A 55,265-nucleotide genomic window follows, 5' to 3' on the forward strand; every position below is an offset into this window, starting at 1 on the left:
AATGCCGGAATAGGCTCCAATGACGACCCCGCCCATGTGGCCGAGAACCGGCGGCGGATGGCGGCGGCGCTGGGTGTGACGGCTGAGCGCTTCCTCAGCGCCTATCAGATCCACTCGCCTGACGTCGTGGTCGCCACCGAGCCGTGGGACGCCGCCTCGCGCCCCAAGGTCGACGCCATCGTCACCCGGACTCCGGGTCTGGCGATCGGCGCCTCGGCCGCCGATTGCGGCCCGGTGCTGCTGGCCGATCCCGACGCGCGGGTGATCGGCGCCGCCCATGCCGGCTGGAAGGGCGCGCTGACCGGCGTGTTGGAATCCGCGATTTCCGCGATGGAAAATCTCGGCGCCGACCGCGGCCGCATCGTCGCGGCGATCGGGCCGCTGATCCGCCAGCCAAGCTACGAAGTCGGCGCCGAATTCCTCGCCCGCTTCGAAGCGGCCGATCCGGACCATGGCCGGTTCTTCGTCCCCTCGACGCGCGCCGGCCACGCGCAATTCGATCTCGGCGGCTTCATCCGGATGCGGCTGCAAAACGCCGGCATCCGGACCATCGACGACACCGGGCTCGATACCTATCCGGACGAGCGGTTCTACAGCTATCGCCGCTCGGTGCATCGCAACGAGCCGGACTATGGCCGCCATGTCCACGCGATTGCGCTGGAAGGCTGACGCAGACAGCCGGGAAATATGATGTTCGTCATTCCGGGGCGGGCGCAGCGCAAGCTGCGCGCGCCAGAGAGACGACATGCTTCCATTGCTGTCATTCCGGGGCGCGAGCAGCTCGCTGCGAGCGAACCCGGAATCTTGCGAAAAGCACTCAGCGCTCTGCCTTGCCCCGAGATTCCGGGTTCGCTCGGCCTTCGGCCTCGCGCCCCGGAACGACAAATTTGAAGTCATCGCCGTCGCGGATCGTTCACCGCCGCCGCTACCTCACCTTGAGCACTACCTTGCCGCGGGCGTGGCCGGCTTGCAGATGGGCCATGGCCTGCGGCAATTGCGCGAAGTCGAACACCCGATCGATCACCGGTTTGATCGCGTCGGCATCGACCAGGCCGGCGATGTCGCGCAGCTGATCGCCATTGGCTTCGGTGAAGTACCAGCAGTAAGCCGCCCCGGCCTGGTCGGCCGCGGCATAGACCTTGCGGCCCATCAGCCAGACCGCGATCCGCACCATCAGGCTGGTGTCCTCGCGCTTGCCGAAATCGCGATCCGGCGGACCGCTCAGCGAGATCACCGTGCCGCCGCGCGTCACTACCTTGAAGGCGTCGATGGTGTGTTGGTCGCCGAGCGTGTCGAACACGATGTCGTAGACGGCGCCCTGCGCCCGATAATCCTCGCGGTCATAGGCGATGACCCGATCGGCGCCGAGCGCGCGGACGAAATCGGCGTTCTTGGCGCTGGTGGTGGCGGTGACCTCCAGTCCCAGGTGCCGGGCATATTGCACGGCGAAGCTGCCGACGCCGCCGGAGCCGGCCTGGATCAGGATGCGCTGTCCGGCTTTGGCACCGGCGCGAGCAAACCCCTGCAGCGTGGTCAGCCCGACCAGCGGCAACGACGCCGCCTCCAGATGCGACACCGACGCCGGCCGCGCCGCGACCAGCCGCTCGTCGGTCGCGATCTGCTCGGCGAAGGTGCCGATGTGCTCGCGAGAGGTGCGAAAGTAGACGGCGTCGCCGGGCGCAAAGCGCGTCGCGCCGAACCCCACTGAGAGGACCACGCCGCTGGCATCGAAGCCGATCGGATGCGGCAACCGATATTTGGCGATCCGTTGCAGATCGCCGCGGATCAGCTTGTAGTCGATCGGATTGAGGCTGGCGGCGTGGATCTCGACCACCAGCTGGCCGGCCGAGGCCACCGGATCGGCGAGCTCGCTGAGCCGGACGCAGTCGGCCACCGCACCATATTTTGACAGGACAAACCCGCGCATCGCCGACCTCCCTCCAATCATCTGAAATAATTAAATAATTCGGAGCGATCCGAGAAACCCGAAGGACACCGCATGGTCATTCCACCGCTCCTTGCCGCTTCCCTGCCCTAGACCTTAACGCATTTTAACGATATCGCTTCGCCGGTCAGGCCGCCACGCAGGCCGATCCATCGTCGCGGTGTTTGCGTTAAGATTCGGAAATCATCGATGCCCCTGCGCAGCCCTCCCGCCAGTCTGTCCGCGCAGCGCGGTGCGCGCGCGGCGCTGCTGCTGGCGACGCTGGGCGGATTGGGCGCCTTGCTCGGCGGCTGCGTCACCGATGGCCCGGCGGCCTCGGGCCTGGCCGGCGGCGCCACCGTCGCCTTCGAATCGATCGACGGTCCGCCGCCGCAAGTGTTCGATCGCATCGTCAGCATGATCGAGAGCGAATCCAAGCTGCGCCGGGTCGCGGTGGTGTCGCGCCAAGGCCAAGCCACCTACCGGGTCCGCAGCTATCTGTCGGCGCAGGTCCGTGGCGGCCGCACCAATATCGCCTGGGTCTGGGACGTCTATGATCGCAACCAGCAGCGCGCGCTGCGGGTGTCGGGGATGGAACCGGCGGGCAAACCCGGCAGCGACGCCTGGGCACAAGCCGACGATCTGGTGTTGCGGCGGATCACGCAGGCCGGAATCAGCGGCCTCAGCGAGATCATCAACGGCACCGCCACCCCGCCCGCCGGCTCGCCGCCCGCCGATGCGCCGACACCGAACAACACCGCGGTCGCCAGCGCCGACGCGCCGGCAACTTCTCACAGCCTTGGCCCGGCAACCCTGAGTTTAGCGGCGCGTTAATCAGACAATCGTCGAATCCGCAGTAAAATTGACCCAACGGGTTGCCAGTGGCAGCCCCACCTTGATATGCCCTCACTTGCAAACTGCGCCCGTTTTCGTGAGTCCACCGATATGCTGAACGTTGTGTCCACCAAGCCGCGGGGGAAAGCGTCGATGTCGGCCAAAAACGGCTCGATCAAACTGGTCGCCGGCAATTCCAACCCGACATTGGCGCAGGCAATCGCCGACTGGCTCGAAATGCCGCTGACCAAGGCCAGCGTCCGCCGCTTCGCCGATATGGAGATTTTCGTCGAGATCCTGGAAAACGTCCGCGGCTCGGACGTCTTCGTGATCCAGTCGACCTCGTTTCCGACCAACGACCATCTGATGGAGCTGCTGATCGTCACCGACGCGCTGCGCCGTGCCTCGGCGCGCCGCATCACCGCGGTGGTGCCGTATTTCGGTTACGCCCGGCAGGACCGCAAGGTCGGATCGCGCTCGCCGATCTCCGCCAAGCTGGTCGCCAACCTGATCACCCATGCGGGTGTCGATCGCGTCATGACGCTCGACCTGCACGCCGGCCAGATCCAGGGCTTCTTCGATATCCCGGTCGACAATCTCTTTGCCTCTCCGGTGATGGTGCGCGACATCAAGGAGAATTTCGATCTCACCAAGGTGACGGTGGTGTCGCCCGACGTCGGCGGCGTGGTCCGCGCCCGCGGCCTGGCCAAGCGCATCAATGCGCCGCTGGCGATCGTCGACAAGCGCCGCGAACGCGCCGGCGAATCCGAAGTGATGAACGTGATCGGCGAGGTCGACGGCCATACCTGCATCCTGATCGACGACATCGTGGATTCCGGCGGCACGCTGGTCAACGCCGCCGACGCCCTGCTCGCCAAGGGCGCCAAGGATGTCTATGCCTATATTTCCCACGGCGTGTTGAGCGGCGGCGCCGCGGCGCGGATCGTCGGCTCCAAGCTGAAGGAGTTGGTGATCACCGATTCGATCCAGCCGACCGAAGCAGTCGTCAACGCGCCGAACATCCGCGTGCTGTCGATCGGCTCGCTGATCGGCGAAGCCATCGCCCGCACCGCGGCGGAAGAATCGGTCTCAAGCCTGTTCGACTGACATTTTCGCAATTCTGAATTGACTGCTCATTCCGGGGCGTGCGCAGCGAAGCTGCGCGCGAACCCGGAATCTCGCGGATCATCGCCACGCGCGAGTTCGTGCTCATGGCGAGATTCCGGGTTCGCTCGGCCTGCGGCCTCACGCCCCGGAATGACAACCATGGCTGGGGCACAAGCGCCCTCGCAAACCTGTCAGCTCACGCGATCCCCGCCGCCACCTGGCTGCGCAGCCGTTCCAGGCTGAGCAGCGTGTCGGCGCAGGCATTGGCGACCTCGGCGCCCTTATTGGCGAAATGCTCCCGCAGAAATTCCGCCTGCGCGGCGGTGGCGTCGAATTGCTGCGGCGTCAGCACCGCCGAGAACACCGGCACCTCGGTGCGCAACTGCACCTCCATCAGGGCCGCGATCACGGTCTGGGCGACGAAGCCCTGCATGCCACCATCGACGACGAGGCCGGCGGCGACGATCGCGGTGTAGCGCCTGGTCTTGGCGAGCAGCTGCACGTGCAGCGGAATTTCGAACGAGCCCGGCACCTCGAACAGATCGAGCTGCGACGACGCCACGCCGCGCGCCGCGAGCTCCTTGGCAAAGGTCTGCCAGCATTGACCGACAATGTCGCGATGCCAGGACGACTGCACATAGGCGACGCGTTGCGGCCTGGCGAAGCGCGCTCGCTCGGCGGCGGGCGCCGCCGCGGTGGGATCGGACACGGTGTCGGTCATCGGCTGGCTCTTTGTTCGAAGATGAGGTGGTTTGAGGCTACCAGCCGCGGGCGACGAATCAAAGGTTAACGGCGCCGGCGCGACGCGCCGCCGGCCCGGCACAAGCGCGGCGCAGACTCGGCATGACTGCAAGTCGCACGCCGGACTCGCGCCGCGCGAATCCGATTCCGTTTTGTTCTGGCTATTTTGCGATCAGCTGTGGACGGGCCGCGCTTTGCTTGTGGATGGGCCCGCCATACGGTTGCGCGGATTCGGCAAATCACATCATTTCAGTGTTGCAAGCCTAGGGCTCGCCCGAGGTTTGCGATCCGCAGCGACGCGCGGGACTGTGGCGCGTGTCAGCATGCCGTGTGCGTATCAACACCATTCAAATGCAAGGTCGATTCGGCATGTCCATGCTCGAAGGCACTATCGATTCACGCAACAATCCGCTCGCCGTGGTGGAGGACATTGCCGCATCGAACAACTGGTCGTTCGAACGTAGCGGCGAGGATGAAATCACCATCGTCTCCAAGGGCGACTGGACCGACTACCAACTGTCCTTCACCTGGATGAACGAGATCGAGGCACTGCATCTGGCTTGCGCATTCGACATGAAGATTCCGCCGGCGCGCCGCGCCGAAGTGCAGCGACTGATCGCTTCTATCAACGAGCAGATGTGGGTCGGGCATTTCGATATCTGGACCCATACCGGGATGGTGATGTATCGCCAGGCGCTGGTACTACCGGATGGCTTGACTGCGACCAGCGCACAATGTGAGGCCATGCTGGTCTCCGCGATCCATAATTGCGAGCGCTATTTCCCGGCGTTCCAGTTCGTAGTGTGGGCCGGCAAATCCGCCGCCGAAGCGATGTCTGCGGCGATGTTCGACACCGAAGGCGAAGCCTGAGCCAATGCCGCCGCATCCGACCATCATCGTTCCCGAGCAGCCGAACGAGAGCCATCGCGACGTCGTCGTAAAGGCCTTGCTCGCCTATAATGATAGCGCCGTCGGCCCATCCGGGGTCGAGCCGCTCGCGATCCTGATCACCGATCCGGCGACCGGCAAGCCGGCCGGCGGGCTGTGGGGCAGGACGGCCTATAATTGGTGCTACGTCGACCTGTTCGTGATCCCGGAGCAACTCAGAGGGCACGATCTGGGGTCGAAAGTGCTGGCCCAGGCCGAGGACATCGCGCGTCAGCGCGGCTGTATCGGCATCTGGCTCGATACCTACTGGTTTCAGGCCCGCGAATTTTACGAGAAGCAGGGCTACGAGGTGTTCGGCTCGCTCGACGATTATCCGCGCGGCGGCCAAAGATATTTCCTCAAAAAGAATCTGGTGTAGCGGCACGATCGCGCCGATCGAGCGGCGCGCTTGCGCTGACGCGCCTCTGTGCTGCCATGGCCGGGCTTGACCCGGCCGTCCATCCTCCTGCAAATAATCGCACGAAATGAAGGATCGCCGGGTCGAGCCCGGCGACGGATGCTGGCGCTGGGCGCCTTGCAGGTCATTTCGGCCAGAGGACTTCCGATGACAACAAACACTGCTTCTCATCCGCTCGCCAAACGCGGCGGCACCATCGTTCTGGCCGGCGCCGGCAAGATGGGCGGCGCGCTGCTGACCGGCTGGCTGGCGCAGGGGCTCGACGCCGGCGACGTCGTGGTGGTCGATCCGCAGCCCTCCGACGAGATCCGGGCGCTGACCGCGCGCGGCGTCCGGTTCAATGCCTCCGCCGCCGATGTCGGCGCGGTGGCGACGCTGGTGCTGGCGGTCAAGCCGCAGATGTTCGGAGCGGCGGCGCCCGCGCTGCGGCCCTATGTCGGAGCGCAGACGCTGGTGGTGTCGATCATGGCCGGCACGCCGAGTGCCGCGATCAAGGCCGCCTGCGGCGGCCATGTGGTCCGCGCGATGCCGAACACGCCGGCCGCGATCGGCCGCGGCATCACCGTCGCGGTGGCGTCAGACGACGTCAGCGCCGCGCAGCGCGATATCGCCGACGCGCTGCTGCGCGCTACCGGCGCGGTGGAATGGATCGACGACGAGAGCCTGATGGATGCCGTCACCGCGGTCTCGGGCTCCGGCCCGGCCTATGTGTTCCTGCTCGCCGAGGAATTGGCGCGCGCCGGCGTCGCAGCCGGGCTGCCGGCGGAGCTCGCCACCCGGCTGGCGCGCCACACCGTCGCCGGCTCCGGCGAATTGCTGCATCGCTCGGAACTCGACTCCGCAACGTTGCGCCAAAACGTCACCTCGCCCGGCGGCACCACCGCCGCCGCGCTCGCGGTGCTGATGGCGGATGATGGCTTCCAGCCGCTGCTGACCCGCGCCGTCGCGGCGGCGGCCGAGCGGTCGCGGGAATTGGCGAAGTCATTTTCACCTGCGTCAAATGACGCCTCATCCTGAGGAGCCCGGCGAAGCCGGGCGTCTCGAAGGATGGGGCCGCCCTCGCCCTTCGAGACGCATCGCTTCGCGATGCTCCTCAGGGTGAGGTCGGATTGGATTGCGCGTTTCGCTGCAACGTCCGCACGCCTATACCGGCACCCGCACGGTGGCACGCAAGCCGCCCATCGGGCTGTCGCCCAGGGTGATGTCGCCGCCATGCGAGCGGGCGATGTCGCGGGCGATGGCGAGGCCAAGCCCGGTGCCGCCCTCGTCCTGGTTGCGGGCGTCGTCGAGCCGCAGGAACGGCTTGAACACCTCCTCACGCATCTCCTGCGGAATGCCGGGGCCGTCATCGTCGATCGTCACGCTGAGATAGCGATGATCGCGATGCCCGGTGATGGCGATGCCGTCGGCATGGCGCGCGGCATTCGACACCAGATTGGCGAGGCAGCGCTTGAACGCCGCGGGCTTCACCGTCACCTCGGGCTGGCCGTGGAAGGTCACGGTGGCGGCGTGGCCGTGGCGTTCGGCGTCGCCGCGCAACTCCTCCAGCGCCGAGGGGATATTGGTCGGCTGCGCCTGTTCGCCGCTGTCGCCGCGCGCGAACGCCAGATAGGCTTCCAGCATCCCCGCCATCTCGTCGACATCCTTACGCATGCCGTCGGTTTCCGGGCTGTCGCCGATCAGCGCCAGTTCGAGCTTGAAGCGGGTCAGGATGGTGCGCAGATCGTGACTGACGCCGGCCAGCATCGCGGTGCGCTGTTCGATCGAGCGCTCGACGCGGGCTTTCATCTCGATGAATGCATAGGCGGCGCGGCGCACCTCGCGCGCGCCGCGCGGGCGGAAATTCGGCGCATCGCGGCCCTTGCCGAAGCTCTCGGCGGCGTCCGCCAGCCGCAGGATCGGCCGGATCTGGTTGCGCAGAAACAGCACCGCGACGAACAGCAGCACGGTCGAGGTGCCGACCATCCACAGCAGGAAGATCTCGGAATTCGACGCGTAGGCGGCGCTGCGCAACGCGAACACCCGCATCACCGCATCGTCGAGCTGGATGCGGATTTCCACCAGATTGGAGCGGCCGACAGTGTCGATCCAGAACGGCCGCGCGATCTGCTTGCTGATCTGTTTGCTGATCGACTGGTCGAGCAGCGAGAAGAACGGCTTCGGCCCCGGCGGCGGCATGTCGCCGGGATTGAGAAAATCCACCACCAGACCGAGCCGGTTCTGCGCGATGCCGCGCAGCATCGCGCGGTCCTTGTCCTGCGGATAGTTCTTGTAGACGTCGATCAGCGCCGCGATGTCCTGCACCACCGCCGCTGACAGCCGCTGCGTCACCGTGTTCCAGTGCCGCTCCATGAACACGAACGCCACCACCGATTGCAGCAGCACCATCGGCACGATGATGAGCAGCAGCACGCGGGCATACAGGCCTTTCGGCATGGAATTGTTGAAGCGCTGCCCCATCCAGCCGCTGATCGCGGAGAGCCGCCGCATCGCCGGGTGGATCGGCGTCAGCCAGCGGTCGAGCACACCGAGCCCTTGCCGCGACAGCTCAAGCCATCGCCGCGACAGCCGCAGCACTTTCTCCCACCCCTGGCGCGCGCGCATCATGTCCCCTAGGGCGTCGCGACGAGGCGATAGCCTATGCCGCGCACCGCCTGCAGAAACAGCGGATTGGCGGGATCGATCTCGATCTTGCGCCGCAGACGGTTGATCTGGACGTCGACGGCGCGCTCATTAGCGCCGCCGCCGACGCCGGTCAGGTCGCCGCGCGGCACCGTCTCGCCAGGCGCCAGCGCCAGCACCCGCAGCATGTCGCGCTCGCGGTCGGTGAGGTGAATGATCTCGTCACCCTGACGCAATTCGCCGCGATCCAGATGATAGACATAGGGGCCGAACGCGATCGATTCCGGCTTGGCGGCCGGCTGCGGCGTGGTGCGCTTCAGGATATTGGCGATCCGCAGCAGCAATTCGCGCGGCTCGAACGGCTTGGCGACATAGTCGTCGGCGCCAAGCTGCAATCCCTCGATCCGGGCGTCGGCCTCGTGACGGGCGGTCAGCATCACGATCGGCACCGTCGAATTGGCGCGGATCGCGCGGGCGAGATCGAACCCGGTCTCGCCCGGCATCATCACGTCGAGGATCAGCAGGTCGAAATCCAGCCCGCTGAGCTTGGCGCGGGCGCTGCGGGCGTCCTTGGCGGTGGTGACGCGATAGCCTTCGCCGGCGAGAAACCGCGACAGCAGATCCCGGATCCGGCGATCGTCATCGACCAGAAGCAGATGCGGCGCGTCATCGGCCGGCTGCGCCGCCTTCTTGGTCGGGGTTGCAAATTGCGTCACCGTCAATCCTTCGCGCTAGCGCCGTCGGCCCGCAGGATGGCCGCGAGCACCTTGTCCGGATTGTCGCGATCGATCATGCCGCGCAGAAACCGTCCGACCGCCTCGGCGTCGCCCGCCCCGAACCCGTCCAGCGCGCGGTTGATGCGTTCGGTCTGCAGCGTCGCGAGCTTGGCCACCAGCGCCTCGGCCTTCGCGGTGGCAAAAAGAAGGCGCTGCCGGCGGTCGCTGTCGCCGGCCTTTTGCACGATATAGCCCTCGTCCAACAATTGCTTGAGCACTCGGCCGAGCGACTGCTTGGTGATGCGCAGCACCTCGAGCAGATCGGCGACCTTCAGCCCCGGATAACGGTGGACGAAATGGATCACCCGATGGTGGGCGCGGCCGAATCCGAACGCCTCGAGCACATGGTCAGCGTCGCCAACGAAGTCCCGATAGGCGAAAAACAACAGCTCGATGATGTCCCAGCGCGGCACCGCGGCCGCGACCTCGGCCGAGGGCTCCGCCGGGAGCGGTACCGGCCGGGAAAACCCGTCTTTGAAATTTATGTCAGTCATGTTGACATATCTTGGGTTCAATGTTACAAAAATGCCGGCCGCAGCGAAATATTAGACTATATCACTTGCAGCCGATGCCGGGCCGGCCCGATAAAGACAACCTTGCGGCGGTTCGCATGCAATGATCGGACGACCTGATCGAACATACCGGACTTCGCGCATTCCGCCAAAGCCCGTCTCCCGACCCGGTCGGGACGAGACCTGAATGCCGGCTGGCAACGGCCCGGACTTGACGCTAACCAAACGGCCACCACGCACAGCGCGGCGCCCGCCGATCCAGGAGATCACGACCATGGGAGTTTCGTTCGACAAGATCGACGGCTCGGTCTGGCTGACATTCGACATCAAGCCTGCGGCGAATCCCGTTCCCGGCTTCGACCGCGCGGCACGGATGAAAGACCCGGGCTTCGGCCGGGTGTTCACCGACCACATGGCGATCATCCGCTACAATCAGGCCAAGGGCTGGCATGGCGCGCATGTCGAATCACGCGCCAATTTCCCGCTCGATCCGGCCACCGCCGTCCTGCACTACGCGCAGGAGATTTTCGAGGGCCTCAAGGCCTATAAGCGCGACGACGGCGGCATCAATCTGTTTCGCCCCGACGCCAATGCGCGGCGTTTTCGGGATTCGGCCGACCGCATGGCGATGCCGCCGCTGCCCGAGCCGACCTTCATCGAAGCGGTCGAGCAATTGGTGCGGATCGACCGCGACTGGATCCCGGGCGGCGAAGGCAGCCTGTATCTGCGCCCCTTCATGATCGCCAACGAGGTGTTCCTCGGCGTCAAGCCGTCGGCCGAATACATCTTCGCGGTGATCGCCTCGCCGGTCGGCTCCTATTTCAAGGGCGGCCCCGCGCCGGTGTCGATCTGGGTGTCGGAGAACTACACCCGCGCCGCGGTCGGCGGCACCGGCGCGGTCAAATGCGGCGGCAATTACGCCGCCAGCCTGCGCGCGCAGGCCGAGGCGATCCAGCATGGCTGCGACCAGGTGGTGTTTCTCGACGCGCTGGAGCGCCGCTATGTCGAAGAGCTCGGCGGCATGAACGTGTTCTTCGCCTTCGAGGACGGCTCGCTGTCGACGCCGCCGCTCGGCACCATCCTGCCGGGGATCACCCGCGATTCGATCATCGCGCTGGCCAGGGAAGCCGGCAGGCCGGTGCGCGAGGAACTCTACACGATTCAGCAATGGCGCGCCGATGCCGCCAGCGGCAAGTTGAAAGAAGCCTTCGCCTGCGGCACCGCGGCGGTGATCTCGCCGATCGGCAAAGTGTGTTCGGCGAGCGGCGATTTCGTCATCAATGGCGGCGAAGCCGGTCCCATCGCGATGGGCCTGCGCAAGCAGCTGGTCGACATCCAATACGGCCGCGCCGCCGATACGCATGGCTGGATCAGGAACGTCGGCTGATCAGGAGACGTTGTCGAGTCATTCCGGGGCGCGAGCAGCGACAGCTGCGAGCGAACCCGGAATCTCGCCGCCTCACCGTGTCGCAAGATTCCGGGTTCGCTCGCCCTTCGGGCGCGCGCCCCGGAATGACTGACTGTTACTGACTGTGCGGCAATGTGCGGCGAGCCATGCACCTCATGGTGACAAGCCTTGAACGCCGTCATTGCGAGGAGCTCTTGCGACGAAGCAATCCAGTCCTTGCTTGGCGACCCTGGATTGCTTCGCGGTCGGACGGCGCTACGCGCCGACCTCGGCTCGCAATGACCCGTCAGGCTTAATGTTAGTCGTTTTTGTTCAGTCAGGCTCTCGGGATAAGGAGCAAGGCGCAAGCCGCACCGCCCCCCTCACCGTCTGCCGAACAGTTTCTCGATATCGTTGAGCGTCAGTTCGACATAGGTCGGGCGGCCGTGGTTGCACTGGCCGGAATTCGGCGTCGATTCCATCTCGCGCAACAGCGCGTTCATTTCCTCGGGCTTGAGAATCCGCCCGGCGCGGACCGAGCCGTGGCAGGCCATGGTGGCGGCGACATGCATCAGCCGGCGCTCCAGCGGCAGCGCCTCGTCCCATTCGGCCATGTGTTCGGCGAGATCGCGTAGCAATGCGGCGGCGTTGATCTTGCCCAAGAGCGACGGGGTCTCGCGCACCGCCACTGCGCCAGGGCCGAAGGATTCGACGACCAGGCCGAATTTCGCCAATTCGTCGCCGCGTGCGGTCAATTGCTCGACGGTGGATTCGTCGAGTTCGACGATCTCCGGAATCAGCAGGATCTGGCGCTGCACGCCGTTCTGCGCCAGCGACGCCTTCAGCCGCTCATAGACGATGCGCTCATGGGCGGCGTGCTGATCGACCACGATCAGCCCGCCGCGGGTCTGCGACACGATATAGGTCTCGTGAATCTGCGTGCGCGCGGCGCCGAGCGGCCGATCCAACAGATCGGCCGGCGCCTCATAGGCGCGAATATCGGCGCTGGGGGCGCCGACGTCGAAACCCGATTGGGCGCGCTCGGCAAAGCCTTGGGCATCATAGGCCGCCGCGCCGCCGACCGGATAGGACGGCGAACTGCGCCAGTCCCAATTGGCATTGCCGCGCGGCGTGAAGGCCGGGCGGAACGAGGCGATGGTGGCGCCGCCGCCATTGGCGGCGCTGCGCTGACCCTCGCGCGCCAACCCCTCTTTCAGCGCGTGCACGATCAGCGCACGGACCAGGCCGGCATTACGAAACCGCACCTCGGTCTTGGCCGGATGCACATTGGCATCGACCTCGCGGCTATCCAGCGTGACGAACAGCGCCACCACCGGATGTCGGTCGCGCGGCAGATAGTCGGAGTAAGCCGCCCGCACCGCGCCGATGATCAGCTTGTCGCGCACCGGCCGGCCATTGACGAACAGATATTGCCCCAGCGCATTGGCGCGGGTCAGCGACGGCGCGGCGGCGAAACCTTCGACCACCACGCCTTCGCGCTCGGAGCGCACCTCAATCGCCTTGGCACGGAAATCCGCGCCCAGAATATCGCCGAGCCGGGTCAAGCGGCCGGCCGCGCCCGGCAGCGCCGCCGCCCATGTGACGGGTGCGCGCTCCTCGCCGGCCAGTGTGAAGGCGATATCGGGCCGCGCCATGCCGAGCCGGCGCACCACCTCGCGAATGGCTTCCGCTTCGGTGCGGTCGGTCTTGAGAAATTTCAACCGCGCCGGCGTCGCGTAGAACAGGTCGCTGACCTCGACGCGGGTGCCCTGGCTCAGCGCCGCCGGCGCGATCGGCGATTTGTCGCCGCCCTCGACCGCCATGGTCCAGGCATGCGGCTCCTCGGCGTGGCGGGTGGTGATCGTCAGCCGCGCCACCGAGCCGATCGAAGGCAGCGCCTCGCCGCGAAAGCCCAGCGTCCTGATCTGCAGCAGATCCTCGTCGTCGAGCTTCGAGGTGGCGTGGCGATCGACCGCCAGCGCCAGATCGGCGCGGGTCATGCCCAGACCATCATCGGTAATCCCGATCCGCCGCCGCCCGCCGCCATCGCTGAAAATCTCGATCCGGCTGGAGCCGGCGTCGATCGCGTTCTCGACCAGTTCCTTGACCACGCTGGCCGGCCGCTCCACCACCTCGCCGGCGGCGATGCGGTTGACGATGGTTTCTGGCAGCTGGCGAACGGGCATCGGCGACTCAAGGGTTGAAGACGCCGCCAATCTAGGGGGTTTTGCCCGGCGGCGGGAGGGCCGTTGCCCGCAATGTCAAGTTGCGCCCCGCAAGAAAGCTCCGTGCCCCGGATGCGGCGCAACGCGCCGCGAAGCGGCGTGGTGCGCTGCTGATCCGGGGCCCCGCTGTTTTCGAGCCTTAAACCGGGGTCCCGGCTCTGCGCGGCAGCGCTACGCGCTGCGGCGCGTCCGGGATGCCAGCTCACACCTCAATCGTCATATCCGCCGCTGCCGCGCTTGGCCTTGACGTCGCTGCGGCGTTTTTTGCCTTCGAGGCGGCGTTTCTTCGAGCCCAGCGTCGGCTTGGTGGCGCGGCGCGGCACCGGGCGCACCATCGCTTCGCGCAGCAATTCGAGCAGGCGGTCGATCGCGTCGGCGCGGTTGCGCTCCTGGGTGCGGAAGCGCTGGGCGTGGATCACGATCACGCCGTCCTTGGTCATGCGTTGACCGGCCAGCCGCTCCAGCCGGATCACGGCGTCGGGCGGCAGCGCGATGCGGCTGGTGTCGAAGCGCAATTGCGCCGCGGTCGACAGCTTGTTGACGTTCTGGCCGCCCGGCCCCGAGGCGCGCACGAAGGTGACCTCGATGTCCTTGTCTTCGTCGATGAACAGATCGCGGGCAATCCGCAGCATGGGGCACCGGGCAGGAGAGATGTGGCCGGATCTGTAGCACATCCCTGGCAAGGCGCAGCAAATGGCGGGCAGCGCAGAATGACGGCAGCTTTGGGAGCTTCCGCCTATGTCCCGGACGCGCTACCGCCAAAGCTGGGTCCCGGCTCTGCGGAGCAGCGCTGCGCGCTGCACCGCGTCCGGGACACGATGATTTGTGTGGGTGTTAATTCGCTTTCGGCAGCGGCGGTACCGCGGCGGCGGGTTGCGCCACGGCCTGCGGGGCGCGGCCGACCACGACGGTCAACAGACCGTCGGACCACAGCCGTTTGGCGGCGCGCTTGGCGTCGTCCAGCGTCACCGCGTCGACAATGGCATTGCGCTTGGCGATATAGTCGATGGCGAGACCGTCATTCTGATATTGCAGCAGCGCCGTTGCCAGCTTCGACGAGGTGTCGAGCGACAGCATCTGCGAGCCCTTCAGATAGGATTTGGCCTCGTCGAGTTCCTGCTGGGTCGGGCCGGTCTCGGCCATGCGCTTGATTTCCGCGTTGATGGCGTCGACGGTCTGGACCGCGCGGTCGGCGCGGGTGCCGGTGTTGCCGATGAACAGCGCCGAATGTTCCATCCACAGCAGCGCGTCATAGACCGAATAGGCCAGCCCGCGCTTCTCGCGGACCTCGTGATACAGCCGCGACGACAGCGTGCCGCCGCCCAGAATGTGATTGACCACATAGCCGGCCATGAAATCCGGATCGTGGCGCTTGAGGCCGGGACCGCCGAACATCACCACGGTCTGCGGCACGTCGAGCGGGATCAAGACCTGCTGCGGCGGTTTCGTCGCCACCACATCAGGAACAGGGGTGAGCTGTGCCTTGGCGGGCAGGCTGCCGAAGGTCTGATCGAGCAATTTGCCGAGCGTGGCGGCATCGACGTCGCCGACCACCGCGATCTTCAGCGTGTCCTTGGCCAGCACGCGGCCGACATAGCGCCTCATGTCCGCGACATCGATGGTCGGCACGCTCTCCAGCGTGCCGGTGCTCGGCCGGCCATAGGGATGATCGCCGAACGCGACCTGCAGAAACTTCTTGCTGGCGATCGCGCCCGGCGTCGAGGATTCGCGGCGCAGCCTGGACATGATCTGGGCGCGGATGCGCTCGACATCAGCGGCGTCGAAACGCGGCTGGGTCAGCGCGCCGTGCAGCAGCGCGAACGCCTCGTCGCGATTCTCGGTCAGCATCCGCAGCGAGCCGCGGAAATAGTCCCGGGTGGCGCTGAACGACAATTCGATGGCGCGGCGGTCGAGCCGCTCGTGAAACGTCGCCGAGTCCAGATCGCCGGAGCCCTCGTCGATCAGGCTGGCGACCAGATTGCCGACGCCGGGCTTGTCGGCGGGGTCCTGGCTGGCGCCGCCATCGAAGGAATATTCCATCGCGATCAGCGGCACGGTGGCGTCCTGCACGAACCAGGCCTCGATGCCGCCCGGGCTGACCAGATGCTGGATCTTCGCCGCCGCGAAGGACGGCACCGGCGACAACGCCGCCAGCGCAACGGATGCCGCCAGCGCGAGCCGCCGCACCACACGCAATTCGAGCTTCACGACCGCTTCTCCTCGCGCTTCGGGCCCGGCCCCTTGATCAGATAGCCGGTGACCGACCGATCCTTGTCGAGCCATTCCTGGGCGACATTGCGGACCTCGTCGGAGGTGACGGCGCGGATCCGGTCTGGCCAGCTGCGGATATCGGCGACGCTGAGGCCGGTGGTCAGCGCAGCGCCATACCAGCGCGCCAGCGTGGCCTGGCTGTCCTGGGCATAGACCGCCTGGGCGATCAGCTGGGTCTTGACCCGCTCCATATCCTCGGCCCGCACCGTGTCGCGTCCGACATCGGCAATCACGCCGTCGATCACCTTTTCGATCGCCGCGAAGTCGACGCCCGGTTTGGGCGACACCGCGATCACGAACTGGGTGTCGTCCAGCGACGTGCCCTGATAGGACGCGCCGACGCTGACCGCGAGCGGCCGGTCGATCACCAGCGCCTTGTAGAGATAGGAATTGGCGCCGCCGCCCATCAGCTGCGCCAGCACTTCGAGCGCCGCGCTCTCGCCCTTGGCGGCCGTGGTGGCGGAGGGCACCAGATAATAGCGTCGCAGGCTGGTCTGCTCGACCCGCGGATCGGCCAGCGTCACGGTGCGCGGCCCCGCCGGCGGCGGCTCCTGCGGCCGGATCCGGCGCGGCGCAATCAAGGGCTGCGACGGCACCGCGCCGTAATAGCGCTCGATCTCCGGGCGGATATCGGCGGCTTCGACGTCGCCGGCAATCACCAGCGTCGCATTATTGGGCGCGTAGAACCGGCGGTAGAACGCCAGCGCGTCGTCGCGGTCGAGCTTCTCGATCTCCTGACGCCAGCCGATCACCGGTCGGCCATAAGGATGGTTGAGATACAACGCCGCCATAATCTGCTCGGTGAGCCGCGCGTCGGGATTATTGGCGACCCGCATATTGTATTCCTCGAGCACGACGTCGCGCTCGGGCAGCACATTCTCGTCCTTGAGCACCAGACCGGTCATGCGGTCGGCTTCCAGCTCCATCATCTTGCCGAGCTGGTCGCGCGGCACGCGCTGGTAGTAACCGGTATAGTCGGTCGAGGTGAAGGCATTCTCGTTGCCGCCGATCTTCAGCACGGTGTTGGAGAACTCGCCGACCGGGTGCTTGGCGGTGCCCTTGAACATCAGATGTTCGAGAAAATGCGCCAGACCGGATTTGCCCGGGGTCTCGTCGGCGGAGCCGACCTTGTACCAGATCATCTGGGTCACCACCGGGGTGCGGTGATCCGGGATCACCACCACGCGCAGCCCGTTGGCGAGCGCGAAGGTGGTCGGCGGCGCCGAGGTCACGGTCTGTGCCGTCGCCGCGCACGGCAGTGCCGCCGCGGTCAGGCTCAACGCCAGCGCCGCGATCACGCGGCGAAAACCGCGCGGCTGGACGAAGCTTTTGCGATCGGCAATGTGGCGAACCACGGCGGGCAAAACGGGCGCGAGGCCAGCGGATGCCACGCTCAATTGCTGACCTCTTTGCCGGTCATGATGTCGGTGTGCTTGTTGTTGAGCGATTCCTTCGGGCCGGTGCCATAGGCATAATCCGGCGACGGGGTCTGGTAGCCGACCGGCGGCTGCACCAGCGATTCGCGGGTCGGCTCGCCGGGGAACGGCGCGGTCTCGGCCTTGTTGCCACCGAACATGGTGCTGAACAATCCGCCTTTGTAGCCAAGCTGCGACGGGCTCAGCACCGGGTTGTTGAGGCTGTTGCCCGGCTGCAGCGATTCCGTCGGCGTCGGACCCGGCTTGATGCGGCCCGCGGCGAGTTCGCTCGGCATCAGCGGACGGGAACTCTCCAGACCGGTGACCTTGGTCTTGGCAAGCTCGCGCTGACGCTTGCGCTCGGCGATGCTGGGATCGACCGGCCAGTTCGGCGGCACATTCGCGGCACGCTTGCCGGCTTCCGGCGGCGGCAGATCGAGATTGGGCGGCACCACCAACGGGGAACGTTCGCGGTAGGTGATCCCGCCATTCTCCATATTGGTTCCGCCGAGCCCGGTCATGATCTTCTTGATGATCTTCTCTTCGAAGGTCGAATCGTCTTCTTCGGGGTCTTCGGCGCGCGCTACGCCGGACGCCAGCACCAGGCCGATACCGGCACACACCGCGGTGAGCCGCAGCCCCCGCATCAACATCCTTGCTGAAGGATGCAAAACCCAACCAGCGGTTTTGGTCTCGCGCATCATGTTGATCCTGTTCAATTCTTCGTCAGGCCGCCAATCTTGGGCAACGCCCTGCTTGGGTCACGTCCTAGTCGGAAAACGCCATATCCGGGCGTGCCATGCCGATCCGACCGTATCGGCCGGGATCAGGGCGCTTTTGCGGCGGGTACGCCGACGAAGGAGTCATACAACAGCGCCGCCACGCCGACAACGATCGCCACGTCGGCAAGGTTAAAGACATACCAGTTATAGGTCTTGTCGCCGAATCGGAGGTGAAACAGGGCGAAATCGACCACCGCGCCATGGGCCAGACGGTCGATGGCGTTGCCGATCGCGCCGCCGATGATCAGGCCGAGACCGAAGGTCGCGGTCCTTGTGGTGGAGCGCGCCATCCAGAACGCCAGCGCCACCACGGCGATCGCCTTCACCGCCAGCATGATCGCCTGCCCGGTCGGCCCCTGATCGGCGAACCAGCCATAGCTGATGCCGGTATTCCAGGCCAGAACCAGATCGAAAAACGGCGTGACCTCGACCGCGCCGCGACGCGCGATATTGAACACATAGAGCAGCCACAGCTTCGAGGCCTGGTCGAGCGCCAGCGCCAGCGTGGCAGTGATGATGCCGAGACGGAGAGCGGGGGTCATGGTGAAAGACTGCCTTTGCGCAGGACAAGCCCGCCCCCCTCATCCTGAGGAGTGCGCTTTGGCGCGCGTCTCGAAGGATCAGGCCTCATGGTTCGAGACGGCGCAAGGGCGCCTCCTCACCATGAGGTTCAAGGTTGTGCTCGGTGCTGGCGATCGCCATTGCTGCGCTCAAGCTGCCCCCAGCGCCTTCCATTCCCGCAATGCATGCGCATCACGCGGCGAGACGTCGGGATAGTCCGGATCGGCGCCGACATCGGAGGAAATCTTCCACGACCGGGCGCATTTGGTGCCCACGGCGCGTTCCACCACCACGGCGACATCGGCCAGCTCGGGCAGCCGGAACGCATCGGCCGGCGGCGTGTCGTTGCCGCGCAGGATGGTGACCATCGCGTTCGAGGTGATGCAGATCTCGGCCCAGTCGACCTCGTAGAGCCCCTCCATGATCTGTTCGGGCAGAAAGATCATCGGCGAAGCTTCCAGCGACGAGCCGATCCGCTTGGCCGCGCGTTCGACCTCCAGCGCGCCGGTGACGACGCGGCGGATTGCCCTGATCACCCGCCATTTGGCGTCCAGCGCATCGTCCTTGAACTGATCGAGCCCAAGCGGGAACAGGGTCAGATGCACGCTCGGCTCGGCGTCGGGCTTGTACATCCGCCACGCCTCCTCGGCGGTGAAGGACAACACCGGCGCCAGCCATTTCAGGATCGAATCGCAGATGATGTCGATCGTGGTCAGCGCCGCCTTGCGGGCCAGCGACGACGGCGGATCGCAATACAGCGTGTCCTTGCGGATATCGAAATAGAACGCCGACAGCTCGGAATTCATGAAGGCCGACAGCGACGACACCACGGTCTTGTAGTCGAATTCCGCATAGGCCGCGCGGATGATGGTGCCCTGCTCGGCGAGCTGATGCAGCATCAAGCGCTCAAGCTCCGGCATCTGGGCGAAGGCGACCGCGTCCTCGGGCTTGTAGTGATGCAGCGTGCCCAGCATCCAGCGCAGCGAATTGCGCAGCTTGCGATAGGTCTCCACGGTGTTCTTGAGGATTTCCGGGCCGATGCGCTGATCGTCCGCATAGTCGGTGGCGCAGACCCACAGCCGCAGAATATCGGCGCCGGAGGATGCGATCACCTTTTGCGGCTCGACGGTGTTGCCGACCGACTTCGACATCTTGCGGCCGTTCTCGTCGAGCGTGAAGCCGTGGGTCAGCACCACGTCATAGGGCGCGCGGCCGCGGGTGCCGCAGCTTTCCAGCAGCGACGACTGGAACCAGCCGCGATGCTGGTCGCTGCCTTCGAGATACATCACGGTGTCGGCGCCGCCATCGACCTTGCGGCGGATCCCGGCGAGGCCGGGGAAATGCACCGGGTCTTCCAGCACGAAGGCGTGGGTGGAGCCGGAATCGAACCAGACGTCGCAGATGTCGTCGACCTTCTTCCATTCCTCATTGGCGCGCGAGCCGAGAAAGCGCTCGCGCGCGCCCTCCTCGTACCAGGCATCGGCGCCCTCGGCCTCGAAGGCATCGGCGATCCGCTTGTTGACGGCGTCGTCGACCAGGATTTCGGCGGAGCCGTCGCCGGCCTCGCGCACGAACACCGCGATCGGCACGCCCCAAGCGCGCTGCCGCGAGATCACCCAATCGGGCTTGGTGTTGATCATGCCGTTGATGCGGTTCTGCCCGGCCTGCGGCACCCATTGGGTCACCGAGATCGCCTGCAAAGCGCGGGCGCGCAGGGTGTCACCCGGAGAAGTTGCTTGAGGGAGCGGCGCAGCGAGGCCCGCTCCCTCCCCCCTTGCGGGGGAGGGTTGGGGTGGGGGGGAAGCCGCGGATGCCGTGCTCGCCGCACCCCCCACCCCCGACCCCTCCCCGCAAGGGGGAGGGGAGTCGACGATCGGCTTGTCCATCGCGATGAACCATTGCGGGGTGTTGCGATAGATCACCGGCTTTTTCGAGCGCCAGGAATGCGGGTATTGATGCTTCAGCCGCGAGCGCGCCAGCAGCATGTCGGCGTCGATCAGCGCCTTGATCACCGCTTCGTTGGCGTCGCCCTTTTCGCCCTTGTCGGTGATCACCCGCTTGCCGACGAAGCCCGGCGCCTGCTCGGTCAGCGCGCCGTTTTCATCGACGGTGTAGGGGATGACCGACGAAATGCCGCGCGCTTCCAGCGACCGCGCATTCTGCATCCAGATATCGAAATCCTCGCGGCCATGGCCGGGCGCGGTGTGGACGAAGCCGGTGCCGGTGTCGTCGGTGACGTGATCGCCGTCGAGCAGGGGGACGGTGAAGTTATAGCCGCCGCCGACGCCCTTCAGCGGGTGGGCGCATGCGATCATCACAAGTGCCTGAGCCGAGACGTCGGCGACGCGCTCGAACGCCGTGACGCGAGCTTGCTTGAAGAACGATTCCGCAAGCGTATCAGCGAGGATCAGAACCTCGCCGGATTTGACCCAATTGTCGGCTGGCGCGTCGGTGACCTTGTATTCGCCGTAGGAAATCTTCGACGAGAAACTGATCGCGCGATTGCCCGGAAGCGTCCAGGGCGTCGTCGTCCAGATTACGATCGCAGCCCTTTTTGAAAGAAGCGCTGACGCATCCTCAAACCCACCGGGGATCTCCGCCGGGTGGCGGCCCTCGAGTCGTCCGACTCGTTCCACCGGAAACTTCACCCACACCGTATCGGACGTGTAGTCCTCGTACTCGACCTCGGCTTCCGCCAGCGCGGTCTTTTCGACCACGCTCCACATCACCGGCTTGGAGCCGCGATACAGCGTGCCGTTGGCGGCGAATTTCATCAGTTCGCGGGCGATCTGGGCTTCGGCGAAGTAGTCCATCGTGGCGTAGGGATGGGCCCAGTCGCCGATGATGCCGAGGCGCTTGAACTCGTCGCGCTGCACGTTGAGCCATTTGCCCGCATAGGCGCGGCATTCCTTGCGGAACGCCACCATCGCGGGCGAGTCCTTGAAGTTCGGCTTCGGCTTGCCCTTGGAGCGGTAGTTTTCTTCCTCGATCTTCCATTCGATCGGCAGGCCGTGGCAGTCCCAGCCCGGGACGTAGTTGGAATCGAAGCCGAGCATCTGCTGGCTCTTGGTCACCACGTCCTTGAGGATCTTGTTCAGCGCGTGGCCGATATGGATGTTGCCATTGGCGTAGGGCGGCCCGTCATGCAGCACGAATTTGGCGCGGCCTTTCGCGCTCTGCCGCAGCTGGCCGTAAAGGTCGATCTCCTCCCAGCGCTTGAGCATTTCGGGCTCGCGCTGCGGCAATCCGGCGCGCATCGGAAATTCGGTCTGCGGCAGGAACAGGGTCTTGGAATAGTCGTTGCCGGCCTTGGTGGCGTCGGCTTTGGGGGCGTCGGACTTCTCGGGTGCTTCGGACATGGAATCTCTGGGTCAAGAGGCGCGGAAACGCGATCGATCGCGATGAAACGGAAAAGGCCCCGGTCTTGCGCCGAACTCAAAGTTCACGCGAAAGCCGGGACGCTAATGCTGATGAAGGTGCGCCGCGCAGACATGGGCATTCATTAGCAGGCGGCCAGCGGATCGCAAAGCCCCGCGGCGCCGGCTGGCTGTCATCCTTATGGCGTTTCCGGTTGCGCTTGCCGGCTCGTCACCAAATGGCCGTCATTCCGGGGCGCGAGCCCGAAGGGCGAGTGAACCCGGAATCTTGCGGCGAGGGAGACGCTGGCAGTTGCTGCGAGATTCCGGGTTCGCTCGCAGCGGCGCTGCTCGCGCCCCGGAATGACGGCATTCCTGGCCTCGGACGATCGATCTAGCCAGCAATCGGCCGGGCCGGATTGCCCGCCACCGTGGCGCCGGGCGCGACGTCGCGGGTTACCACGCTGCCTGCGCCGATCACCGCGCCGTCGCCGATGGTGATTCCGGGCAGGATGATGGCGCCGCCGCCGATCCAGACGTCGCAGCCGATCCGCACCGGGCGGCCGAATTCAAGGCCGTCACGGCGGGCGGCGGCGTCGCGGGGGTGGTCGGCGGCGTAGATCTGCACCGCCGGACCGATCTGGGTGCGGTCGCCGATGCTGACCGACACCACATCGAGAATGACGCAGTTGAAATTCAGGAAAACGCCGGCGCCAAGGCAAATATTGTAGCCGTAGTCGCAAAAGAACGGCGGCCGCACCACCGCGCCCTCGCCGACCTGAGCAAAATGCTCCGACAGCAGGACGTGGCGATCGGCGGCGAGCAGCGCGCCGGCGGCGTTATAGCGGACCAGCCAGGCCTTGTTGGCGCTGGCATCGGCCTGCAATTCCTTATCCCCAGGGCGATACAATTCGCCCGCCAGCATCTTCTGCTTTTCGGTCTTGGTCATCCCACCTTGCCGAGCACCGGGAACGCGCCGTGGTCGGCGGCCAGAGCCGCCTTGGCGCGGGCGCTGTCGTCGTCCATCTGGCGCACAAGCGCTTCGGCGCCTTCGAATTTCTCCTCGTCGCGGATATGGGCGATGAAGGCGACATCGAGGGTTTCGCCGTAGAGCTCGGCCTTGAAGTCGAACAGGAACACCTCCAGCAGCGGCGCGCCATTGTCGAAAGTCGGGCGGCGGCCGAAATTGGCGACGCCGTCGATATGCTGGCCGTTGCGGCCGACCCGCACCGCATAAATGCCGTGCTTGAGCCCGCAATTGGCGTCGAGCCGGATATTGGCGGTGGGATAGCCGAGCTCGCGGCCGCGCTTTTCGCCGTGGATCACCTCGCCGGTGACGAACCAGGGGCCGCCCATCATCTCGGTGGCGGCGGCGATATGGCCCTGCTCCAGCGCCTTGCGGATCGCGCTGGACGACACCGGATGGTCGCCGAAATCGATATGGGGCTGGACGTCCACCTCGATGCCGAGCGCCGGCGCCTCGCCGACCAGCATGGCAGGCGAGCCGCCCCGGCCCTTGCCGAAATGGAAATCATAGCCGACCGCGATGCCCTGGACGCCGAGCCGCGCGACCAGCTCCTGGCGGATGAAGTCATGCGCCGTGGTGGCGGCACGCGCGGCGTCGAACGACAGGATCACCGCGCCGTCGAGGCCGGTGCCGGCCAGCAGCCGCAGCTTGCCGGCCTCGTCGGTGAGCCGGAATTGCGGCGTGTCGGGGCTGAAAAAGCTGCGCGGATGCGGCTCGAACGTCACCGCCAAGGCCGGCGCGCGGCGGATCCGCGCCATTTCCTTGCAGGCCGCGATCACGGCGCGGTGGCCGAGATGGACGCCATCGAAATTGCCCATCGCCACCACCGCCCCTTTGGGGATCGCGGACGCGGGCGTGGTGTCGCGGATAACGGCAAAACCAGTCATTGTCGGATTCAATCGGTCATTCTGAGGTGGGAGCGGGACGGTGACGCGGAGCCGCAATCGAAGTCAAGACGGCGCAACGGCGATGTCGCGACTGCGACCACCGTTGCCGTTGCCGTTGCGTGGCCATCGGAGCAAAAGCCGGGCCGCGCGCATCAGCCGCCGCGCATCGGCGGCATCACCACGGAATTGCGGCGGCAGGCGCGGCGGTCGGTCTCCTCGCAGGCCCGGAATTGCAGATTCTTGCTGAGGCAGATCCGCACCTCGCTGAGCCGGTTGCGGTCGCAACTCACCGCGATCGCCGAAGCGCTCAGGCCCGGATTGACCTTGATGAAGGCTTCCTCGAGCGCCTGCGGCGTGATGGTCACTTGCTGCTGCAGGTCGAGAAAATCCGGCGGTATCTTGACAGCGGCGCGGGCCTTGCGGACGGTTTCGAAATAGGCCCGCTGGCCGAGCCCCGAACAGGTGCCGTGCTTGTCCCATTGGCTGTAGACCAGCCCCGGCGCCGGCATCAGATCGAGCATCGACGTCATGATGTCGCGGCTGAGCCGCGGCGCCGGCCGCTCGCAAAAATCAGGAAAGCCGCGCTCATATTGCGGCCACAGCCCATGCACGATGAAGGAATAGGGCCGTCCGCCGCATTGGATCTGCTGGGCGCGGCTATGGCTGCCGCGCTCGGCCGCCTTGGCGCAATAAGACGGCGACCATGACAGGCTCAGCACGTAGAAATCGAACTCGCCGGGGGCGTTTTGGCGGCGATCCAGCGCCGCGGCGCCGCCCGGCAGCAGCAGCGCCAGCGTGCCGACAAGTAGCGCCAGCGCCATCAATTTCCGGCCGATCAAATCAGACATGATGAGGGGTCCCGCGGTTCATTGACACGGAACCCGTAGCGGGCAAGCCGAAACATTTCAAGAACAGCAACGGCGTCTGCCAGACGAATACCGTCCGACAGGCGAACCGGGCCTGCGGCCCGATCAGGGCTTGGCGGCCTTGCAGCGCGGATTATAGGCCCAATTGCGGTCCAGCCCGACGACGCAGAATTCCACGCCATCGCCGAAGCCGGCCAGGCCGCCATCCTCGACGATCGAGAAATTGACCGCACGCGGCTTGCCGTCGCTCAGCATCGCGTCGGCGGTACAAAAGCGCCGCGGAATGGTCGCTGAATCCCAGGGGCGAAATGCAACTTCACGGACCTGGGCAAAGCCGGTGATGCGCAGCGCGGAATTCCAGAACGTGCCCTCTTTGTCCGCGAAGCGGCTGGCAATGGTCCCCAAAACCTGCTCGCAGGCCGGCAGATTGCCGTCATAGCGCGGACCCGACAGCCAGAAATTCATCTCCAGCGGGTTGGCGGCGCGGGCCGGCGCCATGGCCAGCAGCATCGCCACCGCAGCCATCACGGCCGCGCCAGCGGGGATCTTGAAACGGGAGGCAAAGCGCATGGGACATCCGCCGATTATTCTGTGAGCCCGACGGTGCCGCGAAGCCCGTGCGAGGTCAAGTGCAACGCGGCCACACCCGCCCGCAACTCCGCGCCGACCGAGCCGCCGCGCTTTTCATCGCTGCCGATGCGCTCTAGTGTCGGTCCCGCAATGATGGAGATTCCGATGCAAAATATCCTGGCGCGGCCGATGCTGGTGCGACCGCTATTGGTGCTGGGCGTTGCGCTGATCAGCGCCATGCTCGCCAATGGCGTGGCGCGCGCCGATTATGTGCCGCCGGTCACGGGCAACGATACCGGTGGAATCATCTCCTATAATCTGGTCGGCCAGGTCGATGTTCGCGCCATCGCGGTCCAGCACTGCGCACGCTACGGCAAGGTGGTGAAACTGACCGGCGTGCAGGCCAATTATGGCGGCTACATTTCCTTTGCCTGCCGCTGGGTGCCCTATGGCGCCAATGAGCGACCGCTGCGCACCCGCTATTGAGCGCCGCCGTCGCCTGACCGGGAGCTCGCCATGACCACGTCAACTGGGCGGTTGCTGTGGCTGCCACTTGCCGCCTTGCTGGGCACCGCTCCGGCATGGCCCTCCGACGCGGTCGAGCTGCCGGTCCGCAAGCCGGGCCTGTGGGAGATGAAGATGGACGGCGGCGCGCAGCTGCCGACCGTCACCATGCAGCATTGCACCGACGAGACCATCGACAAGCAGATGAGCACGGCGTTCTCGCCGATGTCGAAAGAGGTTTGCGCCAAAAACGAAATCCGCAAGACCGCCACCGGCTACAGTACCGACGCCGACTGCAGCGCGGGCGGGATGTCGACGAAAACCCATGCCGACATCACCGGCGATTTCAATTCCGCCTACACCGTCAAGGTGACCTCGCACCAGGACGGCGGCCCGACAGAGGTGCCGCGCGACGCCACCATGATGCTGCAAGCCAAATGGCTCGGCGCCTGCAAGCCCGGTCAGAAGCCCGGCGATGTCGTGATGCCGGGCGGCTTCAAGATGAACATCAAGGATATCGAGAAGCTCAAAGCCCTGATGCCGAAATAGCGCAACTCATCGGCGATCGGCCATCGGCCGACCGCTGCGCTGCATCTCGGCAGAACAGGCGTTGACAGCGGCGCGCGGCCCGGCAATGTAATGTTATAACATCGAGGGAGCCATCCTCGGTGGCGGGGCATCGATGGACTGGTTTCGGATCAATCTCAGGCTGGGATCACGGCTGGCGCTGTTCGCGTTGGCGCTGCAGCTCGTATTGTCATTCGGCCATTTCCACGGCCTCGACGTCGCGGCGACGGCCGTCGCGCAGGCCGGCTCGGCGATGGCGCCGGCGCAGCCGACCCCGGACCACCACCAGGACTCGGTCGACCTTTGCGCGATCTGCGTGACGATGGCGATGGCCGGCGCTGCGATGATCGCCACGCCGCCGGCTCTGGCGCTGCCGCCACCATTCGCATTGCGCCGCTTCGCCGCCGCGGCCGGACGCGCCGAGCCGAATACGGCCCGCAACGCCTTCCAGCCCCGCGCCCCGCCTCTGGCCTGATCTCGAATCGTCTTGAATTCCGCGATGCGCCGCCGTTCGGCCGCCGCGGGCCACCCAAATCGATCTGCCACGTCGCAGATGCCGTCCGCGCGCCGATGCGCCGGCCGGGTCAGTCAGGATCTGTCCATGTCCCTTCCCTTCAAAGCCGCCTTCCTGCTCGGAAGCGCCAGCCTTGTCGCGCTCGGAGGCTTTGCCGCCCCGGTCGCGCTGGCGCAAGGCGTCACCGCATTGCCCGAAGTCGTCGTCACCGCGCCGAGCCCGATCGTGCGGCACAGGGCGGCGCCCGCGCGCCGATCCAGCACGGTCGTTGCGCGCGACGCCCAGCCGGCCGCGCAAACGGTAGCGCAGCCGCCGCAGCAAGGCGTGCTGCCGATCGTCACCGATCAATTCGCCACCGTCACCGTGGTCCCGAATGACGAAATTCGCCGCTCCGGCGCGGCGACGCTAGGGGATTTGTTGAACAACAAGCCGGGCATCATCGGCTCCAGCTTCGCGCCCGGCGCTTCCAGCCGGCCGATCATTCGCGGCCTCGACGTCAACCGCGTCGGCATCGTCGAGAACGGCATCGGCAGCAACGGCGCCTCGGATCTGGGCGAGGACCATTTCGTCCCGATCGATCCGCTCGCCACCAACCAGGTCGAGGTGATCCGCGGCCCGGCGACTTTGCGCTACGGCTCAACCGCGATCGGCGGCGTGGTCAGCGCCAGCAATAACCGGATTCCCGATGCGTTGCCGCCCTGCGCCACCGCGCCGTTCCAAAGCTACGGTCTGCCGGTGAAGGCGCCGGTCTCGGTCGCGGCACCCGGCTGCGTCAATGCCGAGATCCGCAGCGCGGTGAGTTCAGTCGATCGCGGCGTCGAAACCGGCGTGCTGCTCGACGCCGGCGGCGGCCATTTCGCGCTGCACGCCGACGCCTATGGCCGCAAGGCCGGCGATTACGACGTACCGAGCTACCCCTATGCGAATCCGGGATTGCCGTTCAGCGGGCGCCAGACCAATTCCGCCGCGCGGGCCGAGGGCGGCTCGATCGGCGGCTCCTATCTGTTCGACGGCGGCTTCATCGGCGCGGCGATCACCCAGAACAACGCGCTCTACCACATCCCCGGCACCGAGGGCGCGGAAGTCGGCACCCGGATCGACGGCCGCCAGACCAAGGTGACCGCCAAGGGCGAATATCGCCCCGACGCCGCGGCGATCGAGGCGATCCGGTTCTGGATCGGCGCCTCGGACTACAAGCACGACGAAATCGGCCTCGCCGACGCGGCCGATCCGTCCAGCGACGGCGTCCGCCAGACCTTCACCAACAAGGAGCAGGAAGGCCGCGTCGAATTGCAGCTGATGCCGTTCGATGCCCGCTTCGCCACGGTGACCACCGCGCTGGGGGTGCAGGCCAGCCATCAGGAGTTGACCGCGCCGAGCCCCGACGATCCCGGCAGCCCGCTGAACGGCTTGTTCGATCCCAACAAGAATACCAAACTGGCCGGCTACATCTTCAACGAGCTGAAATTCACCGACAGCACCAAGGCGCAGATCGCCGGCCGCGTCGAACATGTCGACCTGTCCGGAACGACGCCGGCCTTCGTGCCCGAGCTGTTCGACCTCGCAGTCGATCCGACCGCGATCGGCGCCGCGACATCGCGCAGCCTGTCGTTCACGCCGAAAAGCTTCAGCCTCGGCCTGATCCAGGCGCTGCCATGGAATCTGTCGGCCAGCATCACCGGGCAATATGTCGAGCGCGCGCCGAAACCCGCCGAATTGTTTTCGCGCGGCGGTCACGACGCCACCGGCACCTTCGATATCGGCAATCCCGATCTCGGCATCGAGACCGCTAAATCGGTGGAAATCGGACTACGCCGCGCTGCCGGACCGTTCCGCTTCGAGGCGACGGCCTACTACACCAAATTCAGCGGCTTCATCTACCGAAGGCTGACCGGCAACACCTGCGCGGACGGCGCCTGTGTCGCGGGCGACGCGCTGGAGCTGAACCAGGCGATCTATTCGCAGCGCGACGCCACCTTCAAGGGCGGCGAATTCCAGAGCCAGCTCGATATCGGCCAATTCTATGGCGGCACCTGGGGCATCGAGAACCAGTTCGACGTCGTCCGCGCCACCTTCGCGGATGGCAGCAATGTGCCGCGGATTCCGCCGCTGCGCGCCGGCGGCGGCTTGTTCTGGCGCGACGCCAATTGGCTGATGCGGGTCAACCTGCTGCACGCCTTCGACCACACCGACGTCGCCGCCATCGCCGAGACGCCGACCGCGGGCTACAATCTGCTGAAGGCGGAGATCAGCTACAAGACCAAGCTCGACCCGAACACATTCGGTGCCAGGGAGCTGCTGGTCGGCATGGTCGGCAACAATCTGCTGAACGAGACCATCCGCAACTCGGTGTCCTACGACAAGGACGACGTGCTGATGCCCGGCATCGGCGTGCGGGCCTTTGCCAATGTGAAGTTCTGAGGCGAACGCATCTGAGTTCAGGCGCTTGAGCCAGAACGACGGTCATTCCGGGGCGCGAGCCAATTGGCGAGCGAACCCGGAATCTCGCCGCAAGGCAGGGTCGCAAGATTCCGGGTTCGCTCACAGCTGACGCTGTTCGCGCCCCGGAATGACGCCCCCCTATGGTTCGGCATCAATCCTTCAAGGGAGAGTTGCTTACGACTCAGTCTCCCGCGCCAAACTCCAGTCCGGCCGGATCGGGCCGGCGATGCCGTCGAAGGCGCCGTCGATCAGTTCGAGCACCAGCAGGCGGGCGTAATCCACCGGCCCTGGCATGGTGACGCGGCCTTTCGGAATCAGTTTGAAGCCGACCCGGCGGTAATAGGCCTCGTCGCCGACCAGCACGATCAGTCGGTGGCCCTTGGCCCGGGCGTCGCCGATCGCGCGGTCGAGCAGCGCGCGGCCGACGCCGTGGGAGCGAAACGGCGGCTCCACCGTCAGCGGCCCCAGCATCAACGCCTTGGTGGTGCCGATCAGGATCGGCAATTGCCGCACCGAGCCGACCAGCAGCGTGCCGATCCGCGCCGTGAAGGACAATTCGTAAAGGTGGTCGACATGCTCGCGCAGCCGGTAGGCGCTGAGCACAAAACGGCCGGGGCCGAAGGTGCGCTCGTGCAAGCGCTCGATCGGCTGGGCGTCGTTCGGCGTCTCCGCCAGAATAGTGAGGGACAGATCGGTCATGACCAGGCGCGCAATAGCATCGCAACCGGGCGCGGTCCATTGCGGCCGCGCCGCTGCAGGGCCACCGCTACCGCCATGTCGTCGACAAGGGGCCGCCGTCGAGCACTTCGGCGATCCGCCGCCGCGTGCCCAGCGTGGTGTCCTCCGGCAAGTCGCCGGGACTGAAAAAGCCGCTGGCGATGATCTCGCGATTGGGCTTGGGCGCATGGTCCTGGCGAAACTCCCGGACCACATAGACGGCGACGTGGTCGCGCGGCGACACATGGCTGTTGAGGAAGATGCCGTGCAGCACCGGCTCGCCGGTGAGTTCGATCCGGCCCTCTTCCATCAATTCGCGGCGCAGCGCCTCGCCGAAGGATTCGCCGACCTCGACGCCGCCGCCCGGCAGGTGCCAGCCCGCCACATAAGAGTGTTTGATCAGGAACACGCGGCCGGCCGGGTCCAGCACCACGCCGCGGGCACCCAGCGTCATGCCGCGGGCGAACCGCCAATACAGATGAAACACCCGCCGCAACGCCGGCTCGCATTTGAGCCGCAAGGTTTGCATGGTCGACAAAGCGGAATCCTTGGTGCGGCAGGGCCGATTGGCGGCTTGCGCCGCAGAGCGCACCTTGCCAAAACAATCGAGGATTCCACAAGGGCGGGCTGAAGCCGTTCATCCTCATCCTTCGCGACGCGCGGCTGCGGGCTGCGCCGCGCTGCTCAGAGTCTGACTTAAAAAGGGATTTGAAAATCAGGCCTTTTAGGTCGTCATTGCGAGGAGCACTTGCGACGAAGCAATCCAGCCCTTGCCTGGCGACCCTGGATTGCTTCGCAGTCGAACGGCGCGGTGCGCCGTCCTCGGCTCGCAATGACGAAATCATGTTTGATTTTAGTGGTTTCTTCTTCAGTCAGGCTCTCAGGATGAGGCGCATTCACAAGACATCAGAGCACGGGCCATGACACAATTTACCCTGGCGCATCTGTCGGACCCGCATCTGCCGCCGCTGCCGACGCCGAGCCGGGCCGAGCTCGCCGGCAAGCGCGTGCTCGGCTATTTGAACTGGACCCGCAACCGCCACGCGATTCACCGCCGCGACGTGCTCGACGCCCTGGTGACGGACATCCAGGCGCAGCAGCCCGACCACATCGCGGTCACCGGCGACCTCGTCAACCTGGCGCTCAAGGCCGAATTCGCCCCGGCGCGGGCCTGGCTCGACAGCGTCGGGGCGCCGGACCGCGTCAGCGTGGTGCCCGGCAATCATGACGCCTATGTGCGCGCCACAAGGCATTGCTTCGCGCAGGCCTTCGAGCCCTATCTGCGCGGCGAACAGCCGGGCGACGCGGTGTTTCCCTATCTGCGCCGCCGCGGCGAGGTGACGCTGATCGGGGTCTCGAGCGCGGTGCCGACCGCGCCCTTCATGGCGACCGGCTGGCTCGGCGCGGCGCAACGCCAGGCGCTGGAGGAACTGCTGGCCGGGCTCGCCGGCGAGCCGGCGTTTCGCGTGCTGCTGATCCACCATCCGCTGCGCTCCAAATCTCGGCAAAAATGGCTGACCGATGCCTTGGAGCTGACCGCGCTGTTGCGGCGCCACGGCGTCGACCTGGTACTGCACGGCCACGACCATGTACATTCGACGATCTGGATCGACGGCCCCTCGCGGCAAATCCCGGTGGTCGGCGTGCCGTCGGCCTCGGCCTTCGCCGATGGCCACCGCCCGTCGGCGGCCTACAATCTGTTTGCGATCGCGCGCGACGGCGATGGCTGGCGCTGCGAGCACCGAATTCGCGGTTTTGGCGATGGCGAAACGATCAACGAGCTGAGCCGGACCGTGCTGGTGCCAGGCACGCGGCAATAGAGCGTTTGCGAGCGCGTGGCGACCGGTTCGCGCCAAGACAACGCGTTAAACCAACAATCTGGCGCTCACAGATTTCGCAGCGTGGCGAACAGCGCCAGGCCGAACAGGGCCAGCGCGCCGGCGATGAAGCCGAGTGCGAAGCTCCAAAAGCCGCTGCGGCGTGGCTTTTCGGCCGGCTCCGGGGCGGCCTCTTCCGGCGCGGACAATTGCGGCCCGGCAAGCAATGGCGGCGCCGCCAGCGCGCGTTCGCGCTCGATCAGGCGGCGGGCGACATAGTCGGTGACCGCATCGACCATTTTGGCGGCTTCGTGAGATTCCGCCAGCACGACCCTGCCATAAGCCGAATCCTGCACGAAGCGGTAAATCCGCTTGTCGCGGCCCATCACCACATGGGCGACGACGTCGATCCACAGTCGCGGCGGCTCGCCCTGGCTGATGCCGCGGTCGAACAATTCGACGCCGGCGGGAATCTGGGCGAACAGCGGATCCAGCGCCTCATTGAGAATTTCAAGGCGGGCGACCTCGGCGTCGCGCAGATCGACCACCACGCCGGTCCGGTCGGCGGCCTCGATCCGGGCCTTGCGCAAGGCATCACGCAACCGCAAGGGCCTCATATCGCCAGCCGGAGCGTTCCCGGTCGTATACGAATCCGACATCTTGGCTGCCTCTGCCGAGCGAATGCCCCGGCGGCGATTAACCTATCAGCAACCGTGTTCGGCGCAAAGGCCCTTTAGTCTCAACCTGTTGCCCGGAAACGCGGCAGTCGGGCGGCGGCCTTCCGGCACTCTGGCACCGCCGCCCGCAACGCAACAACGGCCCCACCCGAGATCGGGTGAGGCCGCTGCGCCCTTGGACGTCTTCTTAAAGTCTAGCCGGTCACGCCGTGGCGCGGTTCGGCTCTTCGACGATGGAGAACCGCACGCCTGCGCGATGCCGGTTCTCTTCGGAGACGACCTTCCAGGCCTCCTCGGCCTCCTTGCGCGTCTTGAACGGGCCCTGCACCTGGGCCGACCCTTCAACGAGCTTATGGAAGTTCATCGAGCCGAACTCGCCGCCAATCACCCAGAAATTGCTGCCGGTCGCCATCTTGGTCTCCTGTTGTTATCCGAATTGATTCATCGTGTTGTGGGCACCGCCGGCCTTCAGAGCGGCCTCACCGGCGAAGTATTCCTTGTGATCGTCGCCGATGTTGGAGCCGGCCATGTCCTGATGCTTCACGCAGGCGATGCCTTGGCGGATCTCCTGGCGCTGAACATTCTTCACATAACCTAGCATGCCCTGCTCGCCGAAATACTCCTTGGCAAGATTATCGGTCGAAAGAGCCGCCGTGTGATAGGTCGGCAACGTGATCAAATGATGGAAAATGCCGGCTCGCTTGGCCGAATCGGCCTGGAAGGTCCGGATCAGCTCGTCGGCTTCCATCGCCAGCGGGGTCTGGTCGTATTCCGCCTTCATCAGCTCGGCGCGGTTATACTTGCTGACGTCCTTGCCGGCCTTCTTCATCTCGTCATAGACCTGCCAACGGAAGTTGAGGGTCCAGTTGAACGACGGCGAATTGTTGTAGGCCAGCTTGGCGTTCGGCACCACTTCGCGAATCCGGTCGACCATCGCGGCGATCTGCTCGATATTCGGCTTCTCGGTTTCGATCCACAGCAGGTCGGCGCCGTTCTGCAAAGAGGTGATGCAGTCGAGCACGACGCGATCCTGGCCGGTGCCTTCGCGGAACTGGTACAGGTTGCTGGGCAGGCGCTTGGGACGCAGCAGCTTGCCGTTGCGGCTGATGATGACGTCGCCATTGCCGACTGAGGTCGCGTCGACTTCGTCGCAATCCAGGAAGCTGTTGTACTGGTCGCCGAGGTCGCCCGGCTTGTGGCTGACGGCGATCTGCTGGGTCAGGCCGGCACCGAGCGAATCAGTGCGGGTGACGACGATACCGTCTTCGATGCCGAGCTCGAGGAAGGCGTGGCGGCAGGCGCGGATCTTGGCCAGGAACACCTCGTGCGGCACCGTGACCTTGCCGTCCTGATGACCGCACTGCTTTTCGTCGGACACCTGGTTTTCGATCTGCAGCGCGCAGGCGCCGGCTTCGATCATCTTCTTGGCCAGCAGATAGGTCGCCTCGGCATTGCCGAAGCCGGCATCGATGTCGGCGATCACCGGCACGACATGGGTCTGGAAATTGTCGATCTTGGCGATCAGCTCGCTTTCCTTGGCCTTGTCGCCGGCCTTGCGGGCGGCGTCGAGCTCACGGAAGATCGCGTTGAGCTCGCGGGAATCCGCCTGACGCAGGAAGGTGTAAAGCTCTTCGATCAGCGCCGGCACCGAGGTCTTCTCGTGCATCGACTGGTCGGGCAGCGGGCCGAATTCCGAGCGCAGCGCCGCGATCATCCAGCCGGACAGATACAGATAGGTGCGATCGGTGGTGCCGAAGTGCTTCTTCACCGAAATCAGCTTCTGCTGGGCGATAAAGCCGTGCCAGCAACCGAGCGACTGGGTATATTTGGTGCTGTCGGCGTCGTAGGCGGCCATGTCGGCACGCATCAGCGCAGCGGTATAGCGCGCCACATCGAGGCCGGTCTTGAAGCGGTTCTGCAAGCGCATCCGGGCCACGGCCTCGGCTTTCACGCCATTCCACGTGTCCTTGTCCTTGAGCACGGTCTCGGCCGCTTCGATTTCGCTCTGATAGGAGGCTGGCCCCTGGATGGCCCGATCGCTGATCCCACGTGGCTGGAAGTTCATGTCCATGATCCCTTCGGTACGACAAATTCGCAATCGCGACATTCGTGACAGTGCGTTGCGAAACTACCGAGAGCTAAACGCTAGTTAGGCGATATCGTATAGACCTGTTGCGAACGAATGGTGATGTCATGTAACATCAGTACATGTAACGAATGTCATTTTGTAAATTTTGTCACAAACACTGATTGAGGCCCGATGGCGCGCGATTCCGGAAAGAAACTGTTTGTCGGTCCCAGGTTCCGCCGGATCCGCCAGCAGCTCGGCCTGTCGCAGACCCAGATCGCCGAGGGCCTCGGAATTTCTCCAAGCTATATCAATCTGATAGAGCGAAACCAGCGGCCCGTGACGGCGCAGATCCTGCTTCGGCTGGCGGAGACCTATGACCTCGATTTGCGCGACCTCGCCACCGCCGACGAGGACCGCTTCTTCGCCGAATTGAACGAGATCTTCTCCGATCCCTTGTTCCGCCAGATCGACCTGCCGAAGCAGGAACTGCGCGATCTGGCCGAACTGTGCCCCGGTGTGACGCACTCCCTGCAACGGCTCTACGCCGCCTATACGGAGGCCCGGCGCGGGGAGACCATGGTGGCGGCGCAGATGGCCGACCGCGACGAGGGCGTGCGCTTCGAGGCCAATCCGATCGAGCGGGTGCGCGATCTGATCGAGGCCAACCGAAACTATTTTCCGGAGTTGGAGCAGGCCGCCGAAACCCTGCGCGACGAACTCAACGTTACGGCGCAGGACCTGTTCGTGGCGCTGAGCGAGCGGCTGCGCGAACGCCATTCGATCGTGACCCGGATCATGCCGGTCGACGTGATGCGCGAAACGCTGCGACGGTTCGATCGGCATCGCCGGCAATTGCTGATCTCGGAGCTGATCGACGGCCCCGGCCGCGCCTTCCAGATCGCGTTCCAGATCGGCATCACCGAATTCGGCAGCGTGTTCGACGCCATCGTCAACCGCGCCGGCGCGCTCGACGAGACCTCGCGGCGCTTGTACCGCATCACGCTGGCGAACTACTTCGGCGCCGCCATCATGATGCCTTACGCCGCGTTCCATGCCGCCGCCGAGACGCTGAGCTACGACGTCCATGTGCTGGCGCAGCGCTTCAATGCCGGCTTCGAACAGGTCTGCCACCGGCTGACCACGCTGCAACGGCCCAATGCCCGCGGCGTGCCGTTCTTCCTGCTGCGGGTCGACAATGCCGGCAACGTCTCCAAGCGGTTTTCCTCCGGCACCTTCCCGTTTTCAAAATTCGGCGGCACCTGTCCGCTGTGGAACGTGCATTCGACCTTCGACACGCCGGACCGGCTGTTGAAACAGGTAATCGAATTGCCCGACGGCAGCCGCTATTTCTCGATCGCCCAGATGGTGCGCCGCCCGGTGGCGCCGCATCCGCAGCCGCAGCCGCGCTTCGCGATCGGGCTCGGCTGCGAAATCCGCCACGCCGCCAAGCTGATCTATGCCGGCGGCATCGATCTCGACAAGGCCGAGGGCACCCCGATCGGCGTCAATTGCCGGCTATGCGAACGCGAGAATTGCAGCCAGCGCGCCGAGCCGCCGATCACCAGGACGCTGATCCTCGATGAGAACACAAGGCGGGCGTCGAGCTTCGCGTTCACCAATGCGCGGGAGCTGTGAGAGTCTGACTCAAAAACAAGCCAATCAAATCGAGCTTGATGTCGTCATTGCGAGCCGAGGACGGCGCATCGCGCCGTCCGACTGCGAAGCAATCCAGCAACATCAAGCAAGGGCTGGATTGCTTCGTCGCAAGTGCTCCTCGCAATGACGACCTTAAAGGCTTCGTTTTGTTGACCGATTTTTCAGTCAGGCTTTAAGGGTGCGGCAGACCGGATATCGGCGTCGCGGCCGGGGTTGACCCGGCACCCCATCCAAACAACAGTCGGGCCCGATTCAATTGGATGAATGGCCGGATCAGATCCGGCCATGACTTTGTGGGAGACCGATATGCCGCGGCAGATTTCAACGCTCCGAGTGAAGCGCCACCTTGCAGCGGCGATAACCGCCGTCGCCGTGCTTTCCGCCTCGCCTTCTTTCGCCCAGCGTGGCGCCTCCTGCCATAATGGCCAGAGCTTCGGCCAGTTTCTCGCGGGGCTTGAACAAAAGGCCATCGCCGCCGGTGTGTCGCAACGGGCGATCGCGGCGGCGGCGCCGAGCCTGGTCTACGACCAGGGCATCGTCAATCGCGACCGCGGCCAGCGGGTGTTCGGCCAGATCTTCAGCGTGTTCGCCGGGCGGATGGCCTCGGAATCGCGCCGGGTGCGCGGCCAGAAACTGATCAAGCAATACGCCCAGTCCTTCGCCCGCGCCGAGAAGCAATATGGCGTGCCGCCGGAAGTGATCACCGCGTTCTGGGCGCTGGAGAGCGATTTCGGCGCGGTGCAGGGCAAGCTGCCGACGCTGCGCTCGCTGGTGTCGCTGGCCTATGATTGCCGCCGCTCGCAGATGTTTCAGGACGAGACCATCGCGGCGCTGAAGATCATCGACCGCGGCGATCTGCGGCCGTCCGAGATGATCGGCTCATGGGCCGGCGAACTCGGCCAGACGCAATTTTTGCCGACGCATTATTTCAACTACGCGGTCGATTATGACGGCGACGGCCACCGCGACATGCTGCACAGCGCCCCCGACGTGATCGGCTCGACCGCCAACTACATCGCCACCGGATTGAAATGGCGGCGCGGCGAACCGTGGCTGCAGGAGGTACGCGCGCCGCAAGACCTGCCATGGGATCAGGCCGACCTCACCATCAAGCATCCGCGCGCCAAATGGGCGCAATGGGGCGTCAGCTATCCGAACGGCAAACCGCTGCCGAATGACGACATGCCGGCGTCATTGCTGCTGCCGATGGGGCGACACGGGCCGGCGTTCCTGGCCTATCCGAATTTCGACGCCTATACCGAATGGAATAACTCGCTGATCTACGCCACCACCGCGGGCTATCTCGCCACACGGATCGGCGGCGCGCCGCCGATGCAGCGGCCATCGCGGCAGGTCGAACAATTGTCGTTCAACCAGATCCGCCAATTGCAGACATTGCTGGAGCGCGCCGGCCATGACGTCGGCAAGATCGACGGCATCCTCGGCCAGCAGACCCGCAGCGCCGTGAAGACGATGCAGATGAAATACGGGCTGCCGGCGGATTCCTGGCCGACCGCCGAATTGCTGGCGCGAATGGGCGGGCGCTGACGGCGCTCGAATTGTCGCGCTTGGCCAAGCCGAGTGGTTGATTCCGGGCTGGCGCTCCCCAGATCCATGCAGCAGCATCTTTCTTCCCCCGCTGCGCCATCCCGTTTGAAACGAGCAACCCATGTCCTTTTACGATTTCACCGTGCCGGCCTATTTGCAGATGCTCGGCAGCCTGTCCGCCAGCCTTACCAAGGCCGCGGCCTATGCGGCCGCCCGAAAGATCGAGCCGGCGACACTGCTTGGCACGCGGCTGTTTCCCGACATGCTGCCGCTGAGCCGCCAGGTTCAGCTGGCCTGCGACTATGCCACCAAGGGCGCCGCCCGCCTCAGCGGCAGCGAGGTGCCGGTCACGCCCGACACCGAAACCAGCTTTGACGAATTGCAGCAGCGCATCGCCAAGACGGTCGACTATCTGAAGGGCTTCAAGCCGGCGCAATTCGACGACGCCGCCGTCCGCCAGATCACCTTCCCGAGCGGCCCGGCCAAGACCACCACCCTCACCGGTCAGCAGTTTCTCAGCAATTTCTCGCTGCCGAACTTCTATTTCCATGTCAGCATTGCGCACGGCATCCTGCGCATGAGCGGCATCGACGTCGGCAAGCACGATTTCCTCGGCGCGAACTGAGCCACCAACGGTGATCGCGGCCTTCACCCCACAGGGGCCGAAGGCCGCGATCACGCCGAATTGTGCCATTTCGGCACGGCATTTTGCGGATTAATCATGCAATCGCATGTATTTTCGTGCGGGTCATTGTGGTCCGTCGCTGCGATGCACAACTGACCATCATCAGCCATTTTCCCGGAACCAAACCCATGAGCACTGCAAGCAAACTGTTCGACGCCTATCAACTCGGCCCGATCGCCCTGTCCAACCGCACCGTGATGGCCCCCCTGACTCGCAACCGCGCCGTCGAGGGCTTCGTGCCCAATCCGCTGGCGATCGAATATTACGCCCAGCGCGCCTCCGCCGGGCTGCTGATCACCGAGGCCAGCCAGATCTCGCAGCAGGGCCAGGGCTATCAGGACACCCCCGGCATCTACTCCAAGGAGCAGATCGCCGGCTGGAGCAAGGTCACCGACGAGGTGCACAAGCGCGGCGGCAAGATCTTCATTCAGCTGTGGCATGTCGGCCGGATCTCCCATGTCGATCTGCAGCCCAACCACGGCGCGCCGGTGGCGCCCTCGGCGATCCGCGCCAACACCAAGACTTTTGTCGGCGGCACCTTCGCTGACGTCTCCGAGCCGCGCGCGCTCGAACTCGCCGAACTCCCCGGCATCGTCGACAGCTTCCGTCAGGCCGCCGCGAATGCGATCGCAGCCGGCTTCGACGGCGTCGAGATCCACGGCGCCAATGGCTATCTGCTCGACCAGTTCGCCCGTGATAGCAGCAACAAGCGCACCGACAATTATGGCGGCTCGATCGAGAACCGCGCCCGGCTGATGATCGAGGTCGCCGCCGCGGTGGCCAAGGAAATCGGCGCGGAGAAAACCGGCATCCGGATTTCGCCGGTGACGCCCGCCAATGACGTCTCCGACAGCAATCCGCAAGCGCTGTTCGATTACATCGTCGATCAGCTCAATGGTTTGAAGCTGGTCTATATCCACGTCATCGAAGGCGCCACCGGCGGCCCGCGCGACAATCTGTCGTTCGACTATGCGTCGTTGCGCAAGCGTTTCGCCGGCACCTATATCGCCAATAATGGCTATGACCTGGCGCTGGCCAACAAGACGCTCGACGCCGACGCGGCCGATCTGATCGCGTTCGGCAAGCCGTTCATCGCCAATCCGGATCTGGTCGAACGCCTCAAGCGCGGCGCGCCGCTGAACGAGCCCGACAAGGCCACGTTCTATGGCGGCGGCGCCAAGGGCTACACCGACTACCCGGTGCTGGACTCGCTGCAGGCGGCGCAATAGCGAACAGCCGCGGTCGTCATTGCGAGCGCAGCGAAGCAATCCAGGGGCGTCACACGGCGCACTGGATTGCGTCGTCGCTGCGCTCCTCGCAATGACGGCGTCGAACATATGCGATCACACCAGCGCCTTGCGGATGCGGGCGCTGACCAGATCGAGCAGCATCACGGTCACCACCACGATGATGATCTGCGCCGCGGTCTCGGCATATTGAAAGCTGCGGATGCTCTCATACAGCGTCTGACCGATGCCGCCGGCGCCGACGATGCCGAGCGTGGTGGCGGAGCGCACATTGGTCTCGAGCCGATACAGCGTGAACGAACTCCACAGCGGCATCACCTGCGGAATCACGCCGAAGATCACCTCCTGCACCCGCACCGCGCCGGTGACGCGAATGCCCTCGACCGGCCGCGGATCAACCTGCTCGACCGCTTCGGAAAACAATTTGGCGAACACGCCGAGATTGTGCACGAACAGCGCCATCACCCCGGCGAACGGCCCCAGCCCCACCGCCACCACGAACAACAGCGCGAACACGATTTCATTGATGGCGCGGCAGGAATCCATCAACCGGCGCACCGGCTGCACGATCCATTGCGGGCAGACATTGGACGAGGACAGAATCGAGAACGGGATGCCGAACACCACCGCCAGCGCGGTGCCCCACAGCGCGATCTGGATCGTCACCACCATGTCGGCGAGGTAGGAATCCCAATGGTGGAAATTCGGATTGAGAAAGGCGCTGCCGAATTCGGCCATGTTGCGCCAGTCGGTGACCAGCGCCGAGACGCGAAACATTTCGGCCGGATTCCAGCTCCAGGCCAGCAGGCCGGCGAGCAGCAACCAGCCGAGCCAGCCGCGCACACGCCGCGCCAGCGAATAGCTCGGTACGACGAAGCGCGGCGCCGCGGGCGCGGCCGGATGATCGTGGGGGGCGATGGTGTCTGTCATGTTTCAATACGCAGAAGGGCGCCGGACGCGCGCGTCCGGCGCCCTTCTTAGGCGTTAGTTGCTCGGCGTCGAGGCGACGTTGGCGGCGAATTCGGCGATCAGCGTCTTCAGCTTGGCCTGATCGCCAGCCTTGTCGGCCGCGACGAAGGCGTCGACCTGCTGCTTGAACGCGCCGTGCTCGGCCTTGTCGGCGGCGTCCTGGAACTGCTTGATCTCGGCCTGCAGCGGCTCGATCTGGGCGGCCTTCTCGGCGTCCGACAGCTTGCTGTCGCCCTTGATCTTCATGATCGCCTTGTTGTTTTCAAGGATACGGATCGGCAACAGCTGGTCATTCGACGACGGCTTGAACGGCGCCCATTGCAGGCCGGCCAGCACCTTCTTGGCGTCCGCAATGTCGTCCGGGGTGCCGACGCGGCCATAGCTCATCAGCCAGGTGTAAAGCTTGGTCTTGACGCCCGGCTCCAGATCCTTGCGCCACACCAGCGGATCGCTCGGGATCAGCGGCGAGGTCCAGATCACACGGATGTCCTTGCGGGCGTCCGGCGCGGTGACTTCGAGGCGGCGCAGATTTTCGCTGTTGTTGGTGGCGACGTCGAGTTGCTTGTGGGCGACCGCCATCGCATTGGCCTCGTGCGAGGCATTGCGCAGCGTCTTGAAGCACTGCTTCGGATCGATGTTCTTGGCGGCGAAGATGTAGCTGGTCGGAACCAGGAAGCCCGAGGTCGAATTCGGGTCGCCGATGCCGAAATCGATCGACTTGTCGCATTTCAACACGTCGTCGAGATTCTTGATCGGCGAATCCTTGTTGACGATCAGATGCGACCAATAGCCCGGATTGCCGTCGGAATCGACCGACTGGGCGAAAATCTCGCCGCCGGAGCGGTTGGTGGCTTCCATCGCCGATTTGTTGCCGAACCAGGCCGCCTGCACCTTCTTGAAGCGCATCGCCTCGATCACGCCGGCATAGTCGGACGCGTAGTAACCGTTGATCTTGAGGCCGGTGCCCTTGGCCATCGCGGCGAAATAGGGCTCCCAGATGGTCTTGAGATTGGTGCTCGCCTCGGTGGCGATGACACCGAAATTGATTTCATTGGTCTCGGCACGGGCAACCGATACCGAAAGGCCGGCGGCCACGGCCAAGGCCGTGCCGATCAGGGCTAGCTTACGCATGTCGCTTCTCCAGATTGAGTTTGGTACTTCATCACGGGCAAAGTCAGGTGCGGCTCGCAAATCTATGCGGACAGCCGCTCGTAATTAGCCATCGGCTGTTTCGCCTGTGCGACGGCAGCCATCATGGCTGGCGGCGGCAATGCGTCGGCGGCAGCCGATGGCGCAGCCGGCGCCTGTCCTTCGAACGACGGCAGGAACAATTCCGCGCATTCGGCGCCATAGATCTCGTTGAGAAAGGCCGGCGTCAACGCGGTCGACGGGCCGTCATAGACCACCTTGCCGGCGCGCAGCGCTATGGTGCGGGGGCAGTATTTCAGCGCGTATTCGACCTGATGCAGCGAGATCAGCACGGTCAGTCCGTCATTGCGGTTCATGTCGGCGATCAGGTCCATCACCCGGCGAGCCGACGCCGGATCGAGCGAGGCGATCGGCTCATCGGCGATCAGCAATTCGGCGCCCTGGACCAATGTGCGGGCGATCGCCCCGCGCTGCTGCTGGCCGCCGGACAATTCGCTGGCGCGGCGCAGCGCGTGTTCGGCGATCCCGACCCGCGCCAGCGCCTGCATCGCCTTGCGCTTATCGTGGTCGCTGAAGCGGCCGAGCGTGCCGCGCAACACCGGCAACTGCCCGAGCAGCCCGAAACACACATTGGTCAACAGCGACAGCCGCGGCACCAGATTGAATTGCTGAAAGATCACACCGATACGCACCCGCAGCGCGCGATTGCTGCTGAGCCGGCCGGCGCGCTGGATCGGATCGCCCATCATGTCGATTTCGCCGCCATGGTGCTTGTTGCCGTCGATCGGGATCAGGCCGGCAATGGCGCGGATCAGTGTCGACTTGCCGGATCCGGAGGCGCCGATCAGCGCCACCATCTCGCCGCGCGCCACCGACACCGACACATCGTCCAGCACGGCAAGCCCGCGCTGAAACGACTTCGAAATCCTTCTGGCATCGATCACGGCGTGCGAAGTCAAACCGACCCCTCCAGTTGCTATCGCAATCGCTAACAACGCCGCATGACATTGCGATGAATGACCGGATCGTCGTCCACGAATTTCGCGTCGACGAGACCATCGCGATCAACCGATCGTCATGTCTTCGTAATGATAATGTCACCAAGCCCGCCGATGACCTGCGGCGACATTCATCCCGTGCGGAAGCTGACATGGCCGGCCACAAGCTATCGACGACACCAACCATCGATCCCTCCGCGCGCCTGACCGATTCGACACTCGGGGCCTATTGCGAAGTCGGCGCGCGCACCTCGCTGCTGGAAGTGACGATGGGCAACTACTCCTATGTGGTCAATGACAGCCAGATCGCCTATGCGACGATCGGCAAGTTCTGCTCGATCGCCGCGATGACGCGGATCAACCCCGGCAATCATCCGATGCAGCGCGCCTCGCAGGCGCATTTCACCTATCGGGCCAGCGCGTATTTCGAGGGCGAGTGCGACGACGCGGCGTTCTTCGACTGGCGATGCCAGCATCACGTCCATATCGGCCACGACGTCTGGATCGGCCATGGGGCGATCGTGCTGCCCGGCCGCAATATCGCGACCGGCGCGGTGGTCGCCGCGGGCGCGATCGTCACCAAGGACGTGCCTGCCTATACGATCGTAGCCGGCAACCCGGCCCGAATCATTCGGCGGCGATTCTCCGAATCCACCGCCGATCGGCTCGCGGCGCTGGGCTGGTGGGACTGGGATCACGAGATTTTGCGGATGGCCTTGCCGGATTTTCGCGATCTGGCGGTCGAGGCGTTTCTCGATAAATATGCTGGCCGCCGGGAATTCGCCCGGACGCGGGTCCAGAACAAGCCTCAGGGGAACTGATGAGCGGATTTGATATTTCGGGCGGCAGGGTGCTGTATCGCAACCAGATCCGTGACCTGTCGGTGGCGGTCGCGGGCGGACAGGTGGCGGCGATCGATGCTGGCACGGGCCTCGGCCTAGCCGCACTCGATGCCGGCGACCTGCTGGTGCTGCCGGGCATCATCGACATTCACGGCGACGCCTTCGAGCGCCAGATGATGCCGCGGCCCGGGGTCGATTTTCCGATCGACGTGGCGCTGGCCGACAGCGACCGCCAGGCGATCGGCAACGGCATCACCACGGTCTTTCACGCCACCACCTGGTCATGGGAGCCCGGCCTGCGCAGCGGCGCCAATGCCGAGCGGCTGCTGAGCGCAATCGAGACCATGCGGCCGCACCTGGCCGCCGATACCCGCTTCCATCTGCGCCACGAGACCTACAATCTCAAAGCCGAAGCCACCATCAAGCAATGGATCGCCGCCGGGCGGATCGACCTGCTGGCGTTCAACGATCACACCGATCTGGCCAGCATGGAAAAGCCGGCCAAGCGCGCCCGCATGGTCGAGCGCAGCGGCGTCAGCCATGACGAATTCGACCGCATCGTTGCCGAGGTGTCGGCGCGTCACCATGAGGTGCCGGGCTCGGTGGCGCGGCTGGCCGAGGCGGCACGCGCCGCGCGGCTGACGATGCTGTCGCATGACGACGACACGCCGGAATTGCGCCAGGCGTTCCGCGCGCAGGGCGTCACCATCGCGGAATTTCCGGTCAATGAGGAGACCGCGCGCGAAGCCGCGCAAGGCGGCGACTTCATTGTGTTCGGCGCGCCCAATGTGGTGCGCGGCGGCAGCCATACCGGATGGACCAAGGCCAGCGACATGATCGCCAAGGGGCTGTGTTCGGTGCTGGCCTCCGACTATTACTATCCGGCGCCGCTGCTGGCGGCGTTCCGGCTGGCGGCCGATGGCGTGCTGGCGCTGCCGCAGGCCTGGGCGCTGGTGTCCGCCGGCCCGGCCGCGGCGACGGGCCTGACCGATCGCGGCGAAATTGCCGTGGGGCGACGCGCCGACATCGTGCTGGTCGACGACAGGGTCGCGCTGCGACCGCGCGTCATCGCGGTGATCAGCGGCGGAAGGCTGGTGCATTTGACCGACGCCGATCGGCTGGTCGGCACGCAAAGCGCGCGGCGCGCCGCATTGGCGAATGCGTGACGCAACGCTCAAGCGTTTTCGCGCGAAGTGGGGACCGCTTCGCGTTAAGACAACGCCTCAAAACAAGAAACGAGGATTCCGGTTCTGATTCTATCAGAACCGGAATTGCTCTAGTCTGGATCGATGTCGAAATATCCCCGTTACGCCATCTATTATGTGCCGGCCCAGGACGATGCGCTGTATCGCTTCGGCGCCGAGCTGCTCGGCTATGACGCCTTTGGCGGCGACAGCCTGCCGTTTCCCGACGGCGTGGTCGCACGCGTGCCCGATTGGCGCGAATTGACCCGGGAGCCGCGGGTCTACGGCTTCCACGCCACGTTGAAGCCGCCATTTTCGCTGCTGCCCGGCACCAGCGAAGCCGAATTGCGCGCGGCCTGCGCGACCTTCGCCGCCATGCCGCGTCCAATTCCGGCGATCGTGCCCGTGGTCGATGCGATCGACGGCTTCATGGCCGTGCTTCCGGCGGCGCCCTCGGATGCGCTCAAGACGCTGGCCCAGGCCTGCGTCGAAACCTTCGACGGTTTTCGTGCGCCGCTGAGCGCGCAGGACCGGGCACGACGCAAGCCGGAGGCTTTGACCGCAACCCAGCTCGATCATCTCGATCGCTGGGGATATCCTTATGTGATGGATGAATTCCGCTTCCACATGACGCTGACCGGCCGGTTGCCAGTGGAGCGCCGCGCCGCGCTGCTGGCACTGCTGCGGGAGCATTTTGCCGCGCTCGATCTGGCCGAACTGACGCTCGACCGCATCGGCCTGTTCCGTCAGGACAGCGCCACCACGCCGTTCCAGGTGATCGGCCACTTCGCGCTGCGCTGACGCGCGGCCAATTACCTGATCGCGAAGCGGATCGGGACGGTGAAGCTCACCGAGCCCTGCCGCATCTCCGCCGGGAATGACGGAAACGGCTGGGCCCGGCGCACCATCGCCAGCGTTTCGGCGTCGAGCGACGAATAGCCCGACGAGCCGACCAGCCTGGCGCCGAGCACCCGACCATTGCGACCGAGCGTGAAGCTCAATCGGACAGTGCCCTGCTGCCCCGCGGCCTTGGCGCCGGACGGATATTGCTTGTAGCGCTGCAGATGCGCGGCGACGCGCTGGTTAAAGGACGCCATCGCGGCAGCAGAGGCGCCCGCGGTCGGAGCCGAGGCCGCCCGTCCGCGCTGCTCGGCGCGCGGCGGCGCGCTGGTGCGCGGTGCCGGCGGTTGTCGCGACGGCGGTTTGACCTTCTGCTTCGGCCTTGGCTTTGGCATCTCGACCGGCTCGGCCTCGACCGGCTCGACCTTGGTGGGCTCCACTTTCGCGGGCTCGGTTTTGACGGGCTCGGGCGGGGGCGGCTGGACCTTCTGCTCCGGCGGCGCCTCGACCTCCGGTTTCTCCTGCACCGGCGTCGAGGGGATCTGTTCGGGCTCGACCGGCGGCGGCTTCACCGGCTCGGGCGGCGGCGCGGTGTCGTCGGCCTGCTGCATCTGCGGCCCCGGCGCGACGTCGAGCGGGGTCGGCGCTGGCGCCGACGATGAAGGCGCCAGATCGACCATGATCGCCGGAATCTCGACACCGGCTGCCTCTGGCTGCTGATACCAGGCCAGGCCAGAGGCGATCAGCCCGACATGAATCCCTACGATGGCCGCCGCGGAGGCCGTCCAGCGGATCAGCCCGGCATGATCGGGTCTGTCATGCAGCGTAAAGGCGTTCATTGCGGCGCGCTGCGTGCGTCGAGCCCGACCAGGGCGATCTTCAGATAGCCGGCGTCGCGTAGCAGGTTCATCACCTCCATCAGGTCGCCATAGCTCACCACCTTGTCGGCGCGCAGGAAGATCCGCTCGTCCTTGTTGCCCTTGGTGGCGGTCGCCAGCGTCTCACCGAGCGCGTCGCGCGTGGTGACGTCCTCCCCGACGGCGAGCGACAGATCCGGTTTCACCGTGACGAACACCGGCTGATCCGGCCGCTTTTGCGGCTGCGCGGCGCTGGCCGGCAGGTCGACGCCGATATCGACGGTGGCCAGCGGCGCCGCCACCATGAAGACGATCAGCAGCACCAGCATCACGTCGATGAACGGCGTGACGTTGATCTCATGGGCCTCGACCAGATCGTCGTCGCGGCCGGCCCCGCCGCCCAGCCTGATCGCCATCGCCCTACTCCGCCGCCCGCACGCGCCCGTGCTGCGGCCGGCTGCTTTCGCGGCTGACCAGCAGCAGCACCTGCGCAGAGGCGTCGCCCAGCAGCGCCCGATAGGCGCCGATCTGGCGCACCAGTACGTTGTAGATCACCACCGCCGGAATCGCCGCCACCAGACCCAAAGCGGTGGCGAGCAGCGCTTCGGCGATGCCGGGCGCCACCACCGCAAGATTCGTCGTATGCGCTTCCGAGATGCCGATGAAGGCGTTCATGATGCCCCACACCGTACCGAACAGGCCGACAAACGGCGCCACCGCGCCGATCGTCGCCAGAACGCCGGTGCCGCGCGCGATCCGCCGCGACATCGCAGCCTCCACCCGCTCCAGCCGCAACGCCACGCGCTGCTTGAAATCATCGTCAAGCTGCCAGGCGGACAGGGTGGCCTCGCGCGCCGCCGATTGCACCAATTGCGCCACCGCGTCGCGCGCCTCGCCGCTGTTATCGGCAACCTGCGCCAGCGTGGTGTCGGTTTCCAGCAGCGTCAGCCGCTGCCGTGCTTGCCTGGTGGCGCGGCGCAATTCGATCGATTTCGACAGCCACACCGTCCAGGTCGCCAGCGACGCCACCGCCAGCCCGACCATCACCGCGCGCACCACGATGTCGGCGCCGACGAACATCCCCCAGGGCGACAGGTTGTGCGGCAGCAGCGCGGCGTCGACCGCCGCCTGACTGGCGCCCGGCAGCGCGACGACACAGAGGGCGATCGCACCGCCGGTGAGGAAACGACAAAAGCGGCGATCGATACGGGGTGATTGCATGATTTACTCGTGAGCGCTGTTGCGCGGTTGACTAGACGGTTACCGGCTGACTGATCTTATCCGCCAGCGCGTTGAAGCGCGCGAGCTGATCGCCGCGCAAGGCATGGGCCTCGTCGCGGCCGACGAACACTTTGAACATGATGCCGCCATCGACGTTGAGAAACGCGATGAAGGCGGTGGCCTTGCCCATGAACGGCCGCTCGATGAACGCCACCGCGGCGCAACGCTCGTGCCGCAAATGACCATGCAGCCCCTTGGGCTGCATCAGGTTGAAATAGCCACGGCCGATTTCGCCGGGCGGGATCGCGCCGGTGAATTCGAAGATCGCGTCATCGGTGTGGACGATCAACGTCACCTCGCCCCATTGCGCGATGTCCTGCATCGCCGCCGCGAAGGAAGCGCCGGCGGCGAAGCGGGCCATGCCGGAAGGCAGCGCCTCGAGCACCGCGCGGGGCGAGACCTTGCGCTGCCGCGCCACGTCCTCAATCACCGCGTCGGCGTGATCGGCCATGTAGCTCTTCAGATCGGCAGACTCGGTACTCGGCATCGCGGGCTCCTCAGGGTTGGTGATCGCGCCGCTGCGCTCAGGCCGCGGCGCTGGATTTGCGTTCGGACTGGATCACCTCGAAGCCTTCGAATCGCGGATGCCCGAGATAGAGGCTGGGGCCGCGATCATTGCCGGCGCGGGCATGGGAGCGGCGAAACTGCTCGGACTGGGTCCAGGCTTCGAATGCGGCCTTGTCGACCCAGGTCGTGTGGGTCGAATACAGCGTGTGATCCTCGGCCACCGGACCCTTGAGCAGATGGAATTCGACAAAGCCCGGCACCTGATCGAGATAGGATTCCCGTGTCGCCCAGATCTTCTCGAATGCCGGCTCCGAGCCCGTCTTCACCTGAAACCGATTCATCGCGATGAACATCTGACTTCTCCCCCTGATCGACCTGCAAGATTGCCTGTTGAAACAACTAATCGCCTGAACCTCGATCGATCCGACGACGCGCGATCCGCGCCGGGGCATCGGCGCGGATCATCATCGGCAACATCGAGATTATATTCGTCGAAATTATGCTCCTCCAAAGTGAACCTTGACCCCGCCCTTGTAGACGATCCCCGGACCCGGACTGCTGAACAGAACGTCGTTCTGCGTGGTGCCGTCGGTCGACGAACCCGGGATCGCATAGGGCCGATAATACTGGTTGAGCAGATTATCGACCGAGAAATTCAGCGTAACGTCGCTGGTCGGCCGGTACGCTACCTGGAGGTTGACCAGGTCATACGACGTCGACGGCAGATAGCCGACCGGCAGATCGGTGTTGGCGGCGACCGACGACCATTGCGCCGAGATCGTCAGCTTGCGCTCGAGCAGCCGAAGCCCCGCCGTGGTGGTGATCTTGCGCGGCTGCACGCTGGCCAGCGCCACGCCGGTCACGGTGTTCTTGCCCTGCTGCAACTGGCCGGCGACGCCGAGGAACCAGGGACCGGCATCGTACATCGTCTCGGCCTCAAAACCCTCGATCCTGGCGTGCGGCGTGTTCTGATACTGGTAGTATTGGCTGAAGGCGCCGAACATCGTTGCCGTCGGCGTCGAGGCGACCAGATCGATATAGTCGTCGACGTCGTTGCGGAACACGTTGAACTTGGCGCGGAAACTGTCGCCCGCGGTGAACACGCTGTCATATTTCAGATTGATGCCGATTTCCTTGGTCTTGCCGACCTCCGGCCGCAGCGCGGCGTTGGGCAGGAAACAGAACAGGCCGGTGCTGCCGTCGGGGCAGGTGAAGAAGGCCGGGCCGCCGCCGGTGGCATGGGCGCCGGCGATCAAGGTCTCGGTGATCGACGGCGCACGATAGCCTTCGGCATAGCTGACATAGGGCGTGAACCCGGTGACCGGCGTCACGCCGACGGTGATCTTCGGCGACAGCCGGTCGCCGCTCGCCGTGGTCGTGCCCGAATCGAGTTCGTAATGGTCGTAACGCACCGCGCTGACCACTTCGAGCCAGCTGGCATAATTGTTCTTCAATTGCACGAAGCCGCCCGACACCGTGCGCTGGCCGCTCGGCGTGGTGATGTTGGAATTGCCGCGCTGGTCGCTGGTCCTGACATCGTCCTGGAACGCGTCGACCCCATAGGTCAGCGCGTTGCGCCAATCGCCGAAATTGAAGCGCGAGGTGTTGTTGACGTCGAAACCGATGGTGTCGATCACATAGCCGCGGGTGTCGCCGACGCAGCCGGAGATATTGTTGCCGGCGCTGCCGGGGCCGCACAGCGCCGCGCCGCTCGTGGAATAATGATAGGTCTTGGTCTGGTCGTTGTCGGTGCGGTTGCCGTAGACGCTGGCATTCCAGTTGAACAGCATGTCGTCGGGCTTGTAATATTTCCAGCTCAGCGTGCCGGTGTAATTCTTGGCGTCCGAATCATAGACCGAAGAGCCTTGATTGAGCGCGCGCTGCGCGGCGGTCAGCACCGGCCCGCGATTGAACTGGCCGACCGTGTATTGATAATCCTGGAACAGGCCGCCGAATTTGATCTCATGGCCATCGGCCGGGCGCACCGTCAGCTTCAGCAAGCCGGCGGCGATGTCATTGCCGGTGTTGCCGATCTCGGTGCCGTCGCCGTCCTTGTAATTGCCCTGGGTGCGATAGACCGCGCCGCCGAACACGTCGAAGGTCGGGTCGACCCGGACGCCGCCGAACACCGAGCCGAGGCCGCGATCATTATTGCTGCCATAGGAGCCGGTCATGTCGACGCCCCAGCGCTCGCCGGGCCGCAATACGTCGTCGATGTCCTTGGTGCGGAACGAGACCACACCGCCGATCGCGCCGGAGCCGTAGATATTCGCGGTCGGGCCGCGCACCACGTCGACGCCGCCGATCAGTTCCGGATCGAGGAAGAATGAGCCATTGGCGTTATGGCCGCTGCGCTGATAATTCTGCCGCGCGCCGTCGACCACAACGGCGACCCGTCCGTAATCCTGCAGGCCGCGGATATTGATGGCAGTGGCCGGATCGTCGCCGCGGTCCTGGAACGAGACGCCGGGCACGCTCTGGAAAATGTCGGCCAGCCGGTTCGGCTGCCGCCCCTGGATCTGCTCCAGCGTCACCACGCTGACCGGCGCCAGCGCGTCGATTGCGCGCTCCTCGGTCTTGGTGACCGCGACCGTGATCACATCGAGCGATTGCGTGATCGGCGCGCCGACCTGTGCATAGGCTTGTTCGAAAGATTGCGCATGCGCAGGCCCCACCGGCAATCCCAATGACAGGATCGATACAGACAACAACAGCGCGGACGCGCGCGCATTCAACCCCAACATGACAGCCCCAGTCCCCGTTTTGCTTGATGCGGCTGGCGTGCATGGCCCCGAAGGGCAGCTGGCTGGCTGTGAGATCCCGCTGGCAGTTGCCAACGTCTCGCAAATCTTGGTATCGGCGCACCTTGGGTGGGTCAACCTCCGTCGATCCAGATTAAAGCGATTGTAAACTGGCGCCTCGGCTCGACACGAACGGCAGCAACGGGCGGTCGGCGCAACTGATCATCGACGGCCCACGTCGGCATCCCGCAATGACAGGCCGCCGCCCGGGACCTGGTACCCGCTGTTTATATCGATTGTAAAAACGATCGCGTCCGGATTGCCTATACTGCGCTGAACTATCTAGATCAGGATCGCAACACATCCGGGGCGCTATTTATAATGACGACAGATTTTTCAGATGACCAAGCAATGCCGGCGTCGCCGGCGGCAATCTCCCCCGAACGCCTGGTCAATGTCAGCGGCAACCGGATCGACAGCCGCAATCTGTTCTCGACCGAGCGCGAAATCATCATCGCGCATGGCGACGATACTTACCGGCTGCGCCTCACCTCCCAGAACAAGCTGATACTGACCAAATGACCCGCTCGGCTCCCCGCTATCACCCTCGTCATAGCCGTCGCGCCCGATTTGCTGCGCCAGTCGCCGCGATACTTTGCTGCCTCACCTTGCCCGGCGCCAGCCTCGCCGGCGCGCTCGTGGTCCACGACGCCCGCGGCCGCGACGTCGCGATCGAGAATCCGTCGCGGACGGTTTCGATCGGCGGCGCCATCACCGAGATTCTCTATGATCTCGGGCTCGAGAAGCGGATCGTCGGCGTCGACACCACCAGCACATTTCCGGCCGCCGCGCTCGGCGACAAACCCGGCGTCGGCTATCTGCGGCAATTGTCGCCGGAAGGCGTGGTCGGCCTCAACCCGACGCTGATCCTGGCGATGCAGGGCGCCGGCCCGCCGGAAACCATGGCGATCCTCGACGCCGCGAAGATCCCGCTGGTGCTGGTGCCGGAGACATTTTCCGAACAGGGCCTGCTCGACAAGATCGATCTGGTCGGCCGCGCGATGGGCGCCGATGCCGGCGCGGCCTGCCTGGGCGCCGCGGTGACCAGCGATCTTGCGCAATTGCGGGAACTACGCGCGAAGGTGACCAAGCCGGTGCGGGTGATGTTCGTGATGTCGCTGGTCAATGGCCGGGCGATGGTGGCCGGCCGCCACACCGCGGCCGACGAGATCATACGGATGTCCGGCGCCGTCAATGCGATCGACGGCTATGACGGCTACAAGATGATCAATGACGAGGCGATCGTCGCGGCGAAGCCCGACTGGGTGCTGTCGATCGAGCGCGGCAAGGAGTCGCTGGCCGCCGAGGCGATCTACCAGCACCCGGCCTTCGCGATGACCAAGGTCGCGAGCGACAAGACATTCGTCGCGATGGACGGGTTGTACCTGCTCGGCTTCGGCCCGCGGACGGCGGCGGCGGCGCGCGACGTCGCGATCCGGCTCTATCCACAGCTTGCAACCGAGGCCGACCGCTTCAAATCCGCCGTGCTGGCGGCGAACTGCCGGCAATGAGCGCGATCGAGGCCGGATCGCGCGACCGGGTTCATCGCCGGTGGCGCGCTGCGCGGCCGTCGTCGATGCTGATCATCGGCGCGCTGTCGGCGGCGTTGCTCGGCAGCGTGATCGTCGCCCTGACGGTCGGCGCCGCCGGGATCCCGCTGGCGCGATTGCCGGCCGCGCTCGGCCTTGCGGCTCATGGCGATAGCGCCGCCGTGCTGGCGCGCGATCAATTGGTGCTGTGGTCGATCCGGATTCCACGCATCGTCGCGGCCGGCATGGTGGGCAGCCTGCTGGCGGTCGCCGGCGCCTTGATGCAGGGCCTGTTCCGCAATCCGCTCGCCGATCCGGCGCTGGTCGGCGTCGCCAGCGGCGGCGCCTTCGCGGCGGCGGCATCGATCGTGGTGATGGACAGCGCGCTCGTCGTCCATCTGCGCTTCATGCAGAATGAGTTGCTGCCGATCGCGGCCTTTGCCGGCTCGCTGCTGACCACCATGGTGCTGTACTGGATCGCCAGCCGCGCGGGCCGCACCTCGATCGCGCTGTTCCTGCTGGCGGGACTTGCGATCGCCGCGATCGCCAATGCGGGAATCGGCATGCTGGTGTTCGTCGCCGACGACCGTCAGCTGCGCGACATCACTTTCTGGATGCTGGGCTCGCTGAGCGGCGCGACCTGGGCCAAGACCACGACCATCGCGCCGGTGCTGGCGATCGCCCTGCTGGTCTGCGCGATGATCGCGCGGCGGCTCGATCTGCTGGTGCTTGGCGAATCCGAAGCGTTTCACAGCGGCGTCGATGTCGAGCGGCTGAAACGGATCGCGATCGTGCTGGTCTCGGCGATGACCGGCGTCGCGGTGTCGATCTGCGGCGTCATCGGCTTCATCGGCATCATCACCCCGCATCTGTTGCGGCTGCTGATCGGCCCGTCGCACCGGCTGCTGCTGCCGGCCTCGGCCTTTGTCGGCGCGATCCTGCTGATCGGCGCCGATACGCTGGCGCGAACCATCGTGGCGCCGGCCGAAATGCCGATCGGGATTCTGACCGCGGCAATCGGCGCGCCGTTCTTTCTGGCGATGCTGCTGCGGCAGCGCGGGCTGATCGGGCTGTGAGCGCGGTACTGCAGGCCGAGGCGGTGTCATTCGCGATCGGCGGCGCGACGCTGGTCGACCGCGTCGATCTGCGGATCGAAAGCGGCGAGATCGTCGCCATCGCCGGACCGAACGGCGCCGGCAAATCAACCCTGCTGCGGCTGTTGTCCGGCGATCTGCGCGCCAGCCACGGCGCGATCAGGCTGCACGGCCACGATCTGTACGACTACGCGCCGCGCGAGCTGGCGCTCCGCCGCGCGATGCTGTCGCAGCACGTCAATGTCAGCTTTCCTTTCACCGTCGAGGAGATCGTCGCGATGGGCGCCGGCGATCGCGACGGGCCGGCGGCACAACCGCTGATCGAGGCGGCATTGCACGAAGTCGGACTGGCCGATTTTCGCCGCCGCAAACTGCCGACGCTGTCGGGCGGCGAGCAGCAGCGCGCGCATTTCGCCCGCGTGCTGGTGCAACTGGCTTGCGGCGAGGCCGAGCACGGCCCGGCGCTGCTGCTGCTCGACGAGCCGACCTCGAGTCTCGACCTGCGGCATCAGATCGATCTGGTCGAGACCGCGCGCCGCCGCGCCCAAAACGGCACCGCGGTGATCGCGATCCTGCACGATCTCAATCTGGCGATGCGCTTCGCCGACCGCATCGTGCTATTGCACCACGGCGCGCTGGCCGGCGACGGCCCTCCGCGCGACACCGTCACCGCCGATATGGTGCGGCGGGTGTTCGAGGTCGACGCCGCTATCCAATTCACCGACGCCGGCGTGCCTTTCATGCTGCCGCAGACGATGCGGCCAAGCGGCTGATGCCAGGCGAATCAGGCCTGGTTCAGCGCCGCCTGGTCCTGCAGCGAGAACGCTGGACCGTCATACAGGAACGAGCACTGGTGAATCACGATGCGGTCGCCGCTCACGGTGACGTGGGAATAATCCGGCGGCTCGTGCGAGCCGGGGATATAGCCCTCGGCCTCGAGATCGAACGCCACCTGATGCGCCAGCGCGCGCTGGATGTGAAACGGAATGCCGCGCCAGGCGCCGGCGATCGGGCGGTGCAGATGGCCCATGAACAGATAATCGGGCTTGCGCGTTCGCGCGATCACCTCCCATTCGGCCTGCGGATTGGTGAGCCTGATCGTATCCATATAGCGCAGCCCGGTATCGAACGGCGGATGATGCTGGAACAGCAGCAATGGACGATCCGCCGGCGCGGAAGCGAGCGCGTGCTCGAGGAAGGCCAGTCGCGCCTCGCACAATAGGCCCGCATGGTTCGGCGCTTCCTCGTCCAGCGTATCGAGCGTGACGATGGTCGCGGCATCGAACACCTGGACGCATTGCACGAAGCCGGCAGCGTCGCGCGCGACGCCGGGAAAGTGCCGGCTGAACAGATCACGGCGATCGTGATTGCCCATCATCAGGATGCTCGGTGCTTCCAGCCGTCCCAGCACGGTGGCGAGCTGGCCATAGGCGGCGTCCTCGCCCCAATGCGCCAGATCGCCGGTGACGATGACAAAAGCGATGTCGGGATGGCTGGCGTTGATCTTCTCAACAGCGGCAGCGAGCCGCTCGGCCGGGTCGAGCCCGTAGATCTTGCGGCC

The 55,265-nt window shown here is 65.4% G+C and carries 54 protein-coding genes (2 of these 54 running past the window's edge); 23 read left to right on the forward strand and 31 right to left on the reverse strand.

Features of this window, described 5'->3' with window-relative positions; translation table 11 throughout:
- Nucleotides 1-669, forward strand: partial view of a peptidoglycan editing factor PgeF gene (gene pgeF / locus RBJ75_RS15345; RefSeq protein ID WP_044410076.1) — the 3' portion only. Its footprint begins 99 nt before the window's first position; the window shows 669 of its 768 coding nt (coding positions 100-768); its start codon lies off the left edge, out of view; its stop codon occupies nt 667-669.
- Between the two features lie 256 nt (nt 670-925).
- Here the strand turns inward: pgeF and RBJ75_RS15350 are convergent, their stop codons facing one another.
- Entirely contained in the window at nt 926-1,927 is a 1,002-nt protein-coding gene (locus RBJ75_RS15350) for an NADP-dependent oxidoreductase (protein WP_044410074.1), read from the reverse strand.
- Nucleotides 1,928-2,134: 207 nt separating this feature from the next.
- Here RBJ75_RS15350 and RBJ75_RS15355 point away from each other — a divergent pair, with 207 nt between their 5' ends.
- Complete coding sequence (locus RBJ75_RS15355) at nt 2,135-2,758, forward strand: hypothetical protein (RefSeq protein ID WP_044410071.1); 624 nt, start codon at nt 2,135-2,137, stop codon at nt 2,756-2,758.
- 153 nt (nt 2,759-2,911) lie between these two features.
- Complete coding sequence (locus tag RBJ75_RS15360) at nt 2,912-3,865, forward strand: ribose-phosphate pyrophosphokinase (protein ID WP_044410097.1); 954 nt, start codon at nt 2,912-2,914, stop codon at nt 3,863-3,865.
- 196 nt (nt 3,866-4,061) lie between these two features.
- Here RBJ75_RS15360 and RBJ75_RS15365 read toward each other — a convergent pair whose 3' ends face one another.
- Nucleotides 4,062-4,586 (reverse strand): 6,7-dimethyl-8-ribityllumazine synthase, encoded by a 525-nt coding sequence (locus RBJ75_RS15365; RefSeq protein ID WP_044418068.1) that lies wholly within the window; start codon nt 4,584-4,586, stop codon nt 4,062-4,064.
- 389 nt (nt 4,587-4,975) lie between these two features.
- Here RBJ75_RS15365 and RBJ75_RS15370 point away from each other — a divergent pair, with 389 nt between their 5' ends.
- The 3 genes from RBJ75_RS15370 to proC all read left to right on the forward strand — a co-directional run bounded on the left by RBJ75_RS15370 (nt 4,976) and on the right by proC (nt 6,968).
- Nucleotides 4,976-5,476 (forward strand): YbjN domain-containing protein, encoded by a 501-nt coding sequence (locus RBJ75_RS15370; RefSeq protein ID WP_044418070.1) that lies wholly within the window; start codon nt 4,976-4,978, stop codon nt 5,474-5,476.
- Nucleotides 5,477-5,480: 4 nt separating this feature from the next.
- Nucleotides 5,481-5,912, forward strand: coding sequence for a GNAT family N-acetyltransferase (locus RBJ75_RS15375; RefSeq protein WP_044418072.1), 432 nt, complete (start codon nt 5,481-5,483; stop codon nt 5,910-5,912).
- A 186-nt stretch (nt 5,913-6,098) separates the two neighbouring features.
- On the forward strand, nt 6,099-6,968 hold the full coding sequence (gene proC, locus RBJ75_RS15380; RefSeq protein WP_044418080.1) for a pyrroline-5-carboxylate reductase: 870 nt from the start codon (nt 6,099-6,101) through the stop codon (nt 6,966-6,968).
- 126 nt (nt 6,969-7,094) lie between these two features.
- Here proC and RBJ75_RS15385 read toward each other — a convergent pair whose 3' ends face one another.
- From RBJ75_RS15385 to RBJ75_RS15395, 3 genes are all read right to left on the reverse strand, one after another.
- Entirely contained in the window at nt 7,095-8,441 is a 1,347-nt protein-coding gene (locus tag RBJ75_RS15385; RefSeq protein ID WP_044418082.1) for an ATP-binding protein, read from the reverse strand.
- 122 nt (nt 8,442-8,563) lie between these two features.
- Nucleotides 8,564-9,289, reverse strand: a complete 726-nt coding sequence (locus RBJ75_RS15390; RefSeq protein ID WP_152647897.1) for a response regulator — start codon at nt 9,287-9,289, stop codon at nt 8,564-8,566.
- Nucleotides 9,290-9,291: 2 nt separating this feature from the next.
- Nucleotides 9,292-9,843: a MarR family winged helix-turn-helix transcriptional regulator gene (locus RBJ75_RS15395; protein WP_044418076.1), complete on the reverse strand. Its 552-nt coding sequence runs from the start codon at nt 9,841-9,843 to the stop codon at nt 9,292-9,294.
- 292 nt (nt 9,844-10,135) lie between these two features.
- Here RBJ75_RS15395 and RBJ75_RS15400 point away from each other — a divergent pair, with 292 nt between their 5' ends.
- A complete protein-coding gene (locus RBJ75_RS15400) occupies nt 10,136-11,248 on the forward strand; it encodes a branched-chain amino acid aminotransferase (RefSeq protein WP_044418078.1) in 1,113 nt (370 codons plus the stop codon).
- A 383-nt stretch (nt 11,249-11,631) separates the two neighbouring features.
- Here the strand turns inward: RBJ75_RS15400 and mutL are convergent, their stop codons facing one another.
- The 11 genes from mutL to RBJ75_RS15455 all read right to left on the reverse strand — a co-directional run bounded on the left by mutL (nt 11,632) and on the right by RBJ75_RS15455 (nt 25,208).
- Nucleotides 11,632-13,434, reverse strand: a complete 1,803-nt coding sequence (mutL, locus tag RBJ75_RS15405; protein WP_044416422.1) for a DNA mismatch repair endonuclease MutL — start codon at nt 13,432-13,434, stop codon at nt 11,632-11,634.
- A 248-nt stretch (nt 13,435-13,682) separates the two neighbouring features.
- Entirely contained in the window at nt 13,683-14,105 is a 423-nt protein-coding gene (gene arfB / locus RBJ75_RS15410) for an alternative ribosome rescue aminoacyl-tRNA hydrolase ArfB (protein ID WP_044416424.1), read from the reverse strand.
- A 202-nt stretch (nt 14,106-14,307) separates the two neighbouring features.
- A complete protein-coding gene (locus RBJ75_RS15415) occupies nt 14,308-15,681 on the reverse strand; it encodes a M16 family metallopeptidase (RefSeq protein ID WP_044416426.1) in 1,374 nt (457 codons plus the stop codon).
- The gene (locus tag RBJ75_RS15420; RefSeq protein ID WP_044416429.1) at nt 15,678-17,042 is read right to left on the reverse strand and encodes a M16 family metallopeptidase; all 1,365 of its coding nucleotides are present in this window, start codon (nt 17,040-17,042) and stop codon (nt 15,678-15,680) included. The genes RBJ75_RS15415 and RBJ75_RS15420 overlap by 4 nt, the downstream gene beginning before the upstream one ends.
- Nucleotides 17,043-17,137: 95 nt before the next feature.
- Complete coding sequence (locus RBJ75_RS15425; protein WP_044416431.1) at nt 17,138-17,860, reverse strand: hypothetical protein; 723 nt, start codon at nt 17,858-17,860, stop codon at nt 17,138-17,140.
- Between the two features lie 125 nt (nt 17,861-17,985).
- A complete protein-coding gene (gene lspA / locus RBJ75_RS15430) occupies nt 17,986-18,483 on the reverse strand; it encodes a signal peptidase II (protein WP_044416428.1) in 498 nt (165 codons plus the stop codon).
- Nucleotides 18,484-18,651: 168 nt separating this feature from the next.
- Nucleotides 18,652-21,861: an isoleucine--tRNA ligase gene (gene ileS / locus RBJ75_RS15435; protein WP_317528495.1), complete on the reverse strand. Its 3,210-nt coding sequence runs from the start codon at nt 21,859-21,861 to the stop codon at nt 18,652-18,654.
- Between the two features lie 391 nt (nt 21,862-22,252).
- On the reverse strand, nt 22,253-22,807 hold the full coding sequence (locus tag RBJ75_RS15440) for a sugar O-acetyltransferase (RefSeq protein WP_044406715.1): 555 nt from the start codon (nt 22,805-22,807) through the stop codon (nt 22,253-22,255).
- Nucleotides 22,804-23,772: a bifunctional riboflavin kinase/FAD synthetase gene (locus RBJ75_RS15445; RefSeq protein ID WP_044406713.1), complete on the reverse strand. Its 969-nt coding sequence runs from the start codon at nt 23,770-23,772 to the stop codon at nt 22,804-22,806. Before RBJ75_RS15445 ends, RBJ75_RS15440 begins: the two co-directional genes overlap by 4 nt.
- Nucleotides 23,773-23,924: 152 nt before the next feature.
- On the reverse strand, nt 23,925-24,593 hold the full coding sequence (locus tag RBJ75_RS15450) for a ribonuclease T2 family protein (RefSeq protein WP_044406729.1): 669 nt from the start codon (nt 24,591-24,593) through the stop codon (nt 23,925-23,927).
- Nucleotides 24,594-24,743: 150 nt separating this feature from the next.
- Nucleotides 24,744-25,208: a hypothetical protein gene (locus RBJ75_RS15455; RefSeq protein WP_044406710.1), complete on the reverse strand. Its 465-nt coding sequence runs from the start codon at nt 25,206-25,208 to the stop codon at nt 24,744-24,746.
- 189 nt (nt 25,209-25,397) lie between these two features.
- Here RBJ75_RS15455 and RBJ75_RS15460 point away from each other — a divergent pair, with 189 nt between their 5' ends.
- The 4 genes from RBJ75_RS15460 to RBJ75_RS15475 all read left to right on the forward strand — a co-directional run bounded on the left by RBJ75_RS15460 (nt 25,398) and on the right by RBJ75_RS15475 (nt 29,214).
- The gene (locus tag RBJ75_RS15460; RefSeq protein WP_152647615.1) at nt 25,398-25,694 is read left to right on the forward strand and encodes a hypothetical protein; all 297 of its coding nucleotides are present in this window, start codon (nt 25,398-25,400) and stop codon (nt 25,692-25,694) included.
- 30 nt (nt 25,695-25,724) lie between these two features.
- Nucleotides 25,725-26,261 (forward strand): DUF3617 domain-containing protein, encoded by a 537-nt coding sequence (locus RBJ75_RS15465; protein WP_080900893.1) that lies wholly within the window; start codon nt 25,725-25,727, stop codon nt 26,259-26,261.
- 133 nt (nt 26,262-26,394) lie between these two features.
- Nucleotides 26,395-26,754, forward strand: coding sequence for a hypothetical protein (locus RBJ75_RS15470; protein WP_052628829.1), 360 nt, complete (start codon nt 26,395-26,397; stop codon nt 26,752-26,754).
- 126 nt (nt 26,755-26,880) lie between these two features.
- Nucleotides 26,881-29,214, forward strand: a complete 2,334-nt coding sequence (locus RBJ75_RS15475; RefSeq protein WP_044406722.1) for a TonB-dependent receptor — start codon at nt 26,881-26,883, stop codon at nt 29,212-29,214.
- Nucleotides 29,215-29,409: 195 nt separating this feature from the next.
- Here the strand turns inward: RBJ75_RS15475 and RBJ75_RS15480 are convergent, their stop codons facing one another.
- Nucleotides 29,410-29,934, reverse strand: coding sequence for a GNAT family N-acetyltransferase (locus RBJ75_RS15480; RefSeq protein WP_044406701.1), 525 nt, complete (start codon nt 29,932-29,934; stop codon nt 29,410-29,412).
- A 67-nt stretch (nt 29,935-30,001) separates the two neighbouring features.
- Nucleotides 30,002-30,490: an NUDIX domain-containing protein gene (locus tag RBJ75_RS15485; protein WP_234707325.1), complete on the reverse strand. Its 489-nt coding sequence runs from the start codon at nt 30,488-30,490 to the stop codon at nt 30,002-30,004.
- 382 nt (nt 30,491-30,872) lie between these two features.
- Here RBJ75_RS15485 and RBJ75_RS15490 point away from each other — a divergent pair, with 382 nt between their 5' ends.
- Nucleotides 30,873-31,772 carry a metallophosphoesterase family protein gene (locus RBJ75_RS15490; RefSeq protein ID WP_044416559.1) on the forward strand — a complete coding sequence of 300 codons (900 nt, stop codon included), beginning with the start codon at nt 30,873-30,875 and terminating at the stop codon, nt 31,770-31,772.
- Between the two features lie 65 nt (nt 31,773-31,837).
- Here RBJ75_RS15490 and RBJ75_RS15495 read toward each other — a convergent pair whose 3' ends face one another.
- The 3 genes from RBJ75_RS15495 to RBJ75_RS15505 form a co-directional block, all read right to left on the reverse strand.
- Nucleotides 31,838-32,428 (reverse strand): hypothetical protein, encoded by a 591-nt coding sequence (locus tag RBJ75_RS15495; RefSeq protein ID WP_044416557.1) that lies wholly within the window; start codon nt 32,426-32,428, stop codon nt 31,838-31,840.
- A gap of 220 nt (nt 32,429-32,648) precedes the next feature.
- Nucleotides 32,649-32,858, reverse strand: coding sequence for a hypothetical protein (locus RBJ75_RS15500; RefSeq protein ID WP_044416555.1), 210 nt, complete (start codon nt 32,856-32,858; stop codon nt 32,649-32,651).
- A gap of 15 nt (nt 32,859-32,873) precedes the next feature.
- Complete coding sequence (locus RBJ75_RS15505; RefSeq protein ID WP_044416561.1) at nt 32,874-34,511, reverse strand: isocitrate lyase; 1,638 nt, start codon at nt 34,509-34,511, stop codon at nt 32,874-32,876.
- Nucleotides 34,512-34,706: 195 nt separating this feature from the next.
- Here RBJ75_RS15505 and RBJ75_RS15510 point away from each other — a divergent pair, with 195 nt between their 5' ends.
- The 4 genes from RBJ75_RS15510 (at nt 34,707) to RBJ75_RS15525 (ending at nt 39,635) form a co-directional block, all read left to right on the forward strand.
- On the forward strand, nt 34,707-36,152 hold the full coding sequence (locus tag RBJ75_RS15510; protein ID WP_044416553.1) for a short-chain fatty acyl-CoA regulator family protein: 1,446 nt from the start codon (nt 34,707-34,709) through the stop codon (nt 36,150-36,152).
- A 327-nt stretch (nt 36,153-36,479) separates the two neighbouring features.
- On the forward strand, nt 36,480-37,721 hold the full coding sequence (locus RBJ75_RS15515; RefSeq protein ID WP_080901249.1) for a lytic murein transglycosylase: 1,242 nt from the start codon (nt 36,480-36,482) through the stop codon (nt 37,719-37,721).
- A 121-nt stretch (nt 37,722-37,842) separates the two neighbouring features.
- Nucleotides 37,843-38,346 (forward strand): DUF1993 family protein, encoded by a 504-nt coding sequence (locus RBJ75_RS15520; protein ID WP_044417819.1) that lies wholly within the window; start codon nt 37,843-37,845, stop codon nt 38,344-38,346.
- A 188-nt stretch (nt 38,347-38,534) separates the two neighbouring features.
- The gene (locus RBJ75_RS15525) at nt 38,535-39,635 is read left to right on the forward strand and encodes an alkene reductase (protein WP_044417825.1); all 1,101 of its coding nucleotides are present in this window, start codon (nt 38,535-38,537) and stop codon (nt 39,633-39,635) included.
- A 114-nt stretch (nt 39,636-39,749) separates the two neighbouring features.
- On the opposite strand, the gene phnE is transcribed toward RBJ75_RS15525, so the two are convergent.
- The 3 genes from phnE to phnC all read right to left on the reverse strand — a co-directional run bounded on the left by phnE (nt 39,750) and on the right by phnC (nt 42,730).
- On the reverse strand, nt 39,750-40,583 hold the full coding sequence (gene phnE / locus RBJ75_RS15530) for a phosphonate ABC transporter, permease protein PhnE (RefSeq protein ID WP_052629063.1): 834 nt from the start codon (nt 40,581-40,583) through the stop codon (nt 39,750-39,752).
- Between the two features lie 54 nt (nt 40,584-40,637).
- Nucleotides 40,638-41,753, reverse strand: coding sequence for a phosphonate ABC transporter substrate-binding protein (phnD, locus tag RBJ75_RS15535; RefSeq protein WP_276156788.1), 1,116 nt, complete (start codon nt 41,751-41,753; stop codon nt 40,638-40,640).
- 62 nt (nt 41,754-41,815) lie between these two features.
- Nucleotides 41,816-42,730: a phosphonate ABC transporter ATP-binding protein gene (gene phnC / locus RBJ75_RS15540; protein WP_044418296.1), complete on the reverse strand. Its 915-nt coding sequence runs from the start codon at nt 42,728-42,730 to the stop codon at nt 41,816-41,818.
- 191 nt (nt 42,731-42,921) lie between these two features.
- Here phnC and RBJ75_RS15545 point away from each other — a divergent pair, with 191 nt between their 5' ends.
- The 3 genes from RBJ75_RS15545 to RBJ75_RS15555 all read left to right on the forward strand — a co-directional run bounded on the left by RBJ75_RS15545 (nt 42,922) and on the right by RBJ75_RS15555 (nt 45,596).
- Nucleotides 42,922-43,590 carry a chloramphenicol acetyltransferase gene (locus tag RBJ75_RS15545; protein ID WP_044418302.1) on the forward strand — a complete coding sequence of 223 codons (669 nt, stop codon included), beginning with the start codon at nt 42,922-42,924 and terminating at the stop codon, nt 43,588-43,590.
- Entirely contained in the window at nt 43,590-44,777 is a 1,188-nt protein-coding gene (locus tag RBJ75_RS15550) for an alpha-D-ribose 1-methylphosphonate 5-triphosphate diphosphatase (RefSeq protein WP_044418298.1), read from the forward strand. The genes RBJ75_RS15545 and RBJ75_RS15550 overlap by 1 nt, the downstream gene beginning before the upstream one ends.
- Before the next feature lie 123 nt (nt 44,778-44,900).
- Complete coding sequence (locus tag RBJ75_RS15555; protein ID WP_276156787.1) at nt 44,901-45,596, forward strand: DUF1045 domain-containing protein; 696 nt, start codon at nt 44,901-44,903, stop codon at nt 45,594-45,596.
- Between the two features lie 11 nt (nt 45,597-45,607).
- Here the strand turns inward: RBJ75_RS15555 and RBJ75_RS15560 are convergent, their stop codons facing one another.
- From RBJ75_RS15560 to RBJ75_RS15585, 6 genes are all read right to left on the reverse strand, one after another.
- A complete protein-coding gene (locus RBJ75_RS15560) occupies nt 45,608-46,474 on the reverse strand; it encodes an energy transducer TonB (RefSeq protein ID WP_276156786.1) in 867 nt (288 codons plus the stop codon).
- Nucleotides 46,471-46,908 carry a TonB system transport protein ExbD gene (gene exbD, locus RBJ75_RS15565; RefSeq protein WP_276156785.1) on the reverse strand — a complete coding sequence of 146 codons (438 nt, stop codon included), beginning with the start codon at nt 46,906-46,908 and terminating at the stop codon, nt 46,471-46,473. The genes RBJ75_RS15560 and exbD overlap by 4 nt, the downstream gene beginning before the upstream one ends.
- A 4-nt stretch (nt 46,909-46,912) precedes the next feature.
- Nucleotides 46,913-47,713 (reverse strand): tonB-system energizer ExbB, encoded by an 801-nt coding sequence (gene exbB / locus RBJ75_RS15570; RefSeq protein ID WP_276156245.1) that lies wholly within the window; start codon nt 47,711-47,713, stop codon nt 46,913-46,915.
- Between the two features lie 31 nt (nt 47,714-47,744).
- Entirely contained in the window at nt 47,745-48,260 is a 516-nt protein-coding gene (gene hutX / locus RBJ75_RS15575) for a heme utilization cystosolic carrier protein HutX (protein ID WP_044410015.1), read from the reverse strand.
- A 37-nt stretch (nt 48,261-48,297) separates the two neighbouring features.
- Nucleotides 48,298-48,633 (reverse strand): antibiotic biosynthesis monooxygenase family protein, encoded by a 336-nt coding sequence (locus RBJ75_RS15580; protein WP_044410012.1) that lies wholly within the window; start codon nt 48,631-48,633, stop codon nt 48,298-48,300.
- A gap of 144 nt (nt 48,634-48,777) precedes the next feature.
- On the reverse strand, nt 48,778-51,024 hold the full coding sequence (locus tag RBJ75_RS15585) for a TonB-dependent hemoglobin/transferrin/lactoferrin family receptor (RefSeq protein ID WP_044410009.1): 2,247 nt from the start codon (nt 51,022-51,024) through the stop codon (nt 48,778-48,780).
- Between the two features lie 408 nt (nt 51,025-51,432).
- Here RBJ75_RS15585 and RBJ75_RS15590 point away from each other — a divergent pair, with 408 nt between their 5' ends.
- Genes RBJ75_RS15590 through RBJ75_RS15605 form a run of 4 tightly spaced genes read left to right on the forward strand, consistent with a single transcriptional unit; the run spans nt 51,433 to nt 54,477 of the window.
- Nucleotides 51,433-51,603: a hemin uptake protein HemP gene (locus tag RBJ75_RS15590; protein WP_234707389.1), complete on the forward strand. Its 171-nt coding sequence runs from the start codon at nt 51,433-51,435 to the stop codon at nt 51,601-51,603.
- Nucleotides 51,600-52,592 carry a hemin ABC transporter substrate-binding protein gene (locus RBJ75_RS15595; protein ID WP_080900997.1) on the forward strand — a complete coding sequence of 331 codons (993 nt, stop codon included), beginning with the start codon at nt 51,600-51,602 and terminating at the stop codon, nt 52,590-52,592. Before RBJ75_RS15590 ends, RBJ75_RS15595 begins: the two co-directional genes overlap by 4 nt.
- Nucleotides 52,589-53,686, forward strand: a complete 1,098-nt coding sequence (locus RBJ75_RS15600) for a FecCD family ABC transporter permease (RefSeq protein ID WP_044410003.1) — start codon at nt 52,589-52,591, stop codon at nt 53,684-53,686. The genes RBJ75_RS15595 and RBJ75_RS15600 overlap by 4 nt, the downstream gene beginning before the upstream one ends.
- A complete protein-coding gene (locus tag RBJ75_RS15605; protein ID WP_044410000.1) occupies nt 53,683-54,477 on the forward strand; it encodes a heme ABC transporter ATP-binding protein in 795 nt (264 codons plus the stop codon). Before RBJ75_RS15600 ends, RBJ75_RS15605 begins: the two co-directional genes overlap by 4 nt.
- Before the next feature lie 11 nt (nt 54,478-54,488).
- On the opposite strand, the gene RBJ75_RS15610 is transcribed toward RBJ75_RS15605, so the two are convergent.
- On the reverse strand, nt 54,489-55,265 hold the 3' portion of the coding sequence (locus RBJ75_RS15610) for a phosphodiesterase (protein WP_044409997.1). Its footprint extends 42 nt past the window's final position; the window shows 777 of its 819 coding nt (coding positions 43-819); the start codon falls outside the window, past its right edge — the gene reads right to left on this strand; it ends in the stop codon at nt 54,489-54,491.

It is taken from the genome of Rhodopseudomonas sp. BAL398 (genome assembly GCF_033001325.1).
GTDB lineage: Bacteria > Pseudomonadota > Alphaproteobacteria > Rhizobiales > Xanthobacteraceae > JARJEH01.

What these genes read in the sequence shown, in the direction of transcription:
- RBJ75_RS15460 (WP_152647615.1), top strand. Translation starts at nt 25,398, where the DNA reads ATGCTGGTGCGACCGCTATTGGTGCTGGGCGTTGCGCTGATCAGCGCC.
- mutL (WP_044416422.1), bottom strand. Translation starts at nt 13,434, where the DNA reads ATGCCCGTTCGCCAGCTGCCAGAAACCATCGTCAACCGCATCGCCGCC.
- RBJ75_RS15450 (WP_044406729.1), bottom strand. Translation starts at nt 24,593, where the DNA reads ATGGCGCTGGCGCTACTTGTCGGCACGCTGGCGCTGCTGCTGCCGGGC.
- ileS (WP_317528495.1), bottom strand. Translation starts at nt 21,861, where the DNA reads ATGTCCGAAGCACCCGAGAAGTCCGACGCCCCCAAAGCCGACGCCACC.
- RBJ75_RS15515 (WP_080901249.1), top strand. Translation starts at nt 36,480, where the DNA reads ATGCCGCGGCAGATTTCAACGCTCCGAGTGAAGCGCCACCTTGCAGCG.
- RBJ75_RS15470 (WP_052628829.1), top strand. Translation starts at nt 26,395, where the DNA reads ATGGACTGGTTTCGGATCAATCTCAGGCTGGGATCACGGCTGGCGCTG.
- RBJ75_RS15490 (WP_044416559.1), top strand. Translation starts at nt 30,873, where the DNA reads ATGACACAATTTACCCTGGCGCATCTGTCGGACCCGCATCTGCCGCCG.
- RBJ75_RS15480 (WP_044406701.1), bottom strand. Translation starts at nt 29,934, where the DNA reads ATGACCGATCTGTCCCTCACTATTCTGGCGGAGACGCCGAACGACGCC.
- RBJ75_RS15350 (WP_044410074.1), bottom strand. Translation starts at nt 1,927, where the DNA reads ATGCGCGGGTTTGTCCTGTCAAAATATGGTGCGGTGGCCGACTGCGTC.
- RBJ75_RS15385 (WP_044418082.1), bottom strand. Translation starts at nt 8,441, where the DNA reads ATGCGGCGGCTCTCCGCGATCAGCGGCTGGATGGGGCAGCGCTTCAAC.
- lspA (WP_044416428.1), bottom strand. Translation starts at nt 18,483, where the DNA reads ATGACCCCCGCTCTCCGTCTCGGCATCATCACTGCCACGCTGGCGCTG.
- RBJ75_RS15545 (WP_044418302.1), top strand. Translation starts at nt 42,922, where the DNA reads ATGGCCGGCCACAAGCTATCGACGACACCAACCATCGATCCCTCCGCG.
- RBJ75_RS15495 (WP_044416557.1), bottom strand. Translation starts at nt 32,428, where the DNA reads ATGTCGGATTCGTATACGACCGGGAACGCTCCGGCTGGCGATATGAGG.
- phnD (WP_276156788.1), bottom strand. Translation starts at nt 41,753, where the DNA reads ATGCGTAAGCTAGCCCTGATCGGCACGGCCTTGGCCGTGGCCGCCGGC.
- RBJ75_RS15505 (WP_044416561.1), bottom strand. Translation starts at nt 34,511, where the DNA reads ATGAACTTCCAGCCACGTGGGATCAGCGATCGGGCCATCCAGGGGCCA.
- RBJ75_RS15510 (WP_044416553.1), top strand. Translation starts at nt 34,707, where the DNA reads ATGGCGCGCGATTCCGGAAAGAAACTGTTTGTCGGTCCCAGGTTCCGC.
- RBJ75_RS15590 (WP_234707389.1), top strand. Translation starts at nt 51,433, where the DNA reads ATGCCGGCGTCGCCGGCGGCAATCTCCCCCGAACGCCTGGTCAATGTC.
- exbD (WP_276156785.1), bottom strand. Translation starts at nt 46,908, where the DNA reads ATGGCGATCAGGCTGGGCGGCGGGGCCGGCCGCGACGACGATCTGGTC.
- RBJ75_RS15370 (WP_044418070.1), top strand. Translation starts at nt 4,976, where the DNA reads ATGTCCATGCTCGAAGGCACTATCGATTCACGCAACAATCCGCTCGCC.
- proC (WP_044418080.1), top strand. Translation starts at nt 6,099, where the DNA reads ATGACAACAAACACTGCTTCTCATCCGCTCGCCAAACGCGGCGGCACC.
- RBJ75_RS15355 (WP_044410071.1), top strand. Translation starts at nt 2,135, where the DNA reads ATGCCCCTGCGCAGCCCTCCCGCCAGTCTGTCCGCGCAGCGCGGTGCG.
- RBJ75_RS15525 (WP_044417825.1), top strand. Translation starts at nt 38,535, where the DNA reads ATGAGCACTGCAAGCAAACTGTTCGACGCCTATCAACTCGGCCCGATC.
- arfB (WP_044416424.1), bottom strand. Translation starts at nt 14,105, where the DNA reads ATGCTGCGGATTGCCCGCGATCTGTTCATCGACGAAGACAAGGACATC.
- RBJ75_RS15365 (WP_044418068.1), bottom strand. Translation starts at nt 4,586, where the DNA reads ATGACCGACACCGTGTCCGATCCCACCGCGGCGGCGCCCGCCGCCGAG.
- RBJ75_RS15375 (WP_044418072.1), top strand. Translation starts at nt 5,481, where the DNA reads ATGCCGCCGCATCCGACCATCATCGTTCCCGAGCAGCCGAACGAGAGC.
- hutX (WP_044410015.1), bottom strand. Translation starts at nt 48,260, where the DNA reads ATGCCGAGTACCGAGTCTGCCGATCTGAAGAGCTACATGGCCGATCAC.
- RBJ75_RS15455 (WP_044406710.1), bottom strand. Translation starts at nt 25,208, where the DNA reads ATGCGCTTTGCCTCCCGTTTCAAGATCCCCGCTGGCGCGGCCGTGATG.
- RBJ75_RS15465 (WP_080900893.1), top strand. Translation starts at nt 25,725, where the DNA reads ATGACCACGTCAACTGGGCGGTTGCTGTGGCTGCCACTTGCCGCCTTG.
- RBJ75_RS15360 (WP_044410097.1), top strand. Translation starts at nt 2,912, where the DNA reads ATGTCGGCCAAAAACGGCTCGATCAAACTGGTCGCCGGCAATTCCAAC.
- RBJ75_RS15520 (WP_044417819.1), top strand. Translation starts at nt 37,843, where the DNA reads ATGTCCTTTTACGATTTCACCGTGCCGGCCTATTTGCAGATGCTCGGC.
- RBJ75_RS15440 (WP_044406715.1), bottom strand. Translation starts at nt 22,807, where the DNA reads ATGACCAAGACCGAAAAGCAGAAGATGCTGGCGGGCGAATTGTATCGC.
- RBJ75_RS15560 (WP_276156786.1), bottom strand. Translation starts at nt 46,474, where the DNA reads ATGAACGCCTTTACGCTGCATGACAGACCCGATCATGCCGGGCTGATC.
- RBJ75_RS15500 (WP_044416555.1), bottom strand. Translation starts at nt 32,858, where the DNA reads ATGGCGACCGGCAGCAATTTCTGGGTGATTGGCGGCGAGTTCGGCTCG.
- RBJ75_RS15400 (WP_044418078.1), top strand. Translation starts at nt 10,136, where the DNA reads ATGGGAGTTTCGTTCGACAAGATCGACGGCTCGGTCTGGCTGACATTC.
- RBJ75_RS15445 (WP_044406713.1), bottom strand. Translation starts at nt 23,772, where the DNA reads ATGACTGGTTTTGCCGTTATCCGCGACACCACGCCCGCGTCCGCGATC.
- RBJ75_RS15555 (WP_276156787.1), top strand. Translation starts at nt 44,901, where the DNA reads ATGTCGAAATATCCCCGTTACGCCATCTATTATGTGCCGGCCCAGGAC.
- RBJ75_RS15600 (WP_044410003.1), top strand. Translation starts at nt 52,589, where the DNA reads ATGAGCGCGATCGAGGCCGGATCGCGCGACCGGGTTCATCGCCGGTGG.
- RBJ75_RS15425 (WP_044416431.1), bottom strand. Translation starts at nt 17,860, where the DNA reads ATGCGCGAGACCAAAACCGCTGGTTGGGTTTTGCATCCTTCAGCAAGG.
- exbB (WP_276156245.1), bottom strand. Translation starts at nt 47,713, where the DNA reads ATGCAATCACCCCGTATCGATCGCCGCTTTTGTCGTTTCCTCACCGGC.
- RBJ75_RS15595 (WP_080900997.1), top strand. Translation starts at nt 51,600, where the DNA reads ATGACCCGCTCGGCTCCCCGCTATCACCCTCGTCATAGCCGTCGCGCC.
- phnE (WP_052629063.1), bottom strand. Translation starts at nt 40,583, where the DNA reads ATGACAGACACCATCGCCCCCCACGATCATCCGGCCGCGCCCGCGGCG.
- RBJ75_RS15550 (WP_044418298.1), top strand. Translation starts at nt 43,590, where the DNA reads ATGAGCGGATTTGATATTTCGGGCGGCAGGGTGCTGTATCGCAACCAG.
- RBJ75_RS15585 (WP_044410009.1), bottom strand. Translation starts at nt 51,024, where the DNA reads ATGTTGGGGTTGAATGCGCGCGCGTCCGCGCTGTTGTTGTCTGTATCG.
- RBJ75_RS15475 (WP_044406722.1), top strand. Translation starts at nt 26,881, where the DNA reads ATGTCCCTTCCCTTCAAAGCCGCCTTCCTGCTCGGAAGCGCCAGCCTT.
- RBJ75_RS15395 (WP_044418076.1), bottom strand. Translation starts at nt 9,843, where the DNA reads ATGACTGACATAAATTTCAAAGACGGGTTTTCCCGGCCGGTACCGCTC.
- RBJ75_RS15580 (WP_044410012.1), bottom strand. Translation starts at nt 48,633, where the DNA reads ATGTTCATCGCGATGAATCGGTTTCAGGTGAAGACGGGCTCGGAGCCG.